Origin of the sequence: Kitasatospora papulosa (assembly GCF_000717245.1) — a bacterium.
GTDB classification, from domain to species: Bacteria; Actinomycetota; Actinomycetes; order Streptomycetales; family Streptomycetaceae; genus Streptomyces; species Streptomyces papulosus.
Map to the genome: position 1 here is coordinate 172221 of NZ_JNYQ01000007.1, position 56404 is coordinate 228624.

49 protein-coding genes and 3 pseudogenes (2 of these 52 only partly in view) are annotated in these 56404 nt (G+C 69.0%); 17 read left to right on the plus strand and 35 right to left on the minus strand.

Annotation, left to right across the window (positions count from 1 at the left end; genetic code table 11):
* A protein-coding gene (locus IA22_RS0120845; protein ID WP_234318961.1) for a hypothetical protein crosses the window boundary here: on the minus strand, positions 1–517 show its 5' end (the start). The gene continues 1142 nt to the left of window position 1, outside the view; the window shows 517 of its 1659 coding nt (coding positions 1–517); it begins with the start codon at positions 515–517; its stop codon lies beyond the left edge, outside the window.
* A 385-nt stretch (positions 518–902) separates the two neighbouring features.
* On the opposite strand from IA22_RS0120845, the gene IA22_RS0120850 reads away from it, so the two are divergent.
* The 5 genes from IA22_RS0120850 to rbsD are packed head-to-tail and all read left to right on the plus strand — an operon-like array spanning position 903 to position 6762.
* Positions 903–1919, plus strand: coding sequence for a LacI family DNA-binding transcriptional regulator (locus IA22_RS0120850; protein ID WP_015579530.1), 1017 nt, complete (start codon positions 903–905; stop codon positions 1917–1919).
* A complete protein-coding gene (locus tag IA22_RS0120855) occupies positions 1916–3454 on the plus strand; it encodes a sugar ABC transporter ATP-binding protein (protein ID WP_030124445.1) in 1539 nt (512 codons plus the stop codon). The genes IA22_RS0120850 and IA22_RS0120855 overlap by 4 nt, the downstream gene beginning before the upstream one ends.
* Positions 3444–5408: an ABC transporter permease/substrate-binding protein gene (locus IA22_RS0120860; protein WP_030124446.1), complete on the plus strand. Its 1965-nt coding sequence runs from the start codon at positions 3444–3446 to the stop codon at positions 5406–5408. The genes IA22_RS0120855 and IA22_RS0120860 overlap by 11 nt, the downstream gene beginning before the upstream one ends.
* Positions 5409–5428: 20 nt before the next feature.
* Positions 5429–6376: a ribokinase gene (locus tag IA22_RS0120865; RefSeq protein ID WP_015579532.1), complete on the plus strand. Its 948-nt coding sequence runs from the start codon at positions 5429–5431 to the stop codon at positions 6374–6376.
* Positions 6373–6762, plus strand: a complete 390-nt coding sequence (gene rbsD / locus IA22_RS0120870; RefSeq protein ID WP_030124447.1) for a D-ribose pyranase — start codon at positions 6373–6375, stop codon at positions 6760–6762. The genes IA22_RS0120865 and rbsD overlap by 4 nt, the downstream gene beginning before the upstream one ends.
* A gap of 78 nt (positions 6763–6840) precedes the next feature.
* Here the strand turns inward: rbsD and IA22_RS0120875 are convergent, their stop codons facing one another.
* On the minus strand, positions 6841–7614 hold the full coding sequence (locus IA22_RS0120875) for an SAM-dependent methyltransferase (protein ID WP_081889859.1): 774 nt from the start codon (positions 7612–7614) through the stop codon (positions 6841–6843).
* Positions 7615–7917: 303 nt separating this feature from the next.
* Between IA22_RS0120875 and IA22_RS0120880 the strand changes: the two genes are divergently transcribed.
* Entirely contained in the window at positions 7918–8352 is a 435-nt protein-coding gene (locus IA22_RS0120880) for a VOC family protein (RefSeq protein ID WP_030124449.1), read from the plus strand.
* 9 nt (positions 8353–8361) lie between these two features.
* Here IA22_RS0120880 and IA22_RS0120885 read toward each other — a convergent pair whose 3' ends face one another.
* The 6 genes from IA22_RS0120885 to IA22_RS0120910 all read right to left on the minus strand — a co-directional run bounded on the left by IA22_RS0120885 (position 8362) and on the right by IA22_RS0120910 (position 13229).
* Positions 8362–9165 (minus strand): N-formylglutamate amidohydrolase, encoded by an 804-nt coding sequence (locus IA22_RS0120885; protein ID WP_030124450.1) that lies wholly within the window; start codon positions 9163–9165, stop codon positions 8362–8364.
* 125 nt (positions 9166–9290) lie between these two features.
* Positions 9291–10169, minus strand: coding sequence for a septum formation family protein (locus tag IA22_RS0120890; protein ID WP_014152956.1), 879 nt, complete (start codon positions 10167–10169; stop codon positions 9291–9293).
* 168 nt (positions 10170–10337) lie between these two features.
* On the minus strand, positions 10338–10547 hold the full coding sequence (locus tag IA22_RS0120895) for a hypothetical protein (RefSeq protein WP_030124451.1): 210 nt from the start codon (positions 10545–10547) through the stop codon (positions 10338–10340).
* 76 nt (positions 10548–10623) lie between these two features.
* Entirely contained in the window at positions 10624–11541 is a 918-nt protein-coding gene (locus IA22_RS0120900) for a DUF6891 domain-containing protein (RefSeq protein ID WP_030124452.1), read from the minus strand.
* A 124-nt stretch (positions 11542–11665) separates the two neighbouring features.
* A complete protein-coding gene (locus IA22_RS0120905; RefSeq protein WP_014152953.1) occupies positions 11666–12640 on the minus strand; it encodes an SDR family NAD(P)-dependent oxidoreductase in 975 nt (324 codons plus the stop codon).
* Positions 12641–12728: 88 nt separating this feature from the next.
* Positions 12729–13229 carry a GtrA family protein gene (locus tag IA22_RS0120910; protein ID WP_014152952.1) on the minus strand — a complete coding sequence of 167 codons (501 nt, stop codon included), beginning with the start codon at positions 13227–13229 and terminating at the stop codon, positions 12729–12731.
* Positions 13230–13509: 280 nt separating this feature from the next.
* Here IA22_RS0120910 and IA22_RS0120915 point away from each other — a divergent pair, with 280 nt between their 5' ends.
* Positions 13510–15000 carry a hypothetical protein gene (locus tag IA22_RS0120915; RefSeq protein WP_030124453.1) on the plus strand — a complete coding sequence of 497 codons (1491 nt, stop codon included), beginning with the start codon at positions 13510–13512 and terminating at the stop codon, positions 14998–15000.
* On the opposite strand, the gene IA22_RS36475 is transcribed toward IA22_RS0120915, so the two are convergent.
* The 3 genes from IA22_RS36475 to IA22_RS0120930 form a co-directional block, all read right to left on the minus strand.
* Entirely contained in the window at positions 14997–15152 is a 156-nt protein-coding gene (locus tag IA22_RS36475; RefSeq protein WP_014152950.1) for a hypothetical protein, read from the minus strand. The two genes, IA22_RS0120915 and IA22_RS36475, sit on opposite strands and share 4 nt — an antisense overlap.
* A gap of 266 nt (positions 15153–15418) precedes the next feature.
* Positions 15419–16102 (minus strand): pyridoxamine 5'-phosphate oxidase family protein, encoded by a 684-nt coding sequence (locus IA22_RS0120925; RefSeq protein WP_015579542.1) that lies wholly within the window; start codon positions 16100–16102, stop codon positions 15419–15421.
* On the minus strand, positions 16099–17283 hold the full coding sequence (locus IA22_RS0120930) for a globin domain-containing protein (RefSeq protein WP_015579543.1): 1185 nt from the start codon (positions 17281–17283) through the stop codon (positions 16099–16101). Before IA22_RS0120930 ends, IA22_RS0120925 begins: the two co-directional genes overlap by 4 nt.
* 830 nt (positions 17284–18113) lie before the next feature.
* On the opposite strand from IA22_RS0120930, the gene IA22_RS0120935 reads away from it, so the two are divergent.
* Entirely contained in the window at positions 18114–19145 is a 1032-nt protein-coding gene (locus IA22_RS0120935; RefSeq protein WP_030124454.1) for an alpha/beta fold hydrolase, read from the plus strand.
* 58 nt (positions 19146–19203) lie between these two features.
* Here the strand turns inward: IA22_RS0120935 and IA22_RS0120940 are convergent, their stop codons facing one another.
* Positions 19204–20004 (minus strand): SAM-dependent methyltransferase, encoded by an 801-nt coding sequence (locus IA22_RS0120940; protein ID WP_030124455.1) that lies wholly within the window; start codon positions 20002–20004, stop codon positions 19204–19206.
* Positions 20005–20250: 246 nt separating this feature from the next.
* On the opposite strand from IA22_RS0120940, the gene IA22_RS0120945 reads away from it, so the two are divergent.
* On the plus strand, positions 20251–20952 hold the full coding sequence (locus tag IA22_RS0120945; protein ID WP_308214884.1) for a hypothetical protein: 702 nt from the start codon (positions 20251–20253) through the stop codon (positions 20950–20952).
* A 118-nt stretch (positions 20953–21070) separates the two neighbouring features.
* Here IA22_RS0120945 and IA22_RS0120950 read toward each other — a convergent pair whose 3' ends face one another.
* Positions 21071–22384, minus strand: a complete 1314-nt coding sequence (locus IA22_RS0120950) for an MFS transporter (RefSeq protein WP_030124457.1) — start codon at positions 22382–22384, stop codon at positions 21071–21073.
* A 47-nt stretch (positions 22385–22431) separates the two neighbouring features.
* Here IA22_RS0120950 and IA22_RS0120955 point away from each other — a divergent pair, with 47 nt between their 5' ends.
* Positions 22432–23751, plus strand: coding sequence for an aminotransferase class I/II-fold pyridoxal phosphate-dependent enzyme (locus IA22_RS0120955; protein ID WP_030124458.1), 1320 nt, complete (start codon positions 22432–22434; stop codon positions 23749–23751).
* Positions 23752–23828: 77 nt separating this feature from the next.
* Here IA22_RS0120955 and IA22_RS0120960 read toward each other — a convergent pair whose 3' ends face one another.
* From IA22_RS0120960 to IA22_RS36820, 5 genes are all read right to left on the minus strand, one after another.
* The gene (locus IA22_RS0120960) at positions 23829–24485 is read right to left on the minus strand and encodes a YceI family protein (RefSeq protein ID WP_030124459.1); all 657 of its coding nucleotides are present in this window, start codon (positions 24483–24485) and stop codon (positions 23829–23831) included.
* A gap of 224 nt (positions 24486–24709) precedes the next feature.
* The gene (locus IA22_RS0120965; RefSeq protein ID WP_015579550.1) at positions 24710–26845 is read right to left on the minus strand and encodes a UvrD-helicase domain-containing protein; all 2136 of its coding nucleotides are present in this window, start codon (positions 26843–26845) and stop codon (positions 24710–24712) included.
* A 46-nt stretch (positions 26846–26891) separates the two neighbouring features.
* Entirely contained in the window at positions 26892–28421 is a 1530-nt protein-coding gene (locus tag IA22_RS0120970) for a serine/threonine-protein kinase (protein WP_237691184.1), read from the minus strand.
* Positions 28422–28660: 239 nt separating this feature from the next.
* The gene (locus tag IA22_RS34180) at positions 28661–28993 is read right to left on the minus strand and encodes a hypothetical protein (RefSeq protein WP_030124461.1); all 333 of its coding nucleotides are present in this window, start codon (positions 28991–28993) and stop codon (positions 28661–28663) included.
* Between the two features lie 12 nt (positions 28994–29005).
* Positions 29006–29446 (minus strand): hypothetical protein, encoded by a 441-nt coding sequence (locus IA22_RS36820; protein ID WP_143685073.1) that lies wholly within the window; start codon positions 29444–29446, stop codon positions 29006–29008.
* A gap of 1 nt (position 29447) precedes the next feature.
* Between IA22_RS36820 and IA22_RS37635 the strand changes: the two are divergent.
* Positions 29448–29726, plus strand: a pseudogene (locus IA22_RS37635) (NF041680 family putative transposase); the annotation flags it as partial.
* Here IA22_RS37635 and IA22_RS0120980 read toward each other — a convergent pair.
* The 8 genes and pseudogenes from IA22_RS0120980 to IA22_RS34190 form a co-directional block, all read right to left on the minus strand.
* Positions 29704–30207, minus strand: a pseudogene (locus tag IA22_RS0120980) (IS701 family transposase); the annotation flags it as partial. The pseudogenes IA22_RS37635 and IA22_RS0120980 overlap by 23 nt on opposite strands.
* A 158-nt stretch (positions 30208–30365) precedes the next feature.
* Positions 30366–30839: a barstar family protein gene (locus IA22_RS38285; RefSeq protein WP_362433322.1), complete on the minus strand. Its 474-nt coding sequence runs from the start codon at positions 30837–30839 to the stop codon at positions 30366–30368.
* 891 nt (positions 30840–31730) lie between these two features.
* Positions 31731–36452, minus strand: coding sequence for a putative T7SS-secreted protein (locus IA22_RS0120985; protein WP_030124463.1), 4722 nt, complete (start codon positions 36450–36452; stop codon positions 31731–31733).
* Positions 36452–37102 (minus strand): hypothetical protein, encoded by a 651-nt coding sequence (locus IA22_RS0120990; RefSeq protein WP_030124464.1) that lies wholly within the window; start codon positions 37100–37102, stop codon positions 36452–36454. The genes IA22_RS0120985 and IA22_RS0120990 overlap by 1 nt, the downstream gene beginning before the upstream one ends.
* Positions 37099–37587 (minus strand): hypothetical protein, encoded by a 489-nt coding sequence (locus tag IA22_RS34185; protein ID WP_030124465.1) that lies wholly within the window; start codon positions 37585–37587, stop codon positions 37099–37101. The genes IA22_RS0120990 and IA22_RS34185 overlap by 4 nt, the downstream gene beginning before the upstream one ends.
* Positions 37588–37635: 48 nt before the next feature.
* Complete coding sequence (locus tag IA22_RS0121000) at positions 37636–38130, minus strand: ATP-binding protein (RefSeq protein ID WP_030124466.1); 495 nt, start codon at positions 38128–38130, stop codon at positions 37636–37638.
* 182 nt (positions 38131–38312) lie between these two features.
* Positions 38313–38723 (minus strand): VOC family protein, encoded by a 411-nt coding sequence (locus tag IA22_RS0121005; protein WP_030124467.1) that lies wholly within the window; start codon positions 38721–38723, stop codon positions 38313–38315.
* A gap of 68 nt (positions 38724–38791) precedes the next feature.
* A pseudogene (locus tag IA22_RS34190) lies at positions 38792–39150 on the minus strand (helix-turn-helix domain-containing protein).
* 105 nt (positions 39151–39255) lie between these two features.
* On the opposite strand from IA22_RS34190, the gene IA22_RS0121015 reads away from it, so the two are divergent.
* On the plus strand, positions 39256–39636 hold the full coding sequence (locus IA22_RS0121015; RefSeq protein WP_030124468.1) for a hypothetical protein: 381 nt from the start codon (positions 39256–39258) through the stop codon (positions 39634–39636).
* Positions 39637–39670: 34 nt separating this feature from the next.
* On the opposite strand, the gene IA22_RS0121020 is transcribed toward IA22_RS0121015, so the two are convergent.
* The gene (locus IA22_RS0121020) at positions 39671–40762 is read right to left on the minus strand and encodes a hypothetical protein (RefSeq protein WP_030124469.1); all 1092 of its coding nucleotides are present in this window, start codon (positions 40760–40762) and stop codon (positions 39671–39673) included.
* A 508-nt stretch (positions 40763–41270) separates the two neighbouring features.
* Positions 41271–41570 (minus strand): NIPSNAP family protein, encoded by a 300-nt coding sequence (locus IA22_RS0121025; protein WP_030124470.1) that lies wholly within the window; start codon positions 41568–41570, stop codon positions 41271–41273.
* A 312-nt stretch (positions 41571–41882) separates the two neighbouring features.
* Here IA22_RS0121025 and IA22_RS0121030 point away from each other — a divergent pair, with 312 nt between their 5' ends.
* Together IA22_RS0121030 and IA22_RS0121035 are read left to right on the plus strand one after the other, a co-directional pair.
* Positions 41883–42767, plus strand: coding sequence for a helix-turn-helix domain-containing protein (locus tag IA22_RS0121030; protein WP_030124471.1), 885 nt, complete (start codon positions 41883–41885; stop codon positions 42765–42767).
* Positions 42764–42964, plus strand: a complete 201-nt coding sequence (locus IA22_RS0121035; protein ID WP_030124472.1) for a DUF397 domain-containing protein — start codon at positions 42764–42766, stop codon at positions 42962–42964. The genes IA22_RS0121030 and IA22_RS0121035 overlap by 4 nt, the downstream gene beginning before the upstream one ends.
* A gap of 73 nt (positions 42965–43037) precedes the next feature.
* On the opposite strand, the gene IA22_RS0121040 is transcribed toward IA22_RS0121035, so the two are convergent.
* The 4 genes from IA22_RS0121040 to IA22_RS0121055 form a co-directional block, all read right to left on the minus strand.
* A complete protein-coding gene (locus IA22_RS0121040) occupies positions 43038–46217 on the minus strand; it encodes a type I restriction endonuclease subunit R (RefSeq protein WP_030124473.1) in 3180 nt (1059 codons plus the stop codon).
* Positions 46214–47509 (minus strand): restriction endonuclease subunit S, encoded by a 1296-nt coding sequence (locus IA22_RS35345; protein WP_157840933.1) that lies wholly within the window; start codon positions 47507–47509, stop codon positions 46214–46216. The genes IA22_RS0121040 and IA22_RS35345 overlap by 4 nt, the downstream gene beginning before the upstream one ends.
* Positions 47506–49623: a type I restriction-modification system subunit M gene (locus IA22_RS0121050; protein WP_030124474.1), complete on the minus strand. Its 2118-nt coding sequence runs from the start codon at positions 49621–49623 to the stop codon at positions 47506–47508. Before IA22_RS0121050 ends, IA22_RS35345 begins: the two co-directional genes overlap by 4 nt.
* Positions 49624–49718: 95 nt before the next feature.
* On the minus strand, positions 49719–51899 hold the full coding sequence (locus tag IA22_RS0121055; protein WP_030124475.1) for an N-6 DNA methylase: 2181 nt from the start codon (positions 51897–51899) through the stop codon (positions 49719–49721).
* 176 nt (positions 51900–52075) lie between these two features.
* Here IA22_RS0121055 and IA22_RS34195 point away from each other — a divergent pair, with 176 nt between their 5' ends.
* Both IA22_RS34195 and IA22_RS0121065 read left to right on the plus strand, forming a co-directional pair.
* Entirely contained in the window at positions 52076–53302 is a 1227-nt protein-coding gene (locus IA22_RS34195) for a DNA sulfur modification protein DndB (RefSeq protein ID WP_030124476.1), read from the plus strand.
* 181 nt (positions 53303–53483) lie between these two features.
* Positions 53484–53993: a hypothetical protein gene (locus tag IA22_RS0121065; protein WP_190875146.1), complete on the plus strand. Its 510-nt coding sequence runs from the start codon at positions 53484–53486 to the stop codon at positions 53991–53993.
* A gap of 349 nt (positions 53994–54342) precedes the next feature.
* On the opposite strand, the gene IA22_RS0121075 is transcribed toward IA22_RS0121065, so the two are convergent.
* Complete coding sequence (locus IA22_RS0121075) at positions 54343–54537, minus strand: hypothetical protein (RefSeq protein ID WP_015579572.1); 195 nt, start codon at positions 54535–54537, stop codon at positions 54343–54345.
* Positions 54538–54628: 91 nt separating this feature from the next.
* On the opposite strand from IA22_RS0121075, the gene IA22_RS0121080 reads away from it, so the two are divergent.
* Complete coding sequence (locus tag IA22_RS0121080; protein ID WP_030124479.1) at positions 54629–55120, plus strand: hypothetical protein; 492 nt, start codon at positions 54629–54631, stop codon at positions 55118–55120.
* 49 nt (positions 55121–55169) lie between these two features.
* Here IA22_RS0121080 and IA22_RS0121085 read toward each other — a convergent pair whose 3' ends face one another.
* On the minus strand, positions 55170–56072 hold the full coding sequence (locus IA22_RS0121085; protein ID WP_245229592.1) for a hypothetical protein: 903 nt from the start codon (positions 56070–56072) through the stop codon (positions 55170–55172).
* A gap of 206 nt (positions 56073–56278) precedes the next feature.
* Positions 56279–56404 carry the end of a hypothetical protein gene (locus IA22_RS0121090; RefSeq protein WP_014152921.1) on the minus strand. 141 nt of this gene lie beyond the right edge of the window, so 126 of the gene's 267 nt are visible here — the last part of the coding sequence; its start codon lies beyond the right edge, outside the window — the gene reads right to left on this strand; it ends in the stop codon at positions 56279–56281.

Sequence of the window (56404 nt, forward strand, 5' to 3'; positions counted from 1 at the left end):
CCGCGCACGGCCCGAGGGGGACGACCTCCGCGGCGTACTGGTTCAGGCAGCCGCGCTGGGTGCCGTCGGTGACGCAGGCGCTGTTGGCGTACGTACCGCGGGGCACCGAGGTCGAGTACACGAACATGCCCGTGGTGCCCGTGGTGCCCCGGTACGAACGCGGGTGGTCCACGGCCGTGATGATGTTGATGCCGTCGCCCCAGTTGTCCTCGGCGCGCAGCCACAGCCGGCCGTCGGTCACCCCGGTTCCGAAGCGCACCTCGGCCCAGGTGTAGGTGCGGCCGGCGGCGGCGTCCCAGGCCGGCTTGCCGGTGTACAGGACGACCCGGGTCCCCGAGGCGAGCGTCGTCTCCTTCAGGACCTTCGGCGCCCCGCCGGACTGCCACGCGGTCACCTGACCCGGGTCCGATCCCTCGCAGGGGAGTTGAGGACAGGGTGCCGCCTGCGCGGCGGCGGGTGCCGCCTGCGCCGTGGGTGCCGTCAGCAGTGCGGCGCCCACCGCGGCCGCGGTCAGCACCGCGAACCTCGACCACCACCGCCGCGGCGAAGTGGCCTGCTTCCGAACGCCGTTCCCCGGTCTGTGGCCGTCAGCCGTGCGTTCAGCTGCCCCGCTGTCCATCGCACCTCCAGTGCGTCGTGTCCCTGCCGTCATGGGCACGTGAGCCCGGGGCGATGGAACTGGCGGACACTCTCCGAATCGTCTCGGCGATGTCTCGGGGCGCGCATTACGGCCACGCCGGGTGAGGGGTGCGGGGGGAGTGGTGCATCACAATCCGGCCTCGGGCGTCCCCCGGGGGGTTGATTTCCGCCATGTAATCGATTCCAATCATCCGTGTAATCGATTCCACGGCTCGTTCCGCTGGTTTCGAGGCTCACGGAAACCACAAGGAGGTGGTCCGGAAATGGCGAGCATCAAGGATGTCGCGGCCCAGGCAGGAGTCTCTGTCGCCACGGTCTCCCGTGTCCTCAACAGCCATCCCTCCGTCAGCCCGGACGCACGCGCCCGCGTCCTCGCCGCCGTCGACGCCCTCGGCTACCGGCCCAACGCCGTGGCCCGCTCGCTGCGCACCGACCAGACCCGCACGCTCGGCCTCGTCATCAGTGACGTACTGAATCCGTACTTCACCGCGCTCGCCCGCTCCGTCGAGGAGGAGGCACGCGCGCTCGGCTACAGCGTGATCATCGGTAACGCCGACGAACGGCCCGAACAGCAGGACCACCACGTACGCACGCTCCTGGACCGCAGGATCGACGGACTCCTGGTGTCGCCCGCCGACGGCGAGTCACCGCTGCTGCTGGACGTCGCGCGCACCGGAACCCCGATGGTCTTCGTCGACCGCTGGATCCCCGGAGTGGACATCCCCGTCGTGCGCGCGGACGGCCACCGGGCCATCCAGGACCTCGTCGCCCATCTGCACGCCCTCGGTCACCGCAGGCTCGCCATCATCGCGGGCCCGGCGGCCACCACCACGGGCAACGAACGCGTCGAGGCGTTCGGGGAAGCCATGCGGGCCCACGGGCTCGCGCTCCCCGACGCCTACATCGGCCAGGGCGACTTCCAGGCGGACAGCGGACGGCGTGCCACCGAGCACTTCCTGTCGCTCCCCGAGCCGCCCGAGATCGTGTTCGCCGCCGACAACCTCATGGCGCTCGGCGCCCTCGACGCCATCCGCGCACGCGGTCTGCGTGTTCCCGAGGACATCGGGATCGCGGCCTTCGACGACATCCCGTGGTTCGTCCACACCGGCCCGCCCATCACCGCGATCGCGCAGCCCACGGGCGACCTCGGCCGTGCCGCGGTGCGCGCCCTCGTCGACATCGTCGAGGGCCGGCCCCCTCAGTCCGTCACCCTGCCCGCCACCCTCGTCGTACGCAGCTCCTGCGGCGAGCGCACCTCCACCCCCGGGAGCAACGAGTGAGCGAATCGGTCGAGTTGCTGCGCATCGAAGGCGTACGCAAGACCTTCCCCGGTGTCGTCGCCCTGGACAGTGTCGACTTCGACCTGCGCAGCGGTGAAGTGCACGTCCTGCTCGGTGAGAACGGCGCCGGCAAGAGCACCCTCATCAAGATGCTCTCCGGCGCCTACCGCCCCGACGGCGGCCGGATCTTCGTCGGCGGCCAGGAGGTGCGCATCCACGGCGCCCAGGACGCCGAGAAGCTCGGGATCGCCACCATCTACCAGGAGTTCAACCTGGTACCCGATCTGACGGTCGCCGAGAACATCTTCCTCGGCCGCCAGCCGCGCCGCTTCGGCATGATCGACCGGCGGCGCATGGAGGCCGACGCCGAGGTGCTGCTGCGCCGGGTGGGACTGCACGTCTCGCCCAGGGCCAGGGTCCGTGAACTGGGCATCGCCCGGCTGCAGATGGTGGAGATCGCCAAGGCGCTCAGCCTGGACGCGCGCGTCCTGATCATGGACGAGCCGACCGCCGTCCTCACCTCCGAAGAGGTCGACAAGCTCTTCGGCATCGTGAGGCAGCTGCGCGCGGACGGCGTCGGCATCGTCTTCATCACCCACCACCTCGACGAGATCGCCGCCCTCGGCGACCGCGTCACCGTGCTGCGCGACGGCCGGAGCATCGACCAGGTGCCCGCCTCGACACCCGAGGCGGAGCTCGTCCAGCTCATGGTCGGACGCAGCATCGAACAGCAGTACCCGCGTGAACGCCCGGAAACGGGGGCGCCGTTGCTCTCCGTGCGCGGCCTCACCCGGGACGGCGTCTTCCACGACATCAGCTTCGACGTGAAGGCCGGCGAGGTCGTCGGCCTCGCCGGGCTCGTCGGAGCGGGCCGCACCGAGGTCGCCCGGGCCGTCTTCGGCGCCGACCCCTACGACACCGGCACCGTCGACGTGAACGGCGAACGGCTGGGCAAGCACGACGTGACCGCCGCCATGGGCGCCGGTATCGGGCTCGTCCCCGAGGACCGCAAGGGGCAGGGCCTCGTGCTCGACGCCTCCGTGCAGGAGAACCTCGGCCTCGTCACCCTCCGCTCGGCGACCCGCTCCGGACTCGTCGACGTGAAGGGACAGCGCACCGCCGCCGCACGCATCGCCGAACAGCTCGGCGTACGGATGGCCGGGCTCGGCCAGCACGTCCGCACGCTGTCCGGCGGCAACCAGCAGAAGGTCGTCATCGGGAAGTGGCTCCTGGCCGACACCCGGATCCTGATCCTCGACGAACCGACCCGCGGCATCGACGTCGGGGCCAAGGTCGAGATCTACCAGCTGATCAACGAGCTCACGGCCTCCGGCCACGCCGTCCTGATGATCTCCAGCGATCTGCCCGAGGTCCTCGGCATGAGCGACCGGGTCCTGGTCATGGCCCAGGGCCGGATCGCCGGGGAACTCCCCGCCGACGAAGCCACCCAGGACGCCGTGATGGCACTCGCCGTCAGCGCCGCGCCCGTCATCACACCCACCGAGAAGGCAGAGGAGGGCCCCCGTGGCCACTGACACGCATCCGAGCAAGGCGCACGCGGGCGGCGCCGGACACACCCTCCGCCGCCTCCTGCTCGACAACGGCGCCCTGAGCGCACTGGTCGTCCTCCTGGTGGCGATGTCGCTGCTCTCCGGCGACTTCCTCACCACCCAGAACCTGCTGAACGTCGGCGTCCAGGCCGCGGTCACCGCGATCCTCGCGTTCGGCGTCACCTTCGTCATCGTCTCCGCGGGCATCGACCTGTCCGTCGGTTCGGTCGCCGCGCTCTCCGCGACCGTCCTCGCCTGGTCCGCGACGTCCGCAGGCGTCCCCGTCTGGCTCGCGGTCATCATCGCCGTCGCCACCGGCCTCGCCTGCGGCTTCGTCAGCGGCGCCCTCGTCGCCTACGGCAAACTGCCCTCGTTCATCGCGACGCTGGCCATGCTCTCGGTGGCCAGGGGGCTGTCCCTGGTCATCTCCCAGGGCCGCCCGATCCCCTTCCCCGACTCCGTCTCCGTGCTCGGTGACACCCTCGGCGGCTGGCTGCCCGTCCCGGTCCTCGTGATGATCGCCATGGGCCTGATAGCGGCACTCATCCTGGCCCGCACCTACATCGGCCGCTCCATGTACGCCATCGGCGGCAACGAGGAAGCCGCCCGTCTCTCCGGACTGCGGGTCAAGAAGCAGAAGCTCGCGATCTACGCCCTGTCCGGCCTCTTCGCCGCCGTCGCGGGCATCGTCCTCGCCTCCCGACTGGTCTCCGCGCAGCCGCAGGCCGCCCAGGGATACGAACTCGACGCGATCGCCGCGGTCGTCATCGGCGGCGCCAGCCTCGCGGGCGGCGTCGGCAAGGCGTCCGGCACCCTGATCGGCGCGCTGATCCTCGCGGTCCTCCGCAACGGCCTCAACCTCCTCTCCGTGTCCGCCTTCTGGCAGCAGGTCGTCATCGGCGTCGTCATCGCCCTCGCGGTGCTGCTCGACACGCTGCGCCGCAAGGCCGGATCCGGCGCCGCGACCGCGGGCGGTTCGTCCGCCGCGCCCGGCGGACCCGGCAAGGGCCGTAAGGGGGCGATGCAGGTCGGGATCGCGGTGGTCTGCGTGGCCGCCGTCGTCGCCGCCGTGACCTTCTTCAAGTCCGGTTCCTCCGGCACCACCACCAAGGTGGGCATGTCGCTCTCCACCCTGAACAACCCGTTCTTCGTGCAGATGAAGGAGGGCGCCCAGGCGGAGGCCGAGGCGGCCGGGGTCGACCTGACCGTCACCGACGCCCAGAACGACGCCTCGCAGCAGGCCAACCAGCTGGAGAACTTCACCAGCTCCGGAGTGGACTCCGTCATCGTCAACCCGGTGGACTCCGACGCGGTCGGCCCCGGCGTCCGCGGTGCCAACAAGGCCGACATCCCCGTGGTCGCCGCCGACCGCGGAGTCAACAAGGCCAGGACCGCGACCCTCGTCGCCTCCGACAACGTGGCAGGCGGCAAGCTCGCCGCGAAGTCGCTCGCCGACCGGCTCGGCGGCAAGGGCAGCATCATCGTCCTCCAGGGCACCGCCGGCACCTCCGCCAGCCGTGAACGCGGCGCGGGCTTCGCCGAAGGCATCAAGGCGTACCCGGGCATCAAGATCGTGGCGACCCAGCCGGCCGACTTCGACCGCACCAAGGGCCTGGACGTCATGACCAACCTGCTCCAGTCCCACCCCGGCATCACCGGCGTCTTCGCCGAGAACGACGAGATGGCACTCGGCGCGGTCAAGGCACTGGGCAGCAAGGCAGGGAAGTCCGTCTCGGTGGTCGGCTTCGACGGGACCCCCGACGGCCTGACGGCGGTCGAGGCCGGCACGCTGTACGCGTCCGTGGCCCAGCAGCCCAAGGAACTGGGGAAGATCGCCGTGCAGAACGCGGTCCGCGCGGCCGACGGCAAGAAGGTCGACAGCATGGTGAAGGTACCGGTCAAGGTCGTCACCCGGCAGAACGTCGCCGACTTCTCCTGATCACGGAAGGCACCATCCAGATGTACGGAAACGAAGACTCCTCGCCCTCCGCTCCCTCCGCGCCTTCCCGGTACGACCTCCTGGTCGTCGGGTCGGCCAACGCGGACCTGGTCGTGGGTGTCGAACGGCGCCCCGGACCGGGCGAGACGGTGCTCGGCACCGACCTCGTCGTCCACCCCGGCGGCAAGGGCGCCAACCAGGCGGTCGCCGCCGCCCGCCTCGGAGCCCGCACGGCTCTGCTGGCACGGGTCGGCGACGACGCCCACGGCCGACTCCTGCGCGCTTCGCAGCAGGAGGCCGGTGTCGACACGGGCGGAGTCCTCGTCGGCGGTGCGCCCACCGGTGTCGCCCTCATCACCGTCGACCCCTCGGGGGACAACAGCATCGTGGTGTCCCCGGGCGCCAACGCGCGGCTGACCCCCGACGACGTCAGGGCCGCGGGCCCGCTGTTCGCCTCGGCCCGCGTCGTCTCCGTACAGCTGGAGATCCCCCTCGACACCGTCGCGGAGACGGCCCGCGCGCTCGGTCCGGGCGCGCGGCTGGTCCTCAACCCGTCCCCGCCCGCCCCGCTCCCCGGCGAGGTCCTGGCCGCGTGCGACCCCCTCGTGCTCAACGAGCACGAGGCGCGCTCCATCCTGGGGGACGGCGCGGGGGACACCCCGGAGGCCTGGGCGCGCGGACTCACCGCCCTCGGACCGCGTTCGGTGGTGATCACCCTCGGCGCGGAGGGCGCACTCGTGTCCGACAGCCGTACCGGGGAAGCCGTACGGGTACCGAGCCCCCGGGTCGCCGCCCTGGACACCACGGGAGCGGGCGACGCGTTCACCGCCGCGCTCGCCTGGCGCCTCGGCCTGGGCGAGGAACTCACCGAGGCCGCGGCGTTCGCCGTGCGGGTCGGCGCGGCGGCCGTCACCAAGGAGGGCGCGCAGGCGTCCTTCCCGACCGCGGAAGAGGTCTCGGCACTGTGAAGAAGTCAGGCATCCTGAACCGCCACCTCGCGGGCGCCCTGGCCGAACTCGGTCACGGGGACGGCGTCCTGATCTGCGACGTGGGAATGCCCATACCTCCGGGCCCCCGCGTGGTCGACCTGGCCTTCCGGGCGGGCGTACCGTCGTTCGCCGAGGTCCTGGACGGACTGCTGGACGAGCTCGTCGTCGAGGGCGCGACGGCGGCCGAGGAGACCGCCGGGGCCAACCCGGAGGCCGCCCGCCTGCTCACCGCGCGGATCCCCGGCCTGGAGCTCGTGCCCCACGAACGGCTGAAGGCACTCACCTCGTCCGCCCGCCTGGTGGTGCGCACGGGGGAGGCCCGGCCGTACGCGAACGTGCTGCTGAGGTGCGGGGTCTTCTTCTGACGCGACCCCGCGGCATGTCCGCGGGACCGGCGTCCGGTGCGTGCGCCGCCACTCCTTCCCCGGAGCGGCGGCGCACGCTCAGTTCTTCCGGGCGGTCACCAGCGCGAAGGACAGGAACGCCCCTCCGTCCTCGGTGAGCATGTCGATCACGGGCTGATGGGACTTCCGGCCGTCCGGCAGGTGCTCGGCACACGCCCGGGACCAGAGCAGCCAGTCCCGCCAGGCGTCGCGCTGCAGACGCGCGGAGGTGATACGCACCAGTTCGGTGACCTCCCACTGGAAGCGCCACCGGTCGGGGGTGTGCCAGGCGATGGCCTCCCGGCCGACCGCCCGCCGGATGTGCGGCGGAACGGCCCCGAGATCACGTACCTCCCGTGTCATGGCGGCCGTGGCGATGCCCAGTTGCCCTCCCGGCCGGAGGAGGCGTGTCAGACAGGGCAGGCACGTGTCCGACGTCCCGAAGTACTCGAACGCGTCGATGCTCACGATCGCGTCGAAGCTCTCGTCCTCGAAGGGCAGCGCGTGCGCCTCCGCCCGCACGGCCTCCACCCGGTCACCGACCCCGGCCTCCGCGAAGACGGCGGCGGCTTCCTCGGGGGCGATCCACCAGTCGGCCGCGACGACGCGGGCGCCGTACTCGCGCGCGAGGAACACCGACGTCGCCCCCTTGCCGGGCCCCAGGTCGAGGATTCTCATCCCCGGGCGCAGATGGAGGTCCTGTGCCAGGTCCTCCAGGAGCCACAGCGGATGCGGACCCATGTCGAGGCCGAGCAGCCATGCCGGGTCGTAACGGGAGGAGCGCCGAAGGCGTTCCGGACGGACAAGGTCGGTCACGGCGGTCACGGCGCTCACGGCAAGGATCCAACCGGAACACCCCTTCGCGCACCAGCGGTTGCCGGGGTCGGACACGAGCCCGTCACATGCGTCGCGCACGCCGGCCGCACCCGTGCGGAGCCGGTGCGGCGGGAAGGCCGAGCCGCTAGGATCGGCCCTGTGACTGCCGGGTCGGCCATGGGCCACGTACGTGAGATGTGCCCGGCCCCTGCGTGAGCGCGCGGCGGGCCAGAGGCCCGCCATCCCGTCGTGTTGTCCCGTCCGGCGCCCCAGACGGCGCCCCTCCCAGCGGAATTCACACGACATGGAGACTCATCGGGCATGCCCCACACACAACAGCGGGACCCGCACACGGACCAGCAGGGCGTCGACTTCGTCCAGTTGGACCACCACGTCGTCCACGCCACCGACCGCGGCCTGTCGGCGGAGTTCATCGCCGCGGTCCTGGGCCTGGAGGTCGGCACCCCCTTCGGACCGTTCCTGCCCGTCGACCTGGGGAACGGCGTGACGCTCGACTACTACGAACTCCGCGACGAGCCGGTGCAGTCGCAGCACTACGCCTTCCTCGTCCCCGACGCGCAGTTCGACACCATGACCGCCCGGCTGCGGGCGCTCGGGGTCACCTACTACGCCGATCCCCACCACACCGAACCCGGCCGCACCAACAGTCTCTTCGGTGGCCAGGGCGCCTATTTCAAGGACCCGGACGGCCACAACATGGAGATCATGACCCGGCCCTACGCCCGCCCCAGGTAGCGGCCCCGGTCACAGGGCGTGCAGCCCGTCCACCAGCCCGGCCAGTGCGGAGGCGAGCGCGTCGAGCCCCGGGCCGGCCGGGCCGCCGGGCTCGGTCATGTACAGATCGCGCCTGATCTCGATCATCAGGGCGCCGACCCGGGGGTCCGTCCCGTAGTGCTTCAACGGCACGTAGGTACCGGAGAAGGGGCTGTCCCGGCCCGTGCCGCCGAAGCCGGAGAACGCGGCCTCCGCCAGGGCCAGGACTTCCGGCGGAGTGTGGAAGCCGTCGGTGCCCAGACAGACCGGAGGGCGCGGCCCGGTGCCGTGCAGTTCGTAGGGGAGCGCGGCCGACGGATAGGAGTGGACGTCGATCACGACGGCGCGTCCCGTGGCGGCGAGCCGGTCGTCGACCGCCTCGGTGATCGCGCGGGCGTAGGGGTGGAACCAGCGGCCGAGCAGGGGCTCGGGATCCTCCCCCGGCAGGCGGAGCGGTTCCCCGTGCGTGGTGCGGGTGTAGACCGCGCCCATACCGGCGGCCAGCATCTCCTCCCGGTCGTCGGGGAACCGCTCGGGGTCGACGACCAGCCGGGACAGACCGTTGACGAAGCGCCAGGGGGCCGTGGAACAGAGACCGGCCGCCCTTGCCGCCAGCTCGGCCGTATGGGAGTCCGTGATGTGGTCGAGTTCGGCCTCCAGCGCGGCGTCGTCGAGCACGATGCCGCCGCGCACCCGCTGCGGCACGGCCCGCGAGGAGTGCGGCACGTGCAGCAGCACCGGCGAGCCGGGGGCGCCGGACAGCAACTGGAAGGGGGAAGGTTCCGGGGTCGTCATGCGGTCCTCGTGTATGGGATGGAGTGCCGACGAGCGGGGCTCGGCATCCGCCCCTGCCCGTACGGTGCCCACCGGATCGCGCGGGCCGGCCGGGCTGCCGGCGTATCGGCCCGCGCGGGCGGGGATCAGCCCGCCCAGACCTCGGCGTCGTCGGCGGGCACGGTGGTGGCGAGCTTCAACTCCTTGCGGGCGGCGACCGTCTTGGTCGGGTCGATGCCGGTGAAGCCCAGGTCGTAGGCGATGTAGAAGTCGTCGACGTTCCCGGCCGAGGCGGCGTCCTCCCATGCCTCCGCGGTCTCCGTCAGCTGGGAGCGGAGCTTGACGGTCTGCGGCTGCTCCACGCCCTTCAGCGCGGTCAGGTGGGTGTTCAGGGCCTCGGAGACGGCCTTGGCCTGCTTCTTGTAGCCCGCCAGGTCGTCCTCGGGCTGCTCGGCCTCGGGCTGGTTGTTCCAGAGCGCCTCGTAGACGGCGTTCGAGCCCTTGAGGTACGCGGCCTGGTCCGCGGTCAGGGACTTGTTCGCGAGCGAGCCCGAGAAGGTGCCCGACTCCTTGGCGTACGCGCAGCTCACGGCGCGGTCCCCGGTCTTCCAGCTCTCGCTGGTGGGGTAGTAGTAGAAGAGGTCGACGCCCTCGGGGATCGCCCAGGTGTCGGAGACGAACTTCTGCGACACCGCCGGGCACTGCTTGTCGGCGATCGCCGTCGCGCCGTCGTCGCCGGGGTATTCCTTCTCGCCCTCGATGTCGAACTCGCCAACTACCTGGCCCTCGTGTGCTTCTTCGCACGGCACGATCTCGACGCTGAACTCCTCGCTCTCGGTCGCCCCGCTGTTCGGGTTGTAGCAGTCGCCAGGGGCGAGCGAGAAGACGGACCGGGTGCGAACGGCCTTCTTGGCGCCGGCCTTGGCGCTGTCGATCGCGTCGGCGCAGCCCACCGCGCCGATCGCGAGAAGGGCGACAGCGGCGGATATGCCGCGAGCTGAACGGGACGTGACACCGAAGAACATGACGTGGGCATCCTCAGAAACGGAAGAACTGTGAACAGGTGTGCGCATCGTATGGCATAACCATGACAGCGCTGTGCGCGGGAGATTTCCCTTGGTGCGCAGCATCGCGGTCGGCCAACGTTGAGCGGGTGAGGTGAAGCATATATCGCTTGTGAACCCTGTCAACAGCTAGATGCTGGTGAGGGGAAGGTGCACGCCGTCATGCGCAGCCAGGACCTCGCCGGCACGCAGGCACCGGCAGCCGTGGACCACGTCCCGGTCCGGAAGTGCACAGGAGAACTCTGTGGCGGAGCTGTTCGCCTCGGCAGGGGAAACCCCGCTGACGGCAGGGCTGTTCAGCGTCTTCGCGTACGCCGCGTACGCCGCGTACGCCGTCATGTCGGACGGAGTCCCCGGTCGGACGGCCGCGCGGTCCCGACCGTCCTCGTGGGGGAGTTCGCCGGGGACGCGGTCCCTAACCGACCAGGCGGCGGCGCCAGTCCAGGGGGGTGACGGTGACGGCCTGGCCGGGGTCGCGGTCCCACTCGGTGCGGAGGCCGACCGCTTCGAGGGCGGCCACGACCTCGTGGCCGACGGCCGCGGTGGTGTCGGACGAGCCGTCGAAGCCGCCGTAGAGGAGCATCAGGCCCTGGCCGGCCGCGGCGGAGTCCGTGCACTGGGTGTGGAAGTAGACGAAGCCACGGGCGTCGGGCCCGCCCTCATCGCCGATCTCGGACTGGCCGCAGTTACGGCAACAGGTGAAGTTCTCGCGCGCGGTGATACCGGCCTCCCGCAGGGCGGCGAACGCGCGGGTGAGCCGCTCGGGATCGGTCTCGCCCTGCCACTCGGCCTGCTCCCCGACCCGCTCCAGCCACAACCGGTCCGCCAGCGCCTCCGCCTGCCGGCGCGACACGGGCCGACGGTCCTCGGTGACCAGATACTTCTCGGCGAGCTCGGCCAGTTCGGCGCGGGAGGCATAGCCGCCGACCAGCACCTCGCGGACGCGCTTCTCCAACTCCGCGCGCTCGTCCTCGCCCAGGTCGAGCGGCGGCACCTCGCGGGTCGGGCCCATGTCCAGCAGCGACCACGTCACACCGCTGTGCCACCCCGCCTCCTGGCGCGCCCAGCCGGTCATCGCGGCGATCACGACCTCGGGACTGCCGGCCGTCGCCTGGAAGTGCCGGTCAGCGGCACCGTCGCGGTACTCCAACGTGTAGTCACCACCGGCCTTGTGCCAGACCTGGGCGAAGACATCGGGCAGGTCGGGTATCCGCTGGATCACCAGGAACCGGTCACCGTCACCACCGATGCGCCGGACCAGTCCGGCCAGCTCCCCTTCGGACACACGGACGTGCCGCTCCCAGTTCTCCGTCTTCACCACGATCTCGAGCATGCGCAGACTCTGACACACCCCTCTGACAGAGCACTCCGGAGCCGCGGCGAAGCCGCTGCCGGGACGGCTCGACGCCCAGCGCGAGCTCCGCGACGGAGCGGCCGGCGAAACTGGCCGGCGGGGATCAGCGACGGAGCCGGGGCGCCGTCGTGAAGGCGTCAACTCCGGTGAGTCCGGCGGACAGGTCCCACAGCCGCGCGGCCTGTCCGGCGTCGGTCGCGTGGGGGTGCACCCCGCCGTCCGTGCCGTCCGAGGCGGGCTCGGCGATGTCGCAGTCCTCGCAGTACACCCCGCCCAGGCCGGTCAGTCGAGGGGAGGTCGCCGCCCAGACCTGCGTCGCCGCGCCCTGCTGCGGTGTCTTGAAGGTGGGATTGCTCGGGCCGCCGTTCGCGTCGATCCAGCCCGCCTCGACCATCTCCGACGTCGCGAGGTGGCGCTGCAGCGGGGTGAGGACGCTGCCCGGATGCAGGGCGAACGCCCTGACGCCGGCGTCGCGGCCGAGGGTGTCGAGCCGCACGGCGAACAGCACGTTCGCCGTCTTCGCCTGCCCGTACGCCTGCCATCGGTCGTATCCGCGCTCGAACTGCACGTCGTCCCAGCGCATGCCGGTGAGGTCGTGGGCGCTGGACGACACGGCGATCACTCGGACGCCGCTGTCGGCGAAGGCGGGCCGGAGGTGATTGACCAGCGCGTAGTGACCGAGGTGGTTGGTGGCGAACTGCGCCTCCCAGCCCGGACCTACGCGTGTCTCGGGACAGGCCATGATCCCCGCGCTGTTGATCACGATGTCCACCGTGCGGCCCGAGGCCACGAACCGCTCGGCGAAGTCGCGGACACTGCCGAGGTCCGACAGGTCCAGGTCGTCCGTCGTCACACCGTCCAGGGCTCCGACCGCCTCGTCGGCGGCCGCCCGCCGGCGGGCTGGAACGACGACGTGGGCGCCGGCAGCGGCCAGGGCGCGGGTCGTCTCCAGACCGAGCCCGGAAGAGCCGCCGGTGACGATCGCGGTCCTGCCGGACAGGTCGATCCCGCGCAGGACGTCGTACGCGGTGCTGCGGGCGCCGAAGCCGGAGCCGATGCTGTGCTGAGGTGTCGTCATGGAGCGGACGCTAGGCGCTGGAGCGAACTCCAGGTCAAGTGCCGGTGGCGGCCGGCGATCCGGCCCGGTGCGTCAGTGCGTCAGTGCGTCAGGCCGCGACGACGACCGGCTTCGCGGGCGCCGGAGCGATCGGGCCCGCCGTCGCCGGAACGGCCGGCCGTGCCGTGGCCGGGGCGAAGACCACCAGCCGCAGCAACGCGAAACGCCCGGCGCCGGCCACCGCGGATGCCGACAGGTACACGGTCTGCTCGACGAGCGCGGAGGGCGCGGACTGCACGGCGTGCAGGACGAGAAGAGCAGCGGTGGTGAATGCGTAGCTCACCACGACCGTGAGCCCGGACCGGAGATGGATCCGCCAGCCCCCGCGTTCGCTGCGGAACGTGATCCGGCTGTGCAGCTCCGTCGCGATCACCGTGGAGACGACCGTGACCACGGCGTTGGAGAGAACCAGGGGTACCCGGTCGCCGAGCAGCACCAGTGCACCGCCGGCCGCCAGACCGACACCGCCCCCGCACACGACGAAGCGCACGAACGCCATCACGAGGGGAGAGGTGGTGCGCTTCGTCGGCAGGGGCGCTCGGGCGGTCACGGGGAAGCCTCCAGAAGGGGTGTCGGATCCGGCGCACTGATTCCACCCCACAACGCGTGCGGGGCACGTCCCCCGAGCGGCCCGGTCCGGCCCTTACATATCTGGGGGGTGTCCCCCACGGGGCACTGGGGGACACCGGCCGCGCGCGCCCCGGTCGGGCGGATGCCCGGCTGCGGCCTCCGTCCCCGGCTTCCCGGTTCCGCGTGACCCATGCCGTTCCTCTTCGTTGACCAAGGCCGCGCCGCTGTCGTGCGCGGCGCAGGTGAGGACTGGAGCGGTCATGTACGGAACCCGGCCGACGCGTCCGGTGCAGCAGGTCCCCGTCTCCACCCGCCCGGTCCGGTGGGCAGCCGGCCCACTGCCGTGGCTGACCGCGGTCGCCCTGCTCTTCGCGGCGGTGCAACTGGCCTTCGTCGTCCCGGGATCGGGGTTGTCCTGGGACGAGACCGTCTACGTCAGCCAGGTCGGCGGCAACGCTCCCGCGGCGTACTTCAGCGCACCGCGCGCCCGCGGGATCTCCTACCTCGTGGCTCCTGTCGCCGCACTCACCACGTCCACCACCGCGGTGCGGACCTACCTCGCCCTGTTGTCCGCCGCCGCCCTGTTCGGCGCCCTCCGGATCTGGCGCACGGTACTGCCCACGCCCGTCCTCGCGGGAGCCGGCGCGTTGTTCGCCGCTCTGTGGCCGACCCTGTTCTACGGCCCCGCGGCGATGCCGAACCTGTGGTGCGCCCTGGGCTCCCTCGCCGCGACGGGCTGGACCGTGAGGACCCTGCGCGGTGCCTCCCGGCCCGCGGAGACGACCGGAGCCGCCTCGGCCGTGGCGCTGGTCGCCCTGATGCGGCCCGCCGACGGGTTCTGGCTCGCGCTGCCGCTGATGTTCGCGGCCGTCCTGGTCCCCGGCCGACGCAGGCCGGGCCTGGGGGCCGCACTGGCCGGCGGACTCGTGGTGGGCTGCGCGCCCTGGACCGCCGAGGCGTTCGCCCACTACGGCGGTCCCGTCGCGCGGTTCCACAGGGCCGGTGAGATCCAGGGCGGGCTCGGGTGGAACTTCGCCGTCGACGACCACTTGCGAGCGCTGGCGGGCCGGACGCTCTGCCGGCCTTGCGACATCGGCTGGGAGAGCCCGGCCACCGCCGTGTGGTGGGTTGCGCTGCCCCTCCTCACCACCGGCGGGATCGTGGCCGCCCGGCGTGCGGGGCGAGGGCCCGTGGCACTGCTGGCGACGGCGACAGGGGTATCGACGGCCGTTCCGTACCTGTTCCTCGTCGAATACGCGGCGCCCCGCTTCCTGCTGCCCGCGTACGCGCTGTTGGCCGTGCCGGTGGCCGAGTACCTCACACACCTCTTCGCCCGCCGCCGGGTCGGAACCGTCGTGCCCGCGCTGCTGCTGGCCGCCCATCTCGGCGTCCAGTTCTCCGCGCTCAGCCATGTGATCCGTACCAGTCACGCCACCGGCGCACGGTTCGCCGCGGTCGCCGGTGCGCTGAACGGGATGGGGGTGCGTGCGCCGTGCGTGGTGAGCGGGGACGACGCCGTACCGATCGCCTACTACGCGGGCTGCGCCTCGCGGCAGACCGGAGGGCATGACGCGAGCATCACGCCCGAGGCGCTCCGTGATCTCGCGCGGCACGTACCTGTGGCAGTCCTGGTGACCGGCGGCGCTGCGCCGCCGGTCACCAGGGGTTCACACGTGGTGCCGCTGCCGAAGGGCCGGGCCCATCTGCTGCCGGGCCCCGCCGTGGACCGGGCGCGAGGGGGTCCACTCTAGAAGTAATGCTTCCGTCCGCCGACCTTGCGGCCGCTCGCACCGAGGATCCACAGGATCGCGCCGACCACCAGGAGGACGCCGCCGATGGTCGTCAGCAGGGAGACGCCGACCAGCATGCCGATGATGAGCAGGATGGCACCAAGGAGAATCATTGTCAGGTCCGATCTTCAGGTCTCTTCGGTGCGTACTCGTCGTGGAAGACGCGCAGCACACGCTTTCCGCCTCCCGCACCACGTTCGCCGGGTGGTACCCGGGCCCGTCGTACGGTCGGCGACCGCAAGGCCTTGTGCCGTGCTTCCTCCGTGTGCCCTGCTCCCGGGCGCCCATGCACATGAGTCTGCGGCCGGTCGACGAGACGCCCGCGGCCGGTCCCGAATCGTCCGGGACCGGCCGCGGGTACCTCCTCCAGCAGTCGTCCTCAGCGGTCGTGGGAACCGATCGCGGAATGCTCCGACGGATGGCCGTGGGCGTGCTGGTGCTGTCCGTGACCGGTCTCGGCCCCCACGTGCTCCGCGGGGGCGCCGGTGAAGTAGTCGGCGTCCTTGGGGCGCCTTCGCGCGAGGCCCAGGGGGCGGGGCGCGGGCTCCAGGTGGGGGATGTGCTTGGAGCAGTGCACGTACGCCTCGTGGACGCTGATCAGCGTCCACAGCACGGGGTACCGTCCGGGAGCGCTGTCGGCGGGTATCCAGGGGTGGGCTGTCCGGAGTTCCTGGTCGCCGACGAGCTGGGCAGAGCCGTTGACGTGCAGCCCGATGTGGTCCCGGGTGAAGTCCATGAAGAGCAGGCCGATGTGCGGGTTCTCGGTGATGTTGCCGGCACTGGCCATGACGCCGTTCCCGCGGTACTCGGGGTAGGCCAGGGTGCGGTCGTCCAGGACGGACACGAACCCCGGAGGCCCGGCGCGGAAGGTGGCGTCGCACTGTCCGCGGGAGTCGGCGGTGGAGAGGAAGACCATGGACTGGCGGCCGATGAAGTCACCCATGTACGCGGTGAGGTGGGGACGTACCTGCCGGTCGTAGAACGCGTCGGCGCGTTCCACGGTGCCGAGGTGGTTCTGCAGCATGCGCTCTCCCTGCGAGGGGGTCGCGTCGTGAGGGGTCACAGCTGGTCGATCTCCTGGTCGGGTCGGGGCGGTGTGAGGGGAGCGGTGAGAACGGGTGTGTCGAGCGGATCGTGGTGGATGTGAGCCAGGGGCGTGCCCTGGTGCAGGAGCGTGCGCACGCCGCTGGTGACCATGTCGGGCGGACCGCACAGGAAGGCCTCGTGCCGGTCCCACGGTCCGAACTCACGCAGTACCTGCGGGAGTGTCCCCTGCTGGCCGGGGATGCTCTCGTGGGAGACGGCCGCCCTGACGGTCAGCCAGTGATGGCGCTGCGCGAGGCGCAGCATGTCGTCGAGGCCGTACAGTTCCTCGGCGGTCCGCGCTCCGACGAACAGGTCGGCGTAGCGGCGCATTCCGGAGACGGCGGCTTCCTCGATCAGGGCCCGGATCGGCGCCAGGCCGGTCCCGCCCGCCACGAACAGCAGATCGCGGTCGCCCGCCGCGGCAAGGGTCATGTCACCTTGTGGCGGTCCCAGCCGCACCCTGTGACCAGGGGCCGCGTGGTGTACGAGCGCGTTGCTCACCTGGCCCCGGTGGACGGCCCGCACATGGAACGTGAGTGTGTGGTCCGCGCGCGGCGAGTGGGCGGGGGAGTAGTGGCGCCAGGTGCGGGGGTACCAGGGGGTCTCGACGCTCACGTACTGGCCGGCGACGAAGGGGAACGGCTGGTCGGGCTGCACGGTGATCTCGGCGATGCCGTTGCCGCGGTGTTCGTGCCGGATGATCTGCGCTTCCCAGGAAGCGGGGCGCAGGCGCGTGTCGTCGTCCGCGGCGTCGATCATCACCTGGGCGGCGACGGTGTAGGCATGGGTCCAGGCGGCGGCTACCTCGTCGTTCCACGCGGTTCCCGCGAAACGGGCCAGGGACGCCACCAGACATTCCCCCACCGCCGGGTAGTGGGCGTCCAGGGCTCCGAACTTCCGGTGGTCCCGACCGAGGCGGGAGCAGAACCGCACCAGGTTGTCGACGTCGTCGACGAGGTCGATGATGCGCAGCAGGCCCCGGAGCAGGCGGTCGCGCTGGACGTCCATGTTCTCCGGGAACAGTCCGCGCACCTCGGGGTACCGGGCGAACAGGATGGCGTAGAAGTAGACGGTCATCTCGGTGGCCTGTGGTGCCACCACGGTGAGGCTTGTTCGTACGAGTGATATCTCCCGGTCCGTCAGCGGGGCGGCGGTCATCTTCTCCCCCCGACGGACGTGGGGCGGACGTGTGTCCGCACGCGGGGAGCGGTGAAGGCGTGAGGGGCAGCAGGTGTCGCGCGCAGCGAGGGGATCACCAGGCGTACCAGATGTGCTGACAAGAAAAAATTCGCAATCGTAGATGAACGTTTCGTGTCCATAAGGATCAGAACTGCGAAAGTGTGATCACCGGACGAGTCATTGTGCACATGGAGCGCCAGAACCAAACCCACGCTCGAGATCTTTTCTGCATCGAATAAACGGCGTAATCCTGTAGGAAACGCTCGATATCCTCCCAGTTCCCTTCCGGTGGGCGTGAGCCCCGTGCATGGCACGCCACCAGGCCTCCCGTCCACCGAAGACCTGCCCGGAGGGCTGTGGGCTGCGGAGCGCGGGCGATATGGGGAGATTCGGTGTGCAAATAAGTGGGGTGGCGTGCCTGCGCGGCCGGCCCGGACGGCGTGCCGGAGGTGAGGGCACGCCGCCGTCCGGCGGGCCGGCGGGCGGCGTGCCCGGAGTCCACCGCCACGATCGGCCGGGATCCCGTCAGGACCTTCGGTCCCGGGAGGTCGACGCACGCGTCCCCGGGACGGCCGCGAGGAGATTCCGCTCCGTGCGCTTGCCCGCGGGCGAGCACCCGTCTCGTGCACATGTGGCGCCGCGACCACCGCAGGGCGCGTCTTCCGGTGCGTCCGCAGCGCACGTGTTACGAATGCCGGGGCGGCGCACCACCACCCGGGCGCCGTCCGAAACGTCCCGGCAATCCGACCGGCGCGTGACCTTCCTACCCTCGCTCAGGAAACGTCGGAGCAGCAGACGGAGGCGGTGCCGTGGCCGGCGCACCAGCACACGGACGACAGGCCGAGCAGAGCGTGAGGCTGTCCCACAGGACCATCCACGGCTACCGCCGTGCCTACAGGATGGCCGGGGAGGGGCCCGCCGTCCTGCTCGTCCACGGCATCGGCGACTCCTCCGCGACCTGGGCCGAGGTGATCCCCCAGCTCGCCCGCCACTACACCGTCATCGCCCCTGACCTGCTCGGTCACGGAGACTCCGACAAGCCCCGGGGCGACTACTCGGTGGCCGGCTACGCGAACGGGCTCCGGGACCTGCTGGGGGTCCTCGGCATCGAACGTGCCACGCTGATCGGCCACTCGCTCGGCGGCGGGGTCGCCATGCAGTTCGCCTACCAGTACCCCGAACGCACCGACCGGCTGATCCTGGTCAGCGCGGGAGGCGTCGGGCGGGAGGTGAACCCCGTCCTGAGAGCGGTGTCCCTGCCGGGCGCCGACCTCGTGCTGTCCATGCTGCGCCTGCCCGGAATGCGCGGCCAGGTGGGCCTCTTCACCCGGCTGATCAAGCTGCTCGACACCGACCTGGGCCAGGACGCCGGCGAACTGCTCGACCTCGTCGACGCGCTGCCCGACACCACCTCCCGCAGCGCGTTCATCAGCACGCTCAGGGCGGTGGTCGACTGGCGCGGCCAGGCCGTCACGATGCTGGACCGCTGCTACCTGGCCCAGGGCATGCCCACCCTCCTGCTCTGGGGCTCACGGGACAGCATCGTCCCGGTCCGCCACGCCCACGGCGCCCACGCGGCCATGCCCGGCAGCCGCCTGGAGATCTTCGAAGGCGCGGGACACTTCCCGTTCCACAGCGACCCCGCCCGGTTCCTGGCCTTGGTCGAGGACTTCATCCGCACCACGGCCCCCGCCGACTGGAGCCAGGAACACTGGCGCGAACTCCTCCGCGCCGGCCGCCCGGGCAGCGGCGACGGTGCGCCCGGACCCGCGTCCGGCCTCGCGATCGCCCCCGCTGCGGACCGCGGCTTGCGGGGGGCGGGCGAACGCAGCTCCACATGAGGCGGTGGCGGGGGCCCGTCGCGACGGCCCGGCGGGCCCTGTCGGCGGGAGAGGGCCGTCAGGGCTTGCGGGCGACGCCGCACCACATGGGCAGGGAGTCGTCCGGGACGTCCGAGGGTGCGGGCCGCCAGCGTGTCAGGGTGACCACGCCCGGTTCCAGGACCTCCAGGCCCCGGAAGAAGCGTTCCACGTCCTCATGGCTGCGCGGGGTGGCCGAGGCGTGGCTGGCGGCGCGCTCGTTGTAGATCCGCATGGACTCGGCGACCTCGGGGGCCGTGACATCGGCGGCGGGGTGCGAGAGGACGAGGTGACTGCCCGGGGCGAGACGGTCCAGCAGCCGGCGGGTGATGTCCCACGGGTCCTCGGAGTCCTTGACGTACTGGAGGACCGCCACCAGCATCAGGCCGACCGGCCGGTCGAGGTCCAGGGTGCGGGCGGCCTCGCCGAGGATCGTGTCGACGTCCCGCGCGTCCGCCTGGACGTAGTCGGTCTGCCCGTCGGGGCCGCTGACCAGGAGCGCCCGGGCATGGGTCAGCACGATCGGGTCGTTGTCGACGTAGACGACGCGCGATTCGGGTGCCGCCCGCTGGGCGACCTCGTGGGTGTTGTCCGCGGCGGGGATGCCGGTGCCGATGTCCAGGAACTGACGGATCCCGGTCGTGGTGAGATGGCGTACGGCGCGCCCGAGGAACGCCCGGTTGGCCCGGACCGACGGCACGATCGTCGGATTGGCCTTCGCGGCGAGTTCGGCCGCCTCCTGGTCCACCGGGTAATGGTCCTTGCCGCCCAGCCAGACGTTGTAGACGCGGGCGGGGTGCGCGGTCGTGGGATGGGGTGGGGGCGGCGGGTATGCGTTCATCGTTCGTCACCTCGTGCAACCGAGAGGCCAGGTCGGACTCGTGTTCGGTCACGGTACCCCCTGATCAGCGGCCCGCCGTCGACCCGGGGGCGGAGAGCCCGAACCCCCGATCCCGCTGCGTACGGGCTTGCTGACTGCGGGTCAGACATCCGGGCTCCGGCCCCCGTGGTCCGCCGGTGAGGGTCTCCGGGCCATGCCCTTTGGTGGGTGCCGTAGTGTGATCAGCCCATGATCCAGGGGGTCTGTGTGCGCGCGAAATCCGTGACGGTGGTACTGGCCGGCCTGCTGCTCGGGACGGCCGTCACCGGCTGTGCGGGCGGGGACGGCGGTGGGCGGGGTGCGGAGCTTTCCGCCGACGCGCTGCTCGACGAGGCGCACAAGACGATGAACGCGCTGAAGACGGTCACCATCGCCTCGTCGACCACGGGCTCGGCGGGCAGCAGCTACTCCAGTCGGCAGACCACCGACCTCAAGGGCCGGTGCACGAACAAGATCACCTGGACCGAGGGCGGCAGCCTCGAACAGATCCGGATCGACGACACCGACTACGTACGCCCGGACCGCGCGTACCTCGACCGGTGGTCGGGTCGCGAGGCGGCCGGAGGCAAGGCGCAGGACCGCTGGATCAGGACGCCGTCGAGCAACGCGAAGCCCGGGGACGGGCTGGTCGACTGCACCTGGCCGTTCACCGCCTTCGGGAAGGCCGAGAAGGGGGACCGCACCGAGATCGGCGGCCGCCCGGCCGTCGCCCTACGCGTGTCCGACGCGGGGGACGCGGGGGGTACCTATACCTTTTACGTTGCCACCGAGGGGGAGCCGTACCTCCTGGAGGTCGCCTACCGGGGCAGCGACTACCGCAGCACGACGTCCTTCAGCGCCTTCGACGAACCGCTGGGTGTGCGCGCCCCGGCTGCGGACGACGTGCTGGACGCCGCGGACGCCGGGTAGCCGATCGTCCGATTCCTCTGCCGAAGCGCCCGCTGGTGCGAGGAGGCGGTGCACGGCGGTGCACGTTCTCGGCGCGTCGGCGTAAGCGGCAGTGATTTCGGACAACACCGACTTCCCCTCAGGTGGCGGGGGCTTCCGGCGCCCTGGCGCTCTCGGGCGCGGTCACCGCCGGTGCCGCGTCCGGCCGGACGAGCCGGTGCTGCGCCAGGCAGGCCAGGACGAGCGAGGCACCGAGCACCGGCCAGGCGAAAGGGCCGGCGCTCACCGCCGCCCCTACGACGACCGGGCCGAGGCTGCGCTGGGCGGACTGGGCCAGGCCGTGCACACCGAGGTAGGCCCCCTGGGCCTCGCCGGGTGCGAGCGCGACGGAGAGTTCCCAGGACGAGAGCGAGTGCAGTATCTCCGCGAGCGTGAACGCGACAGCCGCGAGGAGGACGGCCGCAGTGGCGAGCCAGGGACCTCCACCGGCCGAGGCGGCGAGTGCCACCCCTCCCGTCAGGAACGCGGCGCCGATCGGGACGAGCAGGCGGCGGGCGTCCGCCCTGGTCTCCCCGAAGCGTGAGAGGGGGACCTGGAGGGCGATCACCAGCACGCTGTTCAGGACGAGGACCAGGGGTGCCAGTCCGACCGGCGCGTCGGTGGCGTGGACGATCCACAGCGGGAATCCGACCTGGAGGATGCTGTCGTCCAGGAACAGCCAGATCTCCGAACCGGTGAACGCGAGGTAGCGGCGGTCCCGCCACGGAGTCGCGGGTACGCGCGGCGAGGCGGTGGGCGGGAGGCCGTCCCCGGGTGCGGTGGCCGGGGACGCGACGACGCGGCTCGGGGACGGCGGTTCCGCGCAGCGCAGGGTCAGGGCTCCGATGACGGCGTACGAGACGACGTTGGCGAGCAGCAGGGCCCGGTAGGAGGCGGTGGTGCCGACGGTCAGCGCGGCGGCGGCCCCGGCGGCGCCGACGGCCCAGCCGATGTTCACGGCGGTGCGCTGGATCGCCTGGTAACGGATGCGGTCGGGGCCGGCGACCCGTGCGGCGAACAGCTTGGTCAGGACACTCGACGCGCGGTCCGGCAAGGCTCCCAGGGCCGAGAACAGGACCAGCAGCGCGTAGTCGTTCGTCGTCAGCAGGGCCAGGAGCGCCGCGCCGCGGGCCAGTTGGGCGACGACCAGTACGCGGGTCACGGGGAAGCGGTCGGCGAGCCGTCCCGCGAGCGGTGGCCCGGCCACGCCGAGGATGCCGGACAGCCCCATGAGCACACCGATCTGGGCGACCGACAGGTGAGCGACGTAGATGAAGTAGAGCGTGGCCGCTCCGCTCCACAGGCCGGTGCCCACCTTGTCGACGATCGCGACCACCAGCATGCGCCGCCCGTCGCGACCGCCCGGGACCCTGAGGCGGTCGGTGAACGGTACGCGTCTCGGCCTCGGTTCCATCAGGATCCCCCTTGACACCATTTTTGTATCGGTACAAACTGATGTCTGTGGCAGAACAATATGGGATCGTGGGCGGTACGGCCAGGGAGATCGCTGCGTCCGTCGAGAGCGGTGTGGCCGACGGCGCGCTGCAGCCGGGCGCTTCGCTGCCTCCCGTGCGGCGGCTGGCCGAGGAGCTCGGGGTCGGCGCGGGGACGGTGGCGGCGGCGTACAAGGAGCTGCGCGTGCGCGGGGTGGTGGTCACCCTGGGGCGCGGTGGCACCGTGGTCGCGTCCGCTCCCGCCGTCACCTCGCGCCGCCCTCCGCGCGTGCCCGCCGGCCTCCGTGACCTGGCGGGCGGTCACCCGGACCCCGGCCTGCTCCCGGTGCTCACCCCGCCCGCCCGTGTGGAGCCCGTGCCCGGATCGCACCGAGCCTCGCCGAGGCTGGCCGCCCTCGAGGACGCGGCCCGCGCCTGGCTGGCCCGCGACGGTGTCCCCACCGACGCGGTGACCTTCGCCCACGGGGCCCTGGACTGCATCGCCAGGCTGCTGTCCACCGAGCTCAGGCCCGGTGACGCCGTGGCCGTCGAGGACCCCGGCTTCCACCACCTTCTGGACCTGGTGACGGCCTTGGGCCTGCGCATGCTGCCGGTGGCGGTCGACGACGACGGCATCCGCCCGGAGGCACTGCGCTCCGCACTCCGTGCGGGAGCCCGGGCCCTGGTGTGCAGCCCTCGCGGCCAGAGCCCCCTCGGCGCCCGCTTCACCCCGGACCGCAGGGACGAACTCCTCCTGGTCCTGGGCGACTTCCCCGACACCCTGGTCGTGGAGGACGACCACAACGCGGACATCGCCGGAGCGGACGCGGTGACCCTCACCTCAGGGGACCTGCCCCGCTGGGCCCATGTGCGTACGGTGTCCAAGCACCTCGGGATCGATCTGCGCTGGGCCGCCCTCGCCTGCGACGCCGCCACCCTCGCGCGCCACGACGGGCGGATGCTGCTCACGTCCGGATGGGTCAGTCACATCCTTCAGGCCACCGTCGCCGACCTGTTGGCCGACCCGGAGGTGACGCGGCTGGTGGCCGGGGCCGCCCGCACGTACGCCGTCCGTCGCGACGCCCTGGGCGCGGCGCTGGGCGAGCGCGGGATCGCGTCCCACGGGCGGAGCGGCCTCAACGTGTGGGTGCCCGTCCGGGACGAATCCGCCGTGGTCAACGGGCTGCGTACCCGGGGCTGGTGGATCGCTGCGGGGACACGTTTCCGTATCGCGTCCCCGCCCGGTGTGCGCGTCACGACCGCCACCCTGACTCCTGCCGAAGCGACGTCCCTCGCCGACGACTTCGCCGAGGTGCTCGCGGACTCACAGGCGGTCTACGGCGGTTGACCGCCCGCCGTCGGCTCGGCCGGCCGGGGTCGCGCGACTGACGAGCCGCATGGCAACCGTGTGGATCGAGGGGAGCGTCAGGCAGTGGTGGGAGTGCGGATCGCTGCGATGTCGAACTGGAGGCGCAGCCGCTCGCTCACCATGGCGCCGCCCTCGGCCAGCCGGGCGTTGTAGGTGAGACCCCAGTCGGACCGGTTGATGGTGGTGGTCCCGTCGAACCCGACACGCTCGTAGCCGAAGGGGTCGGTGACGTGACCGATGTACGTGAGGTCCAGGACCACGGGCCCGGTGACGCCCCGGATCGTGAGGTCGCCCGTCATGCGGTAGACGTCCTTGCCGATGAGTTGCACGGCTGTGCTCGTGAAGCCGATCCGGGGGTGATTCCTGGCATCCAGGAAGTCCCGTCCGATCAGATGCGCGTCCCGCTGCTCCACACCCGTGTCGACACTGGCGGTGGCCATCGATATCTCGGCGCGGGAGCGTGCCGGGTCACGGCCGTCGAAGTAGAGACGGCTCTCGTACTCCGTGAACGCGCCGCGCACGGTCGTCACCATGGCGTGCCGTACGGAGAAGCCGATCCTGCTGTGCGCGGGGTCGATCATCCACTCCCCGGTGAGAGCGGCCATGCGGGGGTCGAGCATGGCCGCGGCACCGGCGCCCGCCGGGTCGGCAGTTGACTCCTCCGGGCGAGGCTCCGGACGGCGGAGCAGGGAGCTGCGACTGAAGAGGTTCATGGAACAGTTAGTTACGCGGAGGTAAGGAGCACCCGCAATAGCTGATCGAGGAACCCGAACATTCATGGTCGGACCTTCACAAGATGATGCAGCGGCGGTGGCGGAGGGTTGCCGCACCCGCGCGAGACGGTTTCGTCGGAGACGGGTGGTGTGTGCCGCCTGGGCGGTGTCTGACCCTGGGGCGCCGCGGGTCGTGCCGGGAGGGCGCGTCTGACGCCGGTCCTTCACAGTCCCGCCTCCACCAGGAACTCACTCGGGTCGCCCGACCACGATACGTACAGCCCGTCCCTGGCGCGGGTGCACGCGACGAACAGCAGGCAGCGCTCCGCCAGGAGGTCCGCGTCGTGCTGGAGCCGGTCCACCTCTGCCGCGGTGACCGCCTTCGGGAACGGCAGGGCTCCGTCACTGACGCCGATGACCGCGACGCACCGGAACTCCAACCCCTTGAAGGCGTGCATCGTGCCGATCTGCACGCTCTCCAGGCCGGTGGACGAGTCACCCCGGAGCCGCACGGCGGGGAGCCCCGCCGCTCTGAGACGTTCCACCGCCTTGTCGCAGGTCTTGTTGAACCGGGCGCTGACTCCGATCTCGCCCGGCGCGATACCGCTGTCGAGCCATCCGCGGACCCGTGTGACGAGCGCGTCGAGCTCGGCGTCCTCCGAATCCCCGCCGAACGTCTCGGGCCCGCTGCCGTGCAGGGCCGAGCGGTAGCCGAGCAGGGTCTCGTTTCGGGCGTCGTCCGCCAACTGCTCGAAGGGCCGGCCGACGAGGAGCGCGGTGGACCAGCTGAGGATCTCGTGGGTGGAACGGTAGTTCTTGCGCATCTTCGTCGACCTGCCGGTCACCCTGACACCGACCGTCCTCAGGGAGACCTTCGTGTCGTAGATGCGCTGGTGCGGGTCACCCGCGATGAACAGGTCGTCCGGGCGCGCCGGAGCCGCGGCCCGCAGCAGGCGCCACTGGGCCGGGTGCAGGTCCTGGGCCTCGTCGACGACCACGTGGCGGTAGGGCGGACCTGAGGTCTCCAGCAGATCCGCGGCCTCCGCGCATGTCCCGAGGTAGGTGCGCAACCCGTCGGCACCGAGCCGGTCGGTGAACTCCTCGACCGTACGCCACACCAGAGCGCGGGCGGACGTGGGCAGAGCGCTGCCGCGCCCTCGTCGCTCGCAGGCCTCATACTGCTCCAGGGTGCGCAGGTTCTGAGCCAGGACCACGTGCTTGTACTCCTGCGCGAGGAACTGCGCGGTGCCGGTGAAACCGGTGGTGCGGGCCGCCCTCTCCCACCGGGCCTCCTCCTCACCGCTTCGCAACGGCCGCCGCGACGTCGACACGACACGGCCCGCGAACGCGTCGACGGTCATGACGTCGACACGGTCGCGCAGCACCTCGTCCTCGACCAGGGCGGCGAGACCGGCGCGCAGTGCCGCTACGAGGGCGTTCGTGTACGTCGTCAGCAGCACCCTGTCGCCGTCGCGCAGATGGCCCAGGAGGTGGCGCACCCGGTGCAGGGCGACGACCGTCTTCCCGGTACCGGGTCCGCCGGTGACCTGGGCGGGGCCGGAGTACGAAGGGCGGTAGGCGACCTTGTGCTGCGACGGGTGGAGGAAGACCCGCCAGGCCGCGAACGGCTTGTCCAGGATGTCGCGCAGCTCCTCCGACGCGGTGACGAGAGCGATACGCGCACGGGTGCGCTGAATCGCTGTGGCGAAGTCCTGTGTGTCCACCGGCGGATCACCGGCGGAGACGGTGGACATGGCCACGGACACCACGTCCCGCCAGACGTCCTCGACGCTGAAACCGGCCGCCAGGTACTCCAGGACCTCACGCTGATCCTGAGGGAAGTAGGGTGCGAAAACCTCCAGCTGTTCGGCGTCGGACAGTGCGCGAGCCTGCCGCAGGGTGGTCTCGTCGATGCCGAGCGCGGCCATGTCACCGTCGGACACCTTCGCGAACAGCCGCTGATCGGGAACCGGGGCGATCCGCTCGTACGCCGGCGTGAGCTCGTCGAGCATGGCGATGTCCCGGATCTCCACGGCTCGGGTGACCGTGTTGATGCTGGCCTTCTGCTTGACCGCCCACGCGATCGCCTTGTCGTGGGGCATGACGCGCAGCAGCACGTACGTGTCGCCGCTGTCCGGCGCGAGGACGACCCCGCGCGTCCCCTGATCGATGCGGATGGTCCTGATGTGCGGATCACGGGCGCGCTTGAGAGTTTCCAGTTTCAGCCCCTGGTCCTTGAACAGCTGGTCCAGGGTGAGGCGCTCGAACTTCTCCCAGGCATCGAACACTCCCTGTTTGACGCTGCCCTGGAGCTTGCTGAGCTGTGCGCAGAAGTCGATGTCGAACGCGAGGTGGGGCATGGGCGGACTCTCCGGGGGACGCTACGGGCGCAGAAGCGGTGGCGGATCAGACTGTCGGGCCGTCGAGATCGAGTTCGATCACGCTCAGCACCTCGGCGACCTCTTCGGACATGTCGTCCGTCGGCCCGTACACCAAGCACAGATCGTCGTGGAGGGGCGCGAGGATCAGCTGCGCCTCAGGCGCCTGTCCCTGGGCGAGCAGGAGCATGCCGATGTCCCGGCGCAGCTCGACCGCCTCGTCGCTCACGTCGCCGTCGACGGCGCGGACGATGTCCAGAACACCCCGTAGCGCGGCCAGCGCGTCGGTCGCCTGGCCCAGTTCGGCACGGCACCGGGCAGCCTGGGCCCGGCACGCACGTGCCTGCGTACTGCTGGGGCCGCCGGTACGCGCGTAGGCGTCGGCCAGGGCGTCGAACTCGGGCAATGCCGCCCGGTAGTCGCCGCCGAGCAGCCGGATCGCGGCGCGCTGTGTCCGGAGCTCGAGTACCTTCTTGTTCTCGGCGCCGAGTGCCTGCGCGGCCGGTTCGATGATCTCACTCAGGACCTCGGCGGCCTGAGTGAACCGTTCTTCGTCCAGCAGCGCGTCGGAGTGCGCGTACGCCTCCGCGATCTCCTCGCGCAACTGCGCGGGCACGGCGACGGGGGCCGGTTGTGCGGCGGCCGGATCGACCGTGGTGGGCACAGGCCGTCCTGCACCGGCGCGGGCACGTGGCGCGTACGGCTGACGGAAGATCGCGGTCGGATCCGGCGCTCCCTGCGGCCCTGCCTCACCGGGAGCAGGCCCCGCGCCGGGCGCGGGCAGGAAGTGCCGAAGCCGCTCGTACACCTCCTGAACGTCGGCGGGCCGCGCCTCCGGAGCCTTGAGCAGCAGGTGCAGGACCAGTTCCTCCAAGGAGTCCGGCACATCCGGTCGCAGCAGGCGCAACGGGGTCGGAGCGGCGTTCACGTGCTGGTACATCACCAGGTACTCGCTGTCGGCGCTGAACAGAGGCCGTCCACCGAGCAGTTCGTGCAACACGCAACCCAGCGCGTACAGATCGGTCTGAGGACTGGTGCGCCCGCCGCGGACCTGCTCCGGTGCCATGTACTGGTAGGTGCCGATAGGGCTGCCGGTCGCGGTGAGCTTGGTGACGTCGGTGCGCAGGATCGCCGCGATACCGAAGTCGAGGACCTTCACCGTCCCGTCCCGGGCGACCAGGATGTTGGACGGCTTGAGGTCGCGGTGGATCACCGGCACGTCGTGGGCGTGCGACAGCACGGTGGCGACCTGCGCGGCGACCGCCACGGCCCAGCTGACGGGCAGCGGGCGATCGGGGTGGATGTACGCGGACAGGGGGATGCCGTCGACGAGCTCCATGACGAGGAAGAGCCGCTCGAAGGTGTCGTCCAGCACCGCGTCGTAGACCTGCGGCACGCCGGGGTGCTGGATGCGCGCGGTGATGCGGGCCTCGCGCTTGAACCGCTTGGCGAACTCCTCGGCCAGCTGCGGTGAACCGGCGACGGCCTGCCGCCGGACCACCTTCACGGCGACGGGCCGGTCCAGCACGGCGTCGTAACCACGCCATACGTCTCCCATACCGCCGCTGTTGAGCTCCTCCAGGAGCTCGTACCGTCCGGCGATCGGTTGGTCCGGCACCTTGCCCCCGTGTGTGCGTGTGCTGGCCTAGGCGCGTTACGTGGAGCGTCGGCCTTGGCATAGTTGGGGCCAAGTGTCTCCGGCGCGGCGATCTCGGTCCAGCCGTGCAGAAGGATGGGTGGTCACGCCGTCGGTTTCAGGTCAGCGAACGCGCCGCCGGCCGGCCTGATGGATTCGTGTCAGCTTTCCAGTCGGGATGCTCGATCTCGCAGCTCTTCCGCCATGTCGTCCCAGTCGGGGCCGAAGGAGAACAGGTCGGCTGCCGCTTCGCGTAGCAGTTCGGCATCATCCGGGCGCTGCAAGCAGACAAGCCGGTAAGCGAGATTGCGGGCCCATACCGGCATCGCCATCCAGTCCTCCGCCAGCACCTCATGCACGGCGGAGAGGATGTCTTCGGGTGCAGCGAAGGTAATTCTTTCGATGAAATCGCGCACGGGATCAGGGATCTTCGAGGTTTTTTCCTCGTGCGTCGATTCGATCAATTCGTGGGTCAATCGAGTCAGGTCGGACATGAGCCTATTTCTTTAGGGATTGAGCCAGTATGTAGCCACACGGTACACGTTGTCGGGTGTTTGGGAAACGCGATACCCAATACTGCGCCCGTCCATCTTCATTGCCCCGTCCAGCGGTCCGGTGAACCCAGGGCCTACGCGGGGTATAACTTCAATCCACGACGCCGTATCGGCAGCGTGCTCGCCATGAGACATCGACGACCCGCTCGTCCAGGCGTACCCTTCAACACCGATTCGGCGCTCAAGGTTCTCGCTAAGCCAGTCAATCGATAGGCGGTTGGCGATCGCGGGGGCGCGCTGACCCGGCTTCACGGGCCATCCCCGGCTCTTGGCGTACGCCACGATGTCGTCGATGTCCTGCGCAGGATCACGGTTACTGCCGTGCTCGTCACCACTGTCGTCATTGGTAGATGGTTCGCGCTCAGTGATGCCACCACCAAGCATGTTGTTCAACCCGAAGATCCGCAGCCCCGAAGCCGCAGACCGCTGGACCTGGCTGATCCTCGCCGCTTTCACCCAGCTCCGGCTCGCCCGCCCACTGGCAGCCGATCTCCGCAGGCCGTGGGAGAAACCGACCCCGCCCGACAGACTCACCCCCGCACGAGTCCGCTGCGACTTTCGGCACCTCCGCACGAAGGCCGCCTGCCCAGCCGAAGCACCGAAAACCGCCCGACCCGGCCCAGGACGCCCACCCGGCCGCAAGAACAACCAGCCAGCTGCCACTTCTCGACATGGCCCACCTCGGCGGGGATGGCGCACTTGTCACGGCGGGCGACTTTGGCCGGATCGGCCTTCGGCGAGGCGGGGTCCCAGCTCCCGGGCAGGAACAGACGCCAGTTCACCGCCGCCGAGGCGCCGTTGGAGGCCAGGTGCAGTGAGACACCGGCCTGGCAGTTGGTGACCTTGCCCGCGGTGCCGGTGTGCTGCCGGGTCACACACGCCGAAGCGTCCCCGTCCTTGAGGAACCCGGTGTCATCGATGACCAGCGCCGTGGGTTTGACGACCGGCTGCATGCGCCAGGCCAGCCGGGCCCGCACATGCGCCGCATCCCACGGACTGGAAGTAACGAAGTGGGCCAGCGCCTGCCGGTTACCGTCCTCGCCCAGGCGGGTGGCCATCGGCTCCACCGACTTGCGCCCACCGTCCAGCAGCAGGCCCCGCAGATAGACCCCACCCCACCGCCGCTGATCCGCCCGCGCGAACGGCTCGAACATCTCCGCCGCGAAGTCCTCCAGATCACACCGGACCGCAGCCAACTCCTCACTCAGCACACACGATCAACGACACGACCGATCAAGAAGACACGCCATCACAAACCGCACATGACCAAGCCCTATTAGAACTCCCGGCTGTAAATTCTGCCGAGAAAATCTCACTGATTCTGAAATTGCCTTAGGTCCCGCGCCAAATTGGATGCAGACTCCTGGTCACATGAAAGGACGACAGAAAATCTACTGAGTGTCACACCCTCGGGCCGCTTAGTGTAGGACCACCGCTTACCGGCACGCCAAAGAGATCTGAACAACTCTGTGCGGGCAGCGCTGTCCTGGCGAAGAGCACTGTCTGCGGAATCAATAATCAGAATATGGTAGTCCGCGGAAAGCCATTGGAGGTCGCGAAGACAATCATAAAAGGCATCCCAGTTCCATCCGAAATATTCGGGGAACCTCAGCGAGGAATAAAAATTCTCAAATGTAGACATCTCGTCGGCCATGTCTTGGCCATTCAGACGAGCCACGTAGACGTGACCCGACGCGGGCAAGAGCTGGTCAAGACGTAGACCGCCGCCCGTCGTCACCAGATGCATCCATGGGGCAAGCTGGGTCCCCTGCGACTCTTCTCTCATCACTTTACCTATCCGGGACTTCTTCCCGCAATGTACGACTGATAGTGAGTAGGAGTGTGGTAGGCGGACCCGTCACTACCGAACACCCAGCGCTCACTACCCGGCTTATGGTTTTTCGGCGATGGTAGGTCCCGTATTCCTGGTATGTAATTGACTTCCCTGAGGGTTCGTGGGTCGGAATTTGGTAGCCGCCATTTTTCCCACTTTTTGCAGACTCTTCAGTCCACCATTTTGGCCCATAAAGGCCCGGCCCGCCCCACTGGCCCAAGTTATATTTCTCCACGGCGAGAACGCTTCAAGAATCCCGAAGTTACGTCAGCCCAATAGGCGCTGTCGGAGAGAGGGTGAACCCCCTGGTTGCGAGCTCGAAGACTCAGGGATGATCAGAGCAACCACCGGGATGTCGCACATTACTGCTCCAGTCGATGAACGAAGATCCAGTATTCGTCATCTTCCTCGGTGATTGCGCAGAGGTAACTTCCGTCCACAGACAAGCTCAGGAGTTCTGGCGACCCGGTCAATTCTGCGATGCGGGATGGCAGTGAAGTTCCTGTGGCATCCCGCACCCGAATCCATCCGGCAGAGGCGCCCCCGCCTCCGGGCGGCAGAATAAAAAATTCTCCGACTTCTGAATTGATCAGCCGTCCGGAAGTCTCAGTCTGCCATCGACGGTAAACTTCATCGAGGGCGTCTGGCCCTCTCTTTTCAACGCTGCTGCTTGGCTCCGCCTCCACGCCCGTCACGTAATGGATGGCTGTCACTGGCATGGGTGCCGAACTAGGGGGGTCCCCCTCCAGTACGGTCAAGCCGCAGGAGCGTAGATTTTCCCGCCAATTCAGGGCAATGTGTTCTGACATTTCTGCTCCTAATTGCTTAGAATGGTGTACTGTTTTAGTTTTCTTCGTAGAAGAAGTGGTGATCCCCTCCGGGCTTGTTTATCTTTGCGTATCGCTCCATGTCCTGTGGGTATCCGAATTTTCCATCGGGGCGCTGTACTCTGCTATTGTCCCAGCCGAAATTCACCAAGCTGCGAGTATCGTCGATTTTTGGTTTCCCAGCGTGGAAATGCGTACCCGCCGGGTCAGAAACGTGTTCAACGACGACTCGGGACCCTTGAGGTGTCTCGAATTGCCGAAAATTTCCCCAATGGGATGGATCTTTCGCGTACGTGTACCCGGGAACGTATTTCAAGTTCTTATCTCCGGTGACCGTCCATTCTGCGATTGGCGTCTCGCCATAGGGTACGCCTGCAGCTTCGAAGGCGGCTTTCTCTGCGTCCCCTCTCTTCTTGAACGGGTTACTCGCTTCACCCTTCGGCGGGCATGGCGACAGGCCGAGAGGGTCTGTTGAAGTGCGCGGATTAGATACATATGTTGACGGGTTGGGCGCTGGCGCGATCCCCAAGGGGTCGTTGGTGAGGTATCTGGCCGTTTCGGGATCGTAGACGCGGAAGTGGTTGTAGTGTAGACCGGTTTCGGCGTCGAAGTACTGACCGGGAAAGCGAAGCGGGGTGTAAGCCGTGCTGTCCGTGGACCAGGCAGTTATGCCCCATAGTGTGCTGCGTGTGCGCCAAGAGAAAGCCCCCGACTCGTCGATGAGTTCTGTCGGGGTGCCGACGAGATCTGTGACAATGGCGAAGAAGCGCTCATCGACAATGTCCTGAGTGGCGTCCGGTGAGTAAACCCGTTCTGTTTGTGTCAGAGGCCGAAAGCCGTCGTAATCCCAAGTCAGGGTTACATGTCGAGGTAGGTTGCCACCGGTGGTGCTCTGCTCGCACAGAGTGTTTCCATCCCAGGTGAACGATATTTTTTCTACGATGCTTCCATCAGAGGTCAGCTGTTCTTTAGCGGTGCGGCGTCCCAGTGGATCGTACGAGTATTTCCATTGATTGCCGTTGGGGGTGGTTGCAGAAATAAGTCTGTTTTCGGCGTCCCATTTGTAATTCCACGTGTCCGGTTTGCGGGAGAGACGGGTCTTCTGGCGGACGGTGATGCGGCCGAGTTGGTCGTGTTCATAGCGAATGGTGCCGGCACGAGTGATGGCTGTGCCGGTGTAGACACGGGTTCCGACGGCTTCTTGGCTCGACTGCGGTGACGGCCAGAAGGCTTCAGTCTGGTTTCCTACTTCGTCGTAGGTGTAGCGCTCGGTCCAGTTTTTGGCGTGGACGGCGGTAACGCGACCAATCAGGTCCAGGTCGAACACTTTACGTCCGGACAGCTGGTCAACGAGGCCTACGAGGTGACCATCCGCGCGGTAGGTGAAGTCACGGCGTTGGATGCTTTGGGAGCCCGGTCCGGTGAGGTGCTGAGTGGTGAGGCGCCCCATCGGGTCGTATTCGTTGGCCAGAGTGACGCTGTCGCCGATATGACGAGTCGTCTCCTGACCTGTTGCGTCGTGTTCGAAGGAAAGGGTATGGCCGGAGGCGGTGAGGGAGACTTTTCTTCCTGCGGCATCGTAGGACCAGCTACTGGTCACGCCGCTTGGCGTACGGCGGCCGATTCTGCGACCGAGAATGTCATGTTCGTACGAGATGACGTGGCCATTGACAGTCTCCGATATGAGGTGCCCGTGCCGGTCACGGAGACGGGCGAGAGTCCCATCTGGACCAGTTGCTTGGGCTAGTTGATCGAAGACGTCGTATTCGAAAGAGGTGACCGCCCCTGCAGCGTCCTTGGAAATGACGCGACCAAGCTTGTCCCGCCGAAAGCGGATTCTCTGTCCGAGGGTGTCGGTGCGGGCGGAGAGACGACCTGCTGCATCTCGTTCGTACAATAGTGCTCGGTTGTCGAAATCAGTCTCGGAAATCAGTCGACCAGCCGCGTCGTAGCCGTACTTCCAGGACCTCCCGTCCGGGTTGACAACCTGGATGAGGCGGAGTGCGGCATCGTAGGAGAATGCGTAGCGCACACCGTCTGGCCCTGTGCGGGCGGCCATGAGGTCAAAGTGGGTGTATTCGAAGTGGGAGACTGTGCCCGTGGCGTCGGTGTGCGTGGTGCAGTTGCCTTCGCCGTCGTATGTCCAGGACTCTTCGCTGCCGTCGGCACCGATACGATGAGCGAGTCTCCCCTCCGTGGTCCAAGTGAACCGAGTAACTGCACCCAGGGCATTCGCCAGGGAAGCCGGGCGGCCGTAGGCATCGCGTTCGTAGCGTGTAGTCGCGCCCAGCGGGTCGGTGATCTTGGTGGGAAGGCCGGCCGCGTCGCACTGTACGGTCGTGCGATGACCGAGTGCGTCGGTCACAGAGACCGGGTTCCCCAGTTCGTCGTAGATGTACGTCGTCGACGCACCCGAGGCATCGATGACCGACGTACGGTTACCGCGCGCGTCGTAGGTCTGTCGGGTGACCCTTCCGTCCACGTCCTTGCCCCGCACCATCAGGCCCAGGGTGTTGTACTCGGCGGTTATCTCTCGGCCGTCCGGGCGGATCACCGAGGTCATATTGCCGTGTTCGTCATAGGTGGAGCGGGTGATGTGCCCGAGGGGGTCCGTGACAGACAGGAGCCGGTGGTAGCGGTCGTGCTCGAATTGGGTGGCTGCTCCCAAGGCGTTGATCTCGGTGATGACCTGGGAGCGGTCGTTGATCACGTATCGGGTGGTGTGGCCGAGGCTGTCGGTCATGGTCGTCGTGCGTAGGCCGGTGTCTGGGTCGGTGTCGTCCCAGGTGAAGCGGGCTTCGAGGTGGCCGTTGGTGCCGCTCTGGTAGAGGCAGCGGTCGTGTTCGTCGTAGACGTATTCGTACCGGCTGCCGTTGGTGTCCATCCAGGCGGTGATGCGGCCCAGTTCGTCGCAGTCGAAGCGCGTGGGCTTGCCCGATGAGTTGGTGACCGTGGTGAGGTGGCCGTCGGTGTAGCCGTAGCGCAGGATCTCCTGGTCTGTGCCGTCGGGGCCGGCGCCCGCCAGGTGCAGGGCGGTGACCCTGCCTTCGGCGGTGGTGAGTTTCAGGTGGTAGCCGCCGTGGTGCACGATCGAGGCCGGGGCTCCTGCCTCGTCGTGCTCGAAGGCGATCCAGCGGCCGTTGCGGTCGTCGATCTGGGCCAGGAGCGCCAGGTCTCCGGTGGGCTGGTCGACGAAGTGCCGGACCTGGCCGGTTTCCGGGTCGGTGACGGTGTAGCCGTCGGCCACCCGGTCCAGGGGCCAGCGCCGGCCGTGCGTGGGCATGACGGGAACACCGGGTGCGGGGTGCGGGTAGGCGAGCAGACTGCCTTCGTTGCAGCTGAAGACCACGCCTTCCGCGTCGATCTCCAGCCGCTGGTCGACGGTGCTGGACCAGCCGGTGCCGAACCAGCGGCCGGCCCGGTGCGAGGAGTCGAAGACACGCTCGAAGACCAGGGGCAGCGACCCGGGCAGCACGATGTCGGTCTGCGGGAGCAGCATGCGCCCGGTCGCGACGTCGATGGGATCCCCGGCGCACTTGACCTTGCTGCACTGCTGCCCGTGGGAGTCAGGATTGTCTTCGTGACCCCGGCGGTTGGGACTTTTGGGGCGTTCGGCGAGGTCTTTCATCCCGGCCCGTAGGCCGCCCTTGATCAGGCCCCCGCCCTTGGTGCCGATGAGTTCGGGCACGAGCCGGCCGAGGAATTCGGAGGGGTCGCCCTTGGCCGCGTCCCAGGCGTTCTTCAGCGCGCGGTCGGGGTTGGCGACGGTGGAGGTGAGGCCGGCGAGCGTCATGTTGACGCCCTTGTAGTACTCGGCCGGGTGCGTCAGGTTGTACGGATCCTGCGGATTGACCGACCGGACGAAGTTCACCAGCCCCGCGGTGCCCTTGATGACACCACCGCCGAAGTGCGCCAGCTCCATACCCTGGCCGACCCCGTAGTCGAACAGCTCCTGCTTCGCCCGGTCCATCCCGGTCGGTTCCTTCGGAGCGTGCGCCATCGCGGCCGTGATCGCACCCTTCGCGGCCTCGCCGGCGTCGTCACGCGCCCGCCGGGCCCGCTGAAGGATCTCCTGCGCGTGCCGGCGCTTGGCCTCACCCGGATCGGAGAACGTCCCCGGATGCGGAAGCGGATGGTCGGTGTTGCGGACCGCGTTGTACGCCTCCGCCTTCTCCTTGAACGCGGCTGCCGCGGTCTCGTAGTCCTGCTTGCCCTCCCTGTACAGGGCTATGGCCTCACCGGCCTTGGCCTGCGCGCTGGTCACCACCCCGGCGAACGTCTCCAGCGCCTTGGCCGCGTCCTCGAACGCATCCGCCGCCCGCAACCAGTCGGTCGGCAACGTCTGGAACTTGGCCCGGAACGCGTCGGCGGCCTCGCCCTTCCAGTGACCGGAGTCGAGCTTCTTCATCCCGCCACCGACGAGATCGAACGCCTTCTGAAAATCCCGGAGGTTCTTCACCGCCGCACTGATCTTCTCCGGCCGCCCATGGATCAGCTCGTCGGCTTCCTCGGTCTGACCGAGCTGCTGCTCCCCGACCTCCGCGCCCAAGGAGGAGGCGGTCTCATCGCCCCAGTCCTCGACCTTGTCCGCCCACTCATCGGCACCGACCTTCTCCAGGCCCGAGCCGAGCACATCGGTGCCCTTGTCGATCCCCTCGCCGAGAACCTCCTTGCCCTTGTCGACAAGGTTGCCCGCACCGTCGTACAGAGCGTCGCCCCACTTCCCCCAGTCCACCATCAGCGACTCTCCCCCCACCGCGGCTGCTCAGCCTGATCGATCGTCTCCTGCGACGGATCAAGCTGCTCCCTGAGCCGCTCGTCCGCAGCGTCCCGCACCTCCGGCGCCAGCAGCCCGTTGCGCTCCATCGAATCGAGCGCGGCGTCCTCCACGTCGTAGGCGGTGTCCTTCCAGGTCTGCTTCACCTCGGCATGGGCCGCATCCCACGACTCGCGGCTGTAGTCCGGGTTGTCATACGCGGACTGCGTACTGACCTTGTCCCAGCTCATCGCCTTGACCTCGTCCTCGGATGCATGAGGATTCCCGTTCAGCGAGTTCACACCGATCTTGATCGAGTCCTTGACGTACTGCTCCTGCTCGGCATACGAACCCGCCGACAGCCCCACCCCCAGCGCGAAGCCGTTGCCCTTCTGCGTCAGGGCCCGCACACCCCACTCCCACCGGTTGCAGAACGTCTCGAACTCCGACGTCAGCCCGCCATGCCCCAACTCCAGACCCGACAACGCGAGATCGGAAAAACCACGCCCCACCGACGCCTCACCGATGAACCCGAGCTCCTTCAGCTCCGCATGCGCCAGATCGATCCCCTTCGCGATCAGCGCCAACGCCTCCGGCGGAACCTGAAGATCCGACCCCTCCCCACCGCTCACCGCGTCCCCCCGAGATCCACCGCAACCGCATCCGGAACGATGCCCGCCACCGGCGGGAACAACATCCCGTCCGTACTGCCCGCATCCAGCGCCACCCCGCCAGGACCCGGCAACATCGGCACCATCACATCCAGCAACCGCGCACCGAGAACGGTCCGATACGCCCACTCCCGCCCGGACTCACCACGGGCCAGCGCGAACCGTGCCAGCGCCTCCTCGTCCGAGAAAGCACAGATCCAGCGCACACCGTTCAGATCCGCCGACCACAGATCACCGGCCCCATCAAGAGGCACCAACACCGCCGTACGCCGAAACTCACCCAGCAACACAGCAAACTCACGCCGCGCCGCCCGCAACTGCTCCTGTTGGATATCGACCGACGTTGCAGCGAGTGCCCGCCGGGGAGGCGGACCCGGAAGGTCCAGGTCCGCCAGCCGTGACCGCCTGCGCTGCTGTTCCGGTATCCCGCCCCCACCCGTGGTCATACGAAGGATCATCACATGCGTGGATTTTCAAGTGCAACGTGATACTGCCTACTGGCTGGAATCCTGTCGCTCCGGGCGCCGGGAGACTTCGAGGACCGCCCAGACCGTCTTGCCCGGCCCGTCCACGCACGGATACCAGCCCCAGCGATCGGCCAGTGCGGCGACCAAAAGGAGGCCGCGGCCGCCCTCCTGATCGGGTGAGGCAGGGCCGACGGGGGTAGGGAGGCATTCGCCCCGGGTGTCCGTGACCTCGATGCGGATGGCCGTGCCCTCGGCGACGAGACGGAGGCGGAAGTCGCGGCCGTGTACGTGGCCGTGGCGCACCGCGTTGCTACTGAGCTCGGCGACGGTCAGCAGCAACGCATCGTGCGCCTCGCTCCCGTACGGGATGCCCCAGGCGTCGAGACGCTCGCCGGCCAGGCGTCGGGCGAGACGGGCGCCGCGTGGGGTGGAGCTGAAACGCATCGTGAAGTGGTGCCAGGTGAAGCGGGGTTGTGCGGTGCGCGCGGGACGCTTGGGGAGGGGTGGCTGCTTGCTGGTCATGCCTCAACGCTGATGCACTGTGGCCGAGCGTGACCAGGGGTGACGCGCTGTCGCCAGACGGCTGTACGTGATGTGCATCTGCCTGTACGCAGGAGGGGGGCGCGCGGCGGCCCTCTGGGGCGGGCGCGGCCGGAACCGGTGTCGAACCGCCCCCGCCGTCCGAGCGCCCCCGCCTTCGGTTCTCAGTCCTTCAGCTGGGTGAAGCGGAGGTGGTTGCCGAAGGGATCGCGGAGGCCGCAGTCGATTCCGTACGGCCTCTCCGTCGGCTCGTCGGTGAACTCCACGCCCCGGGCCAGCAAAGTCTCGTACGTCTTGCGGCAGTCGTCCGTGGTGAGGATGAGCGCGCTGCCCAGTGCCCCCTTGGTCAGCAGTTCGCGGACCTGCTCGGCCGTCTCCTCGGACATCGCCGGAGGGCCGGGCTTCTCCAGCAGTACCTGGCGGTCGGGATGCCCTGGGACGCTTACCGTGAGCCAGCGCATGAAGCCCATGTCGACATCGGCATTGACCTCCAGGCCGAGCTTGCCGACGTAGAAATCGAGGGCCTGGTCCTGGTCGAGGACGTAGATCTGTGAGTGCGTGATCGCGTTGAACATGTGAATCACGCTAGTCGGCGGGACCGGCGAAAACTTATCCGAAACTGCTCGGTCGGCGGTCAGGCGGCTCAGGCGCTCGGCCGCGTCCACGCCTTCGTGAAGCACGTGGGTACGTCCACGGCCGCCGACTCCTTGCGGTACGTCCTCGGCGACCGGCCGACGATGTCGCTGAAGGTACGGCTGAACGTGCCCGTGCTGCCGAAGCCGACCTCGTAACAGATGTCCGTGACGCTTCGTTCGCTCTCCCGCAGCAGGAACATCGCCCGCTCGACGCGGCGGCGTTGCAGATAGCGGTGCGGGGTCTCGCCGAAGGTGGCGCGGAAGGTGCGGGCGAAGTGTGCCGGGGAGATGTGGGCGATCCGGGCGAGGGCAGGCACGTCCAGCGCTGCGCGTACGCGCGGTCCATCGCGTCCCGCGCGCGGAGCATACGGCGGTTGGTCTCTTCGGCGGTCCGGCTCACAGCACCATCCCACCACGGGACGGCTGCCCGGAGCCGGAAGGCACTGTCGTACCCCGTCAGTAGGCTCGGACCATGAGCGTCTCCCTCTACTACTGCGCGAGCCGGGCCACACCGCTGACGGATGCCGAGACGGCCGCTGTCGAGCGGATCGTTGCCGCTCACAGGGCGTCCTTCCCGTACGAGGACGAGGAAAGCCTGTACCTCTACAACAGCGATGGCAGCCGGCCGGACGAGGTCGTCGCCGGTTCCACCAAGATGCCGTTCGACCCCGGCAAGGTGCTGCCGGTGCTCGACCATGTGCTGGGCTCCGTCTCCGAGTTGCGCCGCGCTCTGCCGGAAGCGGAGTGGCGCGTCCACATGGATGACCTCGACGTCCCGTGGGACGAGGCCGAGGGCTATGCCTTCCCCGGCATGCGCGATCCGGACCTCGCCACCGAGCTCGGCGACCTCTGAGATCCCCCGTCCGCAGTCTGCGAGGGTGCTGTGGTCAGGGCAGTCGTGTCAGTTCGCGGAGCCGGCTGACCAGCGCGTGGACATCGCGTTCGGCCGGTGGGCCTGCGGGCGCTGTCGGAGTGGTGTCCGACGCAGCGGTGCGACAGCTCCTGCACAGGCCGTCGGGCAGTGCTTCGGGCGCTCCGGGACGGCCACACTCGGTGCACTCCGCCAGCAGGCGAGGCCCCCTGGTGGCGGCGGCCGTCGCAGGGGCGGTGCTGCTGGTCAGCCGCGGTGGCAGCTTGTCGGTGAGGCGGCGGCGCACGAAGCCCACGGGGGAGTCCACCTGTGCGGGGAGGCCCGCAGTGAGGGCATGGGTGAGGTAGTCGGCATCCACGCCACGCGTGAACCAGGCGGCGGCCAGGGGCTCAAGGACGCGGCAGTCGGCTGCGGAGAGGGCCAGGCGCGCGTCCACGCGGCCGAGTTGGGCCAGCGCGAGGTACGCGGGAGAGAGCGCGACCTGGGCCGCCCCGTGCGTGCGCTGCCCGGGCACGGCAGGGGGCGCGGGCGCGGGGTGCGTCACGCTTGCGGCGGCGGCATCGGGGGCAACCGCGGTGTGTCGCGGGGCGGGCTCGGGCGGTGCGGCCGGTGAGGTGGCCGCGTTCCGGGGTGACGCAGCGACCGGGGCCTGCGGACCGGCGTCGGCCGGCAGGGGAGCGGGTGTCGCCTCGGGTGCGGGGACGCTGCCCTGGGTGGTCAGGAAGGCGTCCCACCACTCGTTGTCGCGGGCGGTCCGGGACCAGTAGGTGCGGGACACCCAGCGGACCTGGTCCCGCTCACCGGCCAGACAGCGCACGCGCCGCAGGTGCCCCGCTACCCCGAGGGCCTTCAGGGCGCTGGAGACGGCCATCTGGCCGTACAGGGGCAGGTGTTTGGCCAGCGACTTGATGTCCATCGCCGCGCCGTCGGGGAGCCGGTCGACGTATCCGGCGATGTACCGCTCGCGATCCGGCATCAGGGCGAAGTCATCGGCCTGGGGCGCGCGTTGGCCTGACGCGGTTCGCTTGCCGTAGCCGGGGCGGGCCTTCGCGTACGGGCGCGAGGATGCGGGTGCGGGGAGGGCAGGGCTAGGGTGCTCGATAGCCACGAGATCGTCCGTTTCGATCTTGGGGTGAGACCCCGGCCTGGTGTTTGCTGCACCGCGTCGGGGTCGTTTCGTTGGGGGCACCGTAAGCAGTCGTCACGACGTGCTGCAAGCTCATCACGTTTAGTCATATCAGCTGGCCGTGACGGGGTGGGGAGGGTGGGGAGGTTTTCCCAAAACCCTTCTTTCACCTACCGGGTGGACAACATCGCTCGAATCCCGGAGCCCGCGTCCCGGCTCTCGTGTCCCGAAGCTCAAGCGTCGGGTCCGGGCCTCGTAGGGCGTCCCTCTAATGGGTGACCAATCCGCCCTCGAAGCTCGACGCTCGACGTCTCAGCCCCGAGCGTCGAGCCCGCCCGGGCCATGCCTGATTGAGGAGGGCTGTCAGAGGCGAGCGCGGCCCCCCGGCGGGCGCTTCCTCGCCACTCGACGGGCGGCCCGCATCTGGTCCGCCGACCCTGGCTACGAGCGGCTCGAAGCCCATGCCCGTGGGCGGAGACGGCGCGTCGGCTCAGTACCACTCCTCCACCGTCCGCTCCTCGGTGGTGACGAGGTAGTCGTCCGGATCGAGGTCCATCGACTTGCGGGCCGGCGAGTCCGCGTACATCGCGTTGCGCTCAGCGAACGTCTCCGGGCCCTCGTAGGTGATCAGCCAGACGAACTGGTTGTGCTCCCGGTCGACCCAGGCACCGCCGATCGCGAACCCCCACTCAAGACGCAGCGGCAGGATCTCGGCCTTCCACCGCTGCGCCCACTCGTCCAGCAGTCCTTCGCGGACGGTGTAGGTGCGGAGCTGGGTGGTCTTGGCCATGAGGGGTGTCCTCTCGCGGGTCGACTCGGTGCGCCACCGCAGAGGCTGAGTAATCCACGGGTGGCAGGGATGGATGAGCGTCGGCCCCGCTTGTACCCACTCTTTGGAGGGACCTACCGGCGAACGCTGTGCAGGTGGGCGACCCGGTGGTTACGGTGCCCGAGTGGGACGAGACAAGGCGGGCGCGGTGGTTCGAGGGCCGCAGACGTGGGTGATGTCGTCCTGTCGGTTGAGCTGTGAAGTGCTGTCTGTTGTGTGACGGTTGGGCGCGACTGACGTGGTGCGTGTGCGTACGGGGACAGGCGGTGGCGGATGACGCAGGACGAGATGGATGCTGGCGTGGGTGCGGAGGAGGGTGCGGAGCGCTCGTCGGGTGCCTCCGCCCAGCCGGAGGGCAAGGCGGAGAACGGAGTTGCGGTCGCGTTCGGGCGGCAGTTGAAGCTGCTGCGGGTGCGGGCGGGGCTGGACCGGGTGGAGTTCGGCAAGCGGGTCGGGTACGCGGCGCAGTCGGTGGCCTCGTTCGAGCAGGGGCGGCGGATTCCGCAGCCGGAGTTCATCGACAAGGCGGACCGGGTGCTGGACGCCGGGGGACTGCTGGTGGCGTTGAAGGAGGAGTTGGCGCGGTCGCAGTATCCGGCGTTCTTTCGGGATGCTGCGCGACTGGAGGCCGAGGCGCTGGAGCTCTTCCTATACGCAGTGAGTGCCGTACCTGGGCTACTGCAAACCGAGGAGTACACCCGTGCTCTGCTTGCGATGCGGCGGCCGCTGCTGGACGAGGACATCATTGAGCAGCGTGTGTTGTCTCGCATTGCTCGACAGCAGGTACTCAACCGGTGGCCCGCTCCCCTGATCAGCTTCGTGATCGAGGAAGCCGTGTTGCGGAGGCCATTCGGCGGAAAGCCCGTGCTGCGGGGAGTGCTTGAGCAGATCCTTCTCGTGGGCCGTCAGCGAAGCGTTGAGATTCAGGTCATGCCGACTGTCCGCGAAGACAATGCGGGGCTGGATGGGCCGTTCACCTTGATCACGCGCAGGAGCGGTGAGCAACTCGCGTACTTGGAGGTACAAGGGCGCAGCATCCTGCTGACCGATCGCGACGAGGTGCGCTCTGTGGCGGCACGCTATGGGATCATCCGTTCGCAGGCTCTGACTCCGCAGGAGTCTCTGGTATTCATCGAGAAGTTGCTGGGAGAGCTATGAAGACCACTGATGCTCCTGTCACGCAGGAGCTGGCTTGGGTCAAGAGCAGCTACAGCGGGGCTGAAGGCGGCGAGTGTGTCGAGGTGGCTGCCGCCGTTGCCGAGGTGTTCGTCCGGGACTCGAAGCAGGCCAATGGCCCTGTGCTGACCGTCGGGCCCGGTGCTTGGGCTGGCTTCGTGGGGCTCGTCACTGGCTAAGCGACGTACGTGAGAGGGCCCCGCCGCGCGCCGATCCGGCGTTGCGGCGGGGCCGCTCCTGTACGTAGAGGCCCTACTCGTCCACGTTCTCCTCGCGGCGGATCATCCGCCACGCCGCCCGGCGTGCGCTGCGGTCCAGGTTGGACCGGAAGCTCTTGTCGGGGCCGAAGTACTGGCGCCCTATGCCGGCGGTCGTCTCGATGTGGTCGGCCATGTTGTCGGCGAAGGCCCGGTCGAAGACCTTGCCGAAGTTGGCCTCGTCGTTGACGACGGCCGCCGCTCGGACCTTGGGGTCTTCCGTGGTCTTGTTGAACGGCTTCCGGACGTCTTCCTCGGTGAAGTCCGTGCCGAACTTGGCGTTGAACGCCTCGATCAGCTCCGACAGCAGCGACTTCTCCGCCTCCGCTGCGCCACCCGTGCCGTCACCGAAGCCGGGGAGCTGGGCGGACCCCTCGGGGGTCAGGGAGACGTCGTACTCGCCGGTCTTCTCCACCCGCAGGTGACTGAGGTCGATCTCGCCTATGTCGACGCCACCGTCCGCACGGCGGGGGAGCCGGTTGAGGAGGTAGCGGCCGTAGAGGTGGAGCCGTTCCAACTCGGCGTCGCGGTACGGAACGATCTGGGCGAGGAAGCCGTACTTGCGCACGTAGTCGTTCAGGTCCGCACGGAAGTCCTCCGCCGTCTCCACATCGTCCTCCTCCTCACTCTCCATGAGCGGGGTGAAGCGGGCGACGGCAGGGGACAGGAGCCGGTACAGCTCCGCGTGCAGCTTCTCCCACTTGGCCTGCGAGCCGGCCGCCTTCTCCTTCGCCGCGAAGTATGCCGCAGCGAACTCGTCCATCTCCGACTCCGAGATGATCGGCGCCGACATCACCCGGCTCTGCGCGGTGTAGAGCAGATTCGGGTCGGACGGGAGGGTGTTGGCCTCCTCGAAGTACGGGCGGAACGCGTCCCGGATGTCCTCGGCGTCGTTCGCGAAGTCCAGGACCGCGAGGTCCGCCTGGTTCTTGCGGTCGGCGGTGCGGTTGAGCCGGGAGAGGGTCTGGACGGCGGAGATGCCGGTCAGCTTCTTGTTGACGTACATGGTCGTCAGCAGCGGCTGGTCGAAGCCGGTCTGGTACTTCTCCGCGACCACCAGGATCTTGTACTCCTGCTGGCCCCGGCCGCCCGCGCCGACCGCCTTGTCGTCTGCACGCGTGTACGCGAACGCCTTCGGCAGCGCGCTCTCCGCGATCCCGCCGTTTTCCTTCGGCTCGGTCGTCTCCTCGTCGTCGATCGTGAGCGAGCCGGAGAAGGCCACCAGGACACCCAGGTCCGGGTACTTGGTGTCGTACTCCCGGTCCTTGATGTAGCTCTTGATCGCCCGCGCCATCTCCACGGCCGACTGCCGCGAACCCGTCACCACCATGGACTTGGCCCGCCCACCGAGCCGGCCGCGGGAGTGCGCCAGGAAGTGCTCGACAATCACCTGAGCGTGCTGGGAGACGGTGTACTCGTGGGTGAGCGCGTACCGGGCGAGCAGGCTGTTGGCCTTGGAGGGGTCCACCTCGCGCTCGTCCGGATTCTGGTTCACCAGCTTCCAGTACGTGTTGTACGTGACGTAGTTCCGCAGCGGATCGAGGATGAAGCCTTCCTCGATGGCCTGGCGCATGGAGTACGTGTGGAAGGGGCGGTAAGCCGCCTTGCCGTCCACGATGTCTTCCGTGCCGAAGAGTTCGAGCGTCTTCGCCTTCGGGGTGGCGGTGAACGCGAAGTAGGAGAGGTTCGCGGCCTGTGAGCGCTCCGCGGCCTTCTTCTTCAGCTTCTCGTCGAGCGTGACGGTGATCGCACCCTGGTCCTCAGAGTCGGAGTCCAGACCGAGGTCACGCAGGGCCGCGCGGACGGCGGTGGCGGCGTCGCCCGACTGGGAGGAGTGCGCCTCGTCCACAATGATGGCGAAGCTGGTGCCCTCGATCTTGGTCGGGTTGCGCTGGATGTAGTCCAGCAGGGCCGGGAACGAGTGCAGGGTGACCGTGACGATCTTGCCCGTGTCCCGTGACAGCGCGCGGGCGAGCTGCTCGCTCTTCGAGCCGTGCTTCTCGTCCACCTTCACGACCAGGCCCTCGGTCTGCGAGAAGCTGCCCACCGTCTCGCGGAGCTGGGCGTCGAGGTTGCGGCGGTCCGTGATGACGATGACCTTGTCGAAGACCGGTACGCCCGGCTTGATCCGGCCGGAGGACAGCGCATCCGGGTCGAGCGTCCGGGGGTCGGTGTCGGCGTGGAGGTCACTCAGACGGTGGGCGAGCCAGCCGATAGTGTTCGACTTGCCGGAGCCGGCGGAGGCCATCACGAGGTAGTTCTGGCCCACGCCGAAGGTCGCTGCGTGAGTGGTGAGCTTCTTAACCACGTCCCACTGGTGGAAGCGCGGGAAGATCGTCGACTTCGTGGTGCCGCCACCGGGAGTTTTGTTCTTCTGCTGGTGCACGTACCGCTGGAGCAGGTCCAGCCAGTTGTCCCGCGCCCAGACCTGCTCCCACAGGTAGGAGGTGGCGTACGTGCCGTACGCGGTGGGGGCCGGGTTTCCGGCACCTCCGGGCAGGCCGGCGCCGTTGGAGCCGGTGTTGAAGGGCAGGAAGCGGGTGTTCTTGCCCCGGAGCTGGGTGGCGACGAAGACGAGGTCCGGGTCGACGGCGAAGTTGGCGATGACGCGGCGGGTGAAGATCAGCTCGGTGGGGTCGCGGTCGGTGCGGTACTGCTCCTTGGCGTGCTCGACGCCCTGCCGCGTGAGCGGGTTCTTCAGCTCGGCGGTGGCGACGGGGATGCCGTTGAGGAACAGAGTCAGGTCGAGCTTGTTGCCCCAGTCGGCCTGCTTGGTGGCGTAGACGAGCTCGCGTACGACGGTGAGGCGGTTGGCGCGGTAGCCGTCGAGGACGGAGTCGTCGGCGACGAGGTTCGGCTTGAAGTAGGCCACGCGGAGGCGGACGCCCCGGTCCTTGACGCCGTTGCGGAGGACGTGGAGGAGGCCGTCGTCGCTGATGGCCTTGTCGAGGCGCTGGGCGAAGCCGCGCTGGGCGGCGTTGGGGTCGTTGCCGTAGACGGCGAGGAGCTCGTCCCACTCGCGGGGCTGGCTCTCGCCGAGAAACGTGAACAGCTCGTTGGTGTCGAGGCCGAGGTCGGCCTGGTAGTCCCCGGGGTGGGCCTCGCGCCATCCGCGCTCGCTCATGGCGGCGACGATGGCGGTGCCGAAGGCGGACTCGTCGTGGATGGGGCTCACGCGTGCACTCCGTCCGTTACGTTGCGGCCACTGGCGGTGGAGACGTCGAACTCGCCCGTTACGGCGGCGGTGATGAGGGCTTGGCGGCGTTCGGCGAGCAGGCCTTGAGCTTGTTTTAGGCGAGCGCGTGCGCTTCCCATCACAGCAAGTGCCCGGTTGATTTTTTCTACTCGGTCCTGGGCATCATCGGGGATAGGAATCCTGTATTCCCTCAGCTGTTCTCCCGTGAGGTGCGGAATGGTCGAGATGTTGCCATCAGCCTCGAACACTCCGCATGATTTAGCGAGCCGAAGCCAGAACATCAACCATTCGACAGGTAGGGGTCCATCTTTCCTCACCCGGTGCAGTGACTTCTGGAAGTAGCAGTCCTCGATCCGGCCATCCCACACTGCGGCTTCTGCGACACCTGCTCCGCCTTCGCAAACCAGCAGGTCGCCAGCTCGCACGGAATAACGTTGCGTCTCAGATGGGTCGAAATGCATTGTGGCCATGTCGGCTGTGGTAATTTTATACCAATGCACGTTAGCATTTCTCAAATACGATCGTTGTCGGTCACCGGATGCGCGATCCGCGTTTAGCATCTTGCCAAGTTCGGTGCGGTAGTATGCATACACGGGACCGATTTTCCAGCTAGCTGGAACGTACGGCAGCCAACGCCAACCTGTCGGCTTTCCATTGTCTCGGGTTGCCTTGCCGGACAGCATATCGCCGATCACTGCCAGTTCACGCTCGTCTAGCGCGGAGGCTTGGCTGTTGCGAGTTGTCGCCAACTGATCTATGCGAGCGATCTCAACATTGAGAAAATCGGCGATGCGGAGCTGCTCCTTGAGTGGCGCGTGAGTGACGGGAGTTCGGGACAGTGGCTCGAGATTCAGGGCACGGAAGGTTGCACCGCTTACACTAGACGCCCAGAACTGGCGGGTGACAGTTGATTGAAGTGCCCAGTAGAGGAATTGTGCGTTGGTGCCTTCCGCAGCGGCTACTCGTGCGGTTCCCTGAGTAAGATTGGCCCCGTCTAGCTCTCCAGGGACGATCATTACCTTTCCGAATGACGGCCCGATGGATACGACGAGATCACCCGTCGTTACCGTGGACCGGCGATACGAGGACGCAATCTCTGGCGTCGTCCGAAGGAGCTTGGATCGGTCCGTGACGCCGAACCCGGCGGTCATGTCCGCTGGGCGAATGTAGGGGATGCCGCCAGGTGTGTCAGGACCTGCCTGGACAATTCCATATGTGACGGGGCGGGCAGGGTCAACCAATCGTTTTAGTGGTAGAACCGGCCAGTTCACTCTGTCACCTCGTTGAGCAGAGCCTGAATTTCCGCCTCAAGCGCCTTAAGGTCGGAATCGATCTCCGCCAACGATCGCGGCGGCTCATACACGTAGAAGTGCCTCGTGAACGGGATCTCGTACCCCACCCTCATCTTCGTGTGGTCGACCCACGCGTCGGGCACATGTGGGTGTACCTCCCGCTTCAGGTACTCCTCGACGTCCTCGCCCAGCGGCACGCTTTCGTAATCCCGCAGCTCACCGTCGGGCTCCTTTTCCCCACCCTTGAGCAGCTGCACTTCGCCCTCCGGGTCCCGGATCCCCACCGTGTCCCGCAGCGCCTTCGTGAACGGTGCGCCCGTCGGGCCCTGGACACCGGCTTCCGCCATGGCGTTCCGTACCGCCACCTGCGCCTCGGACTTGGTGGCCCACTCGCTGCCCAGCAGCGGGCTCAATGCGTCCCCCAGCACCTGCGCCTCGGCGTCCGCCAGCTTCTGGTACTGCGCCTGCTCCTCGTCCGTCAGCTTTCGGCGCGCTTTCGCCTTCGCCGCCAGCTCCGGCTCACGCGGCAGGAAGCGTTCCTCCGCCCACTTCTGCACCGGCTTTGACGCCAGCAGCGCCGCCAGCGTCTCCTCCGTCAGCTCGAACCGAAGCTTCAACGGCCGCTCCACCGTGATCCGCTGGTAGCCGAAGGCCGTGTTGTCGAACACCTTCACCTTGGCGTGCAGCGGGTGCTCCGGGTTCGCCGCGGCCGTCACGGCTTCCCCGTACAGGCGGGTGATGTCGCCGATGTGGTTCGGCTTGCCGCCCGTCCCGTCGCCCAGTTCCTTGCGCTTGTCGCCCAGCGACTTTCGCATCTTCACCCACTGGTCGCGCGCGTCCAGCAGGACGACCTTGCCCTTGTGCTGGGCGTCCTTGCGGTTCGTCAGGATCCAGAAGTAGGTGGAGATGCCCGTGTTGTAGAAGAGCTGGTCCGGCAGGGCGACGATCGCCTCAAGCCAGTCGTTCTCCAGGATCCAGCGGCGGATCTCCGACTCACCCGAGCCGGCCGCGCCGGTGAAGAGCGGGGAACCGTTGAAGACGATCGCGACGCGCGAGCCGCCCCCGCCGTTCACGTCCACCGGCTTCATCTTCGAGATCATGTGCTGGAGAAAGAGCAGCGAGCCGTCGTTGATACGGGGCAGACCCGCGCCGAAGCGGCCGGAGTCGCCGAGGTTGTTGTGCTCGTACTCGACCTCCTCCTTGACCTTCTTCCACTCCACGCCGAACGGCGGGTTGGCCAGCAGGTAGTCGAACTTCTCCCGCTTGTGACCGTCGTCCGAGAAGGAGTTGCCGAACGCGATGTTCTCCGGTTCCTGCCCCTTGATCATCAGGTCGGACCGGCAGATCGCCCAGGACTCCGGGTTGAGTTCCTGGCCGCTCACCTCGACTGTGGCGTCCTCGTTGTACGCCTTGATGTAGTCCTCGGCAGCGCTGAGCATGCCGCCGGTGCCGCAGGCCGGGTCCATGACCGTGCGTACGACTCCCGGCAGGCTCAGTGCGTCGCCGTCCGGGGCGATCAGCAGGCTGACCATCAGCTTGATGACCTCGCGCGGGGTGAAGTGCTCACCCGCGGTCTCGTTCGACTGCTCGGAGAAGCGACGGATCAGCTCCTCGAAGATGTACCCCATGTTGTGGTTGGAGACGACCTCGGCGCGCAGGTCCAGGTCCGTGAACTTCCCCATGACCTGGTAGAGCAGGTTCGCGCTGTCGAGCTTGCGGATCTGCTGGGCGAACTCGTACTTCTCCAGCACCTCGCGGGCGTTGGGCGAGAAGGCGCCGATGTAGATCTGGAGGTTCGTGGCGGCGTTGTCCGGGTCACCGGCGATCTTCTTCAGCGTCAGGCTGCTCGTGTTGTAGAAGGAGTGGCCCGACGCCCGCGGAAGGAAGTAATCCGTGTCGAGGTCCTGTTCCTTGCACCGGACGACAGCCTCCGCGACCTTCTCCCGCGTCGGCTCCAACACGCATTCCAGGCGGCGCAGCACCGTGAACGGAAGGATGACCTTTCCGTAGTCGGACTGCTTGTAATCGCCGCGCAGAAGGTCGGCGACGGACCAGGCGTGGTTCGCCAGCTCCGTGTGCTTGCTGCTGTTCAAGGGATTCCCCGGTTTCCTTTCGGACCCCCCGCTCTCCGGCCTACCGGAGCGGGTACTGGCAAGTGTGGTGGTTGTGTGAAGGCCGTAGTGCTGGTTCAGGCCGATTCCGCGGCGGCCCCGCTGTCGGCCGCCGCCGGGGCTGACGGGACCAGCCCGCCCCCCGTCAGTCCGCCGACCAGCAGCCGGGCGGTCTCCTCGGCCAGTTCCGTGGCGCGCGCGGCCTCGGTTCTCAGGGCGTGGACCCGGCGGAACGCCTCGCCGTAGCGTCTCTGCTCCTCCAGCGGCAGCAGCGGGACGCGCAGTCGGCCCGGGCTGACGTGAAGCACCGTGCTGCCCGTCGACGCGCTCGCGATGTTCTCCTCCGCGCCCAGGAAGCCGGCCAGGAACCACGGATCGAGCCTTGCCGGATCCGGCCGGAACAGGTGGACCTGGTGGCCGAGCAGTGCCCCGGAATCCGCGTCGTCCGCCACGCGGGCCATCGCGCCGCCCCCGCCCGCGACCGCCCGTACGAGCACGTCGCCCGCCGCGATCACCGGTGCCCCGTCGGCCCGCAGCCCGCTCGGGTCACCCGATGGGGCCGTACCGCGCGCGATGTCCAGGCCGGTGAGTACGGCGGTCACCGGTGCCGCACCGGCGGAGCCCTTGGAGTCCGGCGCCGTGCGCAGCAACGTGAGCGCACCACCCCGGGACAGGTCCGACGCCGTGGCCGTGCGCCACACGCGCGGGGCGGGACCGGCCGCGCTCCAGTCGTCGTAACCAGCCGCCCTGCCCAGTGACTTGGCACCGGCAACGAGCCGTCGGCGTACCTCGTCCGCCTCCCTGGCCAGTTCCGCCGGGGCGATGTCCGTGCGCGAGGCGCGTACATGGCGGGCGGGGGAGAGGTCCACGACGTCGTCCAGGAGGTCGACCACCGGGACCGCGCGGGCGGTGCCCGGCTCGTCGGCGTACGCGTCCGGGTCCTTCACGAAGGCCGACCACTGGGTGAGCGCCGTCTCGGTGAGAGCCGTCCAGTTCAGCGGGGTGCGGCCGGTGCGCGTACCGGAGGCGGTGCCGCCCGCGCGTGTGCCCGTGCCCGGGCCGGTCGCCGTGTCGGCGCCCGCTCCCGCCGCCTCGGACGTGTCGACGAACAGGACCGACGTATGTGCGGGGCCCGCCGGCTCGGGACGGCGCAGCACCCAGATCTGGAGCCCCACATGGAACGGCGCCGCGGCCCCCGGAGGCAGGGCCACCACCGCGCGCAGGGCGCCGCTGCGGACCAGCTCCATGCGGACCCGGCGGCCCGAGGCGCGGGAGGCGGTGGCCGGGGGGAGGAGCAGGACGGCGTGGCCGCCCGGCACCAGATGGGACAGCGCGTGCTGGACCCAGGCGAGCTCGGACTCGGCGCGCGGCGGTACGCCGTACGCCCAGCGGGCGTCGTACGCCAGCTCGTCGTGGCCCCAGTCGCGGTCGCCGTAGGGCGGGTTGCAGAGGACGGCGTCGACGATGACCCCGTCGAACGCGTCCGCGCGGAGACTGTCTCCCGCACGCACCGTGATGTCCGCGTCCGCGGCCGCCAGCAGCAGGCTCACCGCACTGCGCTGCGCCTGCACGGTCACGCTGTCCTGGCCGTACAGCACCGTCGCGCCCCGCCGGGCGGCGGCCGAGAGCAGGGAGCCGCTGCCGCATGCCGGGTCCAGGACCTGTGCACACGGTCCGGGCACCAAGCGGGCGACGAGGTCGGCGAGCTGCACCGGGGTGCGGTAGGTGCCGCTCGCGGCGCTGTCCTCCAGCTCCCGCTCCGCCAGCACGGCCAGCGCCGCCTCGCCGCTCGCGTCGTCCTGTACGCAGCGCAGCAGCGCCCGCAGGACATCGACGTCATGCGCCGCGAAGTGGACGGCCTCCGCGCCGGGGACCAGCTCCGCGAGGTCGGCCACCGCCCTGTCGGCGCAGGCGACGAGCTCGGCGTCGGACAGGCCGGCCAGCGTGCTGAGCTCCTCGGGAGTGCGCCGGGCCGTGGCCAGTGCCAGAGGAAGCAGGGCGCCGGTCGTGCCGCCACCCCCGGGGTGCAGCCGCAGCGTGGTGCGCAGCTCCTCCGCGGGGTCGGCCGTCGAGGCGTGGCCCCGGGCGCCGAGCCACTTCTGCACGTCCACCAGGTCGTAGAGAGGGCTGCTGTCGGTGCCCCCGGACGGCGCGGGGAAGTCGTCGTGCCGACGGCGCCAGTTGCTGACGGTGGCGCGCGTGACTCCGGCGATGCGTGAGATCTCGGCGGCGGTCACCTGGGCGGGTGGCTGGGGCATGGCGGGAGTCCTGGGCCTCTCGGTAGCTGACAGCTCACAACTTACACCGTCGGTCAAACGCGTCAAGCCGTTTGACAATGCTTTCACGGTGATGCTTCTCTGGTGTTGCTTCCAAGTGAAGGTGCTCGGCCCGAGGGGGGTCCGAGGAACTCGCCGATCCCGTGGGGGGAATCGCTATGCGCATCACCATGCCGACCGCTGTCGTCGAAGGCACCCAGCTCACCGTCATGCCCTTCCGGGCGGATGCCGTGATCGGGACCATGTCCGTCCCGACGCTCGTCCAGCTCGTTCCCTCGCCCCGCCGCGAGGAGGACACGAAGACGCTCAAGGCCGCCTCCGGTGCGGTGCGCCGTCACGCCGAACTGCGGTCGCTCGTGCAGCGGGCGCTGAAGTCCACGCAGAAGGGGAAGAACGTCGGCTCGTACGCCGAGTACATCGCCGACGGCGTCAAGGGGGAGCTGGGCGCCGGCTGGTCCACGCCGCCGATCACCTTCTGGCACGCCGGACCCCTCGCCGCGCTCAGCGACGAACTGCTGCCCGGCACCGGACTGCGGACCCTGACCATCACGCCCGGCACCTCGGTCGTCGCGATCGACGGCGAGACCCAGACGACCGCCTGGCACGAGCTGTACGACGACCCGGAGCACTTCGGGCTCACCTACGCCGAACTCGCGACGATCCGCGTGCCGTTCGAGCTGTACGTCGACCTCAGCGTCGCCGACGCGCGGCAGATCTTCTACGACCGCAACGTCCAGGGCGTGGCCGTCGCGAAGAACCTGGCGATGTCCATGGACCAGCGGGACTTCGCCACCCGCCTCGCGCACCGCGTCGCCGACGCCGTCAAGGTGGACGTGGACGGCAAGCTCGTACCGTTCACCAAGCTCGTCAATGCCAGCAAGCGGCAGGTCGGCAAGAGCGACCCCGAGGTGATCACTCTCTCCGCGCTGCGGGCCCTGGTCATCACGGCGATCTACGGGCGCAACGGACTCTCCCGGTCCGCGGAGACCGTCCAGGAGGACGAGCTGCCCGCCGGCTCCGACGCCGGTCAGGTCGAGGGACACGTCGTACCGCTGCTCGCCCGGCTCATCGCCGAGCACAGCTCCCACTTCGTCTCGCGCAGCGCCCTCACCGCACCCGCCGTGCTCGCCGGGCTGGGGATCGCCGTCCACCACACGACGCCGTGGGCCGACCCGGCGAACGCGCTGAGCACCGATGCGCTGCAGCGACTCCTCGCCGACATCCGGTGGGAGCGGGAGGCGCGCTACTGGGACGGCGTGGCCGCGAAGGCCGGGGCGACCGGTCGGCTCAACTTCAGCGGCGGCGTGAAGGACTCCGGCGGCCGTGTCGCCGACGCGATGCTCTACCCGGGCACGGAGGCGGGGCGGCGCATCCGGGGGCAGTGACCGGCCTCTTCGTCACCCACCCACCGATGCCGACGCACTTTCACGATCAGGAGACCGCACGATGAATCCCGACAGCCCGCAGCAGCCCGGCCCGGCTCGTCCCGCCACCCCGCCTCCCTTCGGTGCGTATCCGACTCGGCCCGGCCCGCCGCCGCCGCATGGCACGTTCCCGGGCGCGTTCATGCCTCCGCCGCCTGTTCCCGGTAAGCCGTCACAGAGCAGGAGATGGCTCACCCACGGGGCGGTCGGTCTCGTCGCCCTCTTCCTCGGCGTCGGGATCGGCATCTCGGACGACCAGGCCCAGGCCACGGACTCCGCAGGACCCGCTCCGAAGGTGACCGTCACCAAGACCGTCACCAAGGAGGTCGAAGTGCCGGGGCCGAAGGTCACCGTGACGAAGACCGCGACGATCACGGCTCCGCCGCCCAAGCCGCCGAAGCCCAAGGGTCCGCCGACCACGGTCGAAGGGGACGGAGAGTACCTGGTGGGGGAGGACATGAAGGCGGGGACCTACAAGACTGCGGGCCCCGACGGGGGCTTCGGGTGCTACTGGGAGCGGGCGAGCAACGCCAGCGGCGAGTTCGACGCGATCATCGCCAACGGCAACCTCGACGGCAGCGGCCGGGTCACGGTCAACAAGGGCGAAGTTTTCAAGTCCACCCGCTGTCAGGAGTGGAAGCGGGTCGGCTGACCGGCTGGTCCGGTTCAGGACGACGAGTGGCGCGCTGCCTCAGGTCTCCTGCCGCCAGTGCTGGGCGGGGGTTACAGACGTCATTCCTCGGGTCTGATCGTCACCGCTCCAGCCACCGCCTCACCGCAGGCGGCCCTGAATGTCGCGCGGCAGCTCGACGCGGTGGTCGTGTCCATGGAAGACCTGACACGGTTCAGGACACCGCATCCGTGGGTGACGGAGACAGGACGCTTCGTCAAGCTCGCGCGGGTGAAGAGGAACTGGGCGTTCGTGTAGAGACGGCTCTGCCGGGGCGGCCCGCCCCGGCACAGGGCTGATCTTCGTGGGTGCGCGCTTCAGGAACGCCCCTTCACGGCAGCAAGGGGCGGCCCTCACGCGCGGCTGTGAAGTGCTCCGGTCTGAGCGCCTCCTCTCCGTATCTCGCGGTGAACGCCCGCACGCGGCCCAGCGCGGAGTCGGGGTCGGGCGGGCCCTCGCTCACGGTGAAGCCGTAGACGGCTTCGGCGAAGGCGATACCTACCTCTTGCGGGTCGTTCATGTCCATGGGCGAACTGTAGGCCGGGGGTCTGACACACCGGCCCCTCGATATCGTTCCTGACGGCGGCAAAGGGTCTCGATCGCGGGGGAGGACGTCGATGAGCGTGGTGCGGAAGCTGAGCGGTGCGGGGGCGGCGGCGCTCCTCGTCGCGACGGCGGTCGGCTGCACGGCGAGTGCGCGGCCGGGGGAGCCGACGACATCGGCGGGTGCGCCCGAGGTACGCACCGACGCCTCCCGACTGGCCACATGCGTGGAGTTGCCGGGGAAGCCGGAGAGGGTCCGCTGGCGCGTCCGGACGCTGGGGATCGTGGACGGAAGAGCGCCCGGCCCCACCGACCACCAACTGGAGGGTGTCATCTGGCTCGTCGACGGGGAAGCGGCGCGGTTGAGCGCCGGAGGGTCCTGGGAACCCGAGCCCTCCGGCGCGTCCGTGCCGGAGGAGCTGTCTCCCACGCTCGGCAAGGCGCACGGCTGGACTCGGGACACCGCTCTGGAGGACGGGGCGGCCGAGGGAGCGCCGCACTTCCTCCTCAACCAGGAAGCGAACGCCCTCTACGTCTGGGCGCTCAACCCGCAGTGCCAGTCATGAGCGATGGCCGGGCTGCGGATGAGGCCCGACGCCGAGGGGGCGCACCTCGTCAGTTCGCGGCTGCCATCCACAGCTCCATGTCACTGATGACCAGCCGGCCCGGCCGTTGGGTGGCCGTGTCCGGGACCACGGCCCGTACCACGGGCTGGTCGCCCTTCTCCACGGTCACCTTCGTGCCGTCGAACTTCGGTGACTTGTCGCTCACCACCGTCCGCAGCTCGGTCTCCAGCTTCCTGGCCGCGGCCTCGTCCTCGACCACGAAGCAGAGCACCTCGGTGTTCTTCGCCGCAGTCTCCGCCTGCTGGCCCACAGCGGACAGGCGAACCGGGCCGGTGGAGCCGGACGGGTTGAAGTCCGCACGGTAGACGTCGCCCAAGCACTCTGCCGCGCGCCGGAACTCCTTCCTGTCGGCCAGGGAGGAGCCTTCCTTCGGGCTGACCGCCGCGAGAGGGGCGGAGTCCTGGATCGAGTAGGAGATCTGGTCGTCCGAGACCTGGAGGGTGACCTCCGGCTTCGCGTGCGTCCAGACCTCCCGCCCGTCCTTCTCGCTCCGCGTGTAGCCCTCGGACTTCAGCGACTTGGTGATGGCGGTCGTGTCGAAGGACCCCTCCCAGTGACCTCCCTCGGGAGTGTCGACCGCGCTGTCGATCTGGTCCGACCTGAACTTCTGCCCCAACGGGCCCGGCCGGGAGGTGTCCAGCAGCAGGCTCGCCGGCTGCGAGATCCAGGCGAACCTCTCCGCGTCACCCTTGCTCAGCTTCCGGACGTCGGCCGCGTCGAGGAAGGTCACCTGCTTCGTGCCGGTGTCGCCGGCCAGGTGTCCGAGCCCCGTGAGTAGCTCGGAGCCGCTGTCACCGTCGTCGGAACCGGCAGAACAACCGGTGGCCGAGGCCAGAAGTACAACGGCGAGAGCGGCGACGCCCACGACTGACCCACGTGCTGGTATGCGCATGATCCAGCAGGGTACATCGACGCCGGGCGAAGCCCACGGCCGTGCAGGCGGCGACTTCCGCGGCACGGGATCGGTGAGCCCGTGCGACCGGCACGCACGGCGGGAGGCCAATGAAGCGGCGCGAGCTGAGCGCCTGGCGAAGTTGTCGGGGGGCGGCAGCTGACGGACCCCGCGCAGTGAGGCGGGGTCAGCCGTGCGTATGCCCCTCAGACGATCCGGGTGAGCCTCTTCGCCGTACTGCAGTGCTTGGTCCGCCCGTGCCGCCACAGTTGCACCGCGGTCAGCGTGAGAAGGGCGGCGAACACCAGCAGGAAGACGCCCGCGATCACAGC

Excerpts from the sequence above, each read along its gene's own strand:
- IA22_RS0121005 (WP_030124467.1), bottom strand. The coding sequence starts at position 38,723 with ATGTTCAACGCGATCACGCACTCACAGATCTACGTCCTCGACCAGGAC.
- IA22_RS0120930 (WP_015579543.1), bottom strand. The coding sequence starts at position 17,283 with ATGACCGCCGCCCCGCTGACGGACCGGGAGATATCACTCGTACGAACA.
- IA22_RS0120850 (WP_015579530.1), top strand. The coding sequence starts at position 903 with ATGGCGAGCATCAAGGATGTCGCGGCCCAGGCAGGAGTCTCTGTCGCC.
- IA22_RS36475 (WP_014152950.1), bottom strand. The coding sequence starts at position 15,152 with ATGATTCTCCTTGGTGCCATCCTGCTCATCATCGGCATGCTGGTCGGC.
- IA22_RS38285 (WP_362433322.1), bottom strand. The coding sequence starts at position 30,839 with ATGAGAGAAGAGTCGCAGGGGACCCAGCTTGCCCCATGGATGCATCTG.
- IA22_RS0121055 (WP_030124475.1), bottom strand. The coding sequence starts at position 51,899 with ATGCCCCAGCCACCCGCCCAGGTGACCGCCGCCGAGATCTCACGCATC.
- IA22_RS34185 (WP_030124465.1), bottom strand. The coding sequence starts at position 37,587 with ATGACCACGGGTGGGGGCGGGATACCGGAACAGCAGCGCAGGCGGTCA.
- IA22_RS0120970 (WP_237691184.1), bottom strand. The coding sequence starts at position 28,421 with ATGGGAGACGTATGGCGTGGTTACGACGCCGTGCTGGACCGGCCCGTC.
- IA22_RS0120960 (WP_030124459.1), bottom strand. The coding sequence starts at position 24,485 with ATGAACCTCTTCAGTCGCAGCTCCCTGCTCCGCCGTCCGGAGCCTCGC.
- IA22_RS0121085 (WP_245229592.1), bottom strand. The coding sequence starts at position 56,072 with ATGCGCATACCAGCACGTGGGTCAGTCGTGGGCGTCGCCGCTCTCGCC.
- IA22_RS0120900 (WP_030124452.1), bottom strand. The coding sequence starts at position 11,541 with ATGCTCGAGATCGTGGTGAAGACGGAGAACTGGGAGCGGCACGTCCGT.
- IA22_RS0121035 (WP_030124472.1), top strand. The coding sequence starts at position 42,764 with ATGAAGACCACTGATGCTCCTGTCACGCAGGAGCTGGCTTGGGTCAAG.
- IA22_RS0120915 (WP_030124453.1), top strand. The coding sequence starts at position 13,510 with ATGTACGGAACCCGGCCGACGCGTCCGGTGCAGCAGGTCCCCGTCTCC.
- IA22_RS0121025 (WP_030124470.1), bottom strand. The coding sequence starts at position 41,570 with ATGGCCAAGACCACCCAGCTCCGCACCTACACCGTCCGCGAAGGACTG.
- IA22_RS0121075 (WP_015579572.1), bottom strand. The coding sequence starts at position 54,537 with ATGGACATGAACGACCCGCAAGAGGTAGGTATCGCCTTCGCCGAAGCC.
- IA22_RS0121080 (WP_030124479.1), top strand. The coding sequence starts at position 54,629 with ATGAGCGTGGTGCGGAAGCTGAGCGGTGCGGGGGCGGCGGCGCTCCTC.
- IA22_RS0120865 (WP_015579532.1), top strand. The coding sequence starts at position 5,429 with ATGTACGGAAACGAAGACTCCTCGCCCTCCGCTCCCTCCGCGCCTTCC.
- IA22_RS0120880 (WP_030124449.1), top strand. The coding sequence starts at position 7,918 with ATGCCCCACACACAACAGCGGGACCCGCACACGGACCAGCAGGGCGTC.
- IA22_RS0120890 (WP_014152956.1), bottom strand. The coding sequence starts at position 10,169 with ATGTTCTTCGGTGTCACGTCCCGTTCAGCTCGCGGCATATCCGCCGCT.
- IA22_RS0121000 (WP_030124466.1), bottom strand. The coding sequence starts at position 38,130 with ATGACCAGCAAGCAGCCACCCCTCCCCAAGCGTCCCGCGCGCACCGCA.
- IA22_RS0120950 (WP_030124457.1), bottom strand. The coding sequence starts at position 22,384 with ATGGAACCGAGGCCGAGACGCGTACCGTTCACCGACCGCCTCAGGGTC.
- IA22_RS0120965 (WP_015579550.1), bottom strand. The coding sequence starts at position 26,845 with ATGCCCCACCTCGCGTTCGACATCGACTTCTGCGCACAGCTCAGCAAG.
- IA22_RS34195 (WP_030124476.1), top strand. The coding sequence starts at position 52,076 with ATGCGCATCACCATGCCGACCGCTGTCGTCGAAGGCACCCAGCTCACC.
- IA22_RS34180 (WP_030124461.1), bottom strand. The coding sequence starts at position 28,993 with ATGTCCGACCTGACTCGATTGACCCACGAATTGATCGAATCGACGCAC.
- IA22_RS0121015 (WP_030124468.1), top strand. The coding sequence starts at position 39,256 with ATGAGCGTCTCCCTCTACTACTGCGCGAGCCGGGCCACACCGCTGACG.
- IA22_RS0121065 (WP_190875146.1), top strand. The coding sequence starts at position 53,484 with ATGCCTCCGCCGCCTGTTCCCGGTAAGCCGTCACAGAGCAGGAGATGG.
- IA22_RS0120985 (WP_030124463.1), bottom strand. The coding sequence starts at position 36,452 with ATGGTGGACTGGGGGAAGTGGGGCGACGCTCTGTACGACGGTGCGGGC.
- IA22_RS0120940 (WP_030124455.1), bottom strand. The coding sequence starts at position 20,004 with ATGAACGCATACCCGCCGCCCCCACCCCATCCCACGACCGCGCACCCC.
- IA22_RS0120885 (WP_030124450.1), bottom strand. The coding sequence starts at position 9,165 with ATGACGACCCCGGAACCTTCCCCCTTCCAGTTGCTGTCCGGCGCCCCC.
- IA22_RS0121030 (WP_030124471.1), top strand. The coding sequence starts at position 41,883 with ATGACGCAGGACGAGATGGATGCTGGCGTGGGTGCGGAGGAGGGTGCG.
- IA22_RS0120895 (WP_030124451.1), bottom strand. The coding sequence starts at position 10,547 with ATGACGGCGTACGCGGCGTACGCGGCGTACGCGAAGACGCTGAACAGC.
- IA22_RS0120905 (WP_014152953.1), bottom strand. The coding sequence starts at position 12,640 with ATGACGACACCTCAGCACAGCATCGGCTCCGGCTTCGGCGCCCGCAGC.